This is a genomic window from Enterobacter cloacae complex sp. P24RS, from assembly GCF_014982165.1.
GTDB classification, from domain to species: Bacteria; Pseudomonadota; Gammaproteobacteria; order Enterobacterales; family Enterobacteriaceae; genus Enterobacter; species Enterobacter quasihormaechei.
In genome coordinates this window covers 1-57,671 of sequence record NZ_JADCKU010000011.1, presented here as the reverse complement: position 1 = coordinate 57,671, position 57,671 = coordinate 1, and the positions used below count along the sequence as shown (strand labels likewise).

At 55.5% G+C, this 57,671-nt stretch carries 46 protein-coding genes; 16 read left to right on the top strand and 30 right to left on the bottom strand.

All coding sequences use genetic code 11. From position 1 onward, the window contains the following. The first annotated feature begins 20 nt into the window (after positions 1-20). Together sulA and ompA are read left to right on the top strand one after the other, a co-directional pair. Entirely contained in the window at positions 21-530 is a 510-nt protein-coding gene (gene sulA, locus INF58_RS13125) for an SOS-induced cell division inhibitor SulA (protein WP_131637223.1), read from the top strand. Positions 531-886: 356 nt separating this feature from the next. Then, on the top strand, positions 887-1,939 hold the full coding sequence (ompA, locus tag INF58_RS13120) for a porin OmpA (protein ID WP_017694761.1): 1,053 nt from the start codon (positions 887-889) through the stop codon (positions 1,937-1,939). Positions 1,940-2,004: 65 nt separating this feature from the next. Here ompA and matP read toward each other — a convergent pair whose 3' ends face one another. Beyond that, a complete protein-coding gene (matP, locus tag INF58_RS13115; RefSeq protein WP_006809347.1) occupies positions 2,005-2,457 on the bottom strand; it encodes a macrodomain Ter protein MatP in 453 nt (150 codons plus the stop codon). A 185-nt stretch (positions 2,458-2,642) separates the two neighbouring features. Between matP and INF58_RS13110 the strand changes: the two genes are divergently transcribed. Then, on the top strand, positions 2,643-4,403 hold the full coding sequence (locus tag INF58_RS13110; protein ID WP_193527838.1) for a Lon protease family protein: 1,761 nt from the start codon (positions 2,643-2,645) through the stop codon (positions 4,401-4,403). 68 nt (positions 4,404-4,471) lie between these two features. Further along, the gene (fabA, locus tag INF58_RS13105; protein ID WP_000227926.1) at positions 4,472-4,990 is read left to right on the top strand and encodes a bifunctional 3-hydroxydecanoyl-ACP dehydratase/trans-2-decenoyl-ACP isomerase; all 519 of its coding nucleotides are present in this window, start codon (positions 4,472-4,474) and stop codon (positions 4,988-4,990) included. A 70-nt stretch (positions 4,991-5,060) separates the two neighbouring features. On the opposite strand, the gene rmf is transcribed toward fabA, so the two are convergent. The 6 genes from rmf to rlmKL all read right to left on the bottom strand — a co-directional run bounded on the left by rmf (position 5,061) and on the right by rlmKL (position 12,986). Next, entirely contained in the window at positions 5,061-5,228 is a 168-nt protein-coding gene (rmf, locus tag INF58_RS13100) for a ribosome modulation factor (protein ID WP_003858162.1), read from the bottom strand. Positions 5,229-5,483: 255 nt separating this feature from the next. Continuing rightward, positions 5,484-6,050: a membrane integrity-associated transporter subunit PqiC gene (gene pqiC, locus INF58_RS13095; protein ID WP_193527837.1), complete on the bottom strand. Its 567-nt coding sequence runs from the start codon at positions 6,048-6,050 to the stop codon at positions 5,484-5,486. Then, positions 6,047-7,687, bottom strand: a complete 1,641-nt coding sequence (pqiB, locus tag INF58_RS13090; protein WP_063866301.1) for an intermembrane transport protein PqiB — start codon at positions 7,685-7,687, stop codon at positions 6,047-6,049. The genes pqiC and pqiB overlap by 4 nt, the downstream gene beginning before the upstream one ends. A 4-nt stretch (positions 7,688-7,691) precedes the next feature. Further along, entirely contained in the window at positions 7,692-8,945 is a 1,254-nt protein-coding gene (pqiA, locus tag INF58_RS13085; protein WP_063866300.1) for a membrane integrity-associated transporter subunit PqiA, read from the bottom strand. A 12-nt stretch (positions 8,946-8,957) separates the two neighbouring features. Beyond that, positions 8,958-10,865 (bottom strand): ABC transporter ATP-binding protein, encoded by a 1,908-nt coding sequence (locus INF58_RS13080; protein WP_193527836.1) that lies wholly within the window; start codon positions 10,863-10,865, stop codon positions 8,958-8,960. 12 nt (positions 10,866-10,877) lie between these two features. Next, positions 10,878-12,986 (bottom strand): bifunctional 23S rRNA (guanine(2069)-N(7))-methyltransferase RlmK/23S rRNA (guanine(2445)-N(2))-methyltransferase RlmL, encoded by a 2,109-nt coding sequence (gene rlmKL, locus INF58_RS13075; protein WP_131637226.1) that lies wholly within the window; start codon positions 12,984-12,986, stop codon positions 10,878-10,880. A gap of 97 nt (positions 12,987-13,083) precedes the next feature. Here rlmKL and INF58_RS13070 point away from each other — a divergent pair, with 97 nt between their 5' ends. Next, a complete protein-coding gene (locus tag INF58_RS13070; protein ID WP_193527835.1) occupies positions 13,084-14,193 on the top strand; it encodes a YcbX family protein in 1,110 nt (369 codons plus the stop codon). Here INF58_RS13070 and zapC read toward each other — a convergent pair. Both zapC and pyrD read right to left on the bottom strand, forming a co-directional pair. Then, positions 14,190-14,732 carry a cell division protein ZapC gene (gene zapC, locus INF58_RS13065; RefSeq protein WP_063866297.1) on the bottom strand — a complete coding sequence of 181 codons (543 nt, stop codon included), beginning with the start codon at positions 14,730-14,732 and terminating at the stop codon, positions 14,190-14,192. The genes INF58_RS13070 and zapC overlap by 4 nt on opposite strands. A gap of 166 nt (positions 14,733-14,898) precedes the next feature. Further along, positions 14,899-15,909 (bottom strand): quinone-dependent dihydroorotate dehydrogenase, encoded by a 1,011-nt coding sequence (gene pyrD / locus INF58_RS13060; RefSeq protein WP_063866295.1) that lies wholly within the window; start codon positions 15,907-15,909, stop codon positions 14,899-14,901. Positions 15,910-16,158: 249 nt separating this feature from the next. Here pyrD and ssuE point away from each other — a divergent pair, with 249 nt between their 5' ends. Genes ssuE through ssuB form a run of 5 tightly spaced genes read left to right on the top strand, consistent with a single transcriptional unit; the run spans position 16,159 to position 20,399 of the window. Continuing rightward, positions 16,159-16,734: an NADPH-dependent FMN reductase gene (gene ssuE, locus INF58_RS13055; protein WP_063449145.1), complete on the top strand. Its 576-nt coding sequence runs from the start codon at positions 16,159-16,161 to the stop codon at positions 16,732-16,734. Then, positions 16,727-17,689, top strand: coding sequence for a sulfonate ABC transporter substrate-binding protein (locus INF58_RS13050; protein ID WP_193527834.1), 963 nt, complete (start codon positions 16,727-16,729; stop codon positions 17,687-17,689). The genes ssuE and INF58_RS13050 overlap by 8 nt, the downstream gene beginning before the upstream one ends. Then, positions 17,686-18,831 carry an FMNH2-dependent alkanesulfonate monooxygenase gene (ssuD, locus tag INF58_RS13045; protein ID WP_063866293.1) on the top strand — a complete coding sequence of 382 codons (1,146 nt, stop codon included), beginning with the start codon at positions 17,686-17,688 and terminating at the stop codon, positions 18,829-18,831. The genes INF58_RS13050 and ssuD overlap by 4 nt, the downstream gene beginning before the upstream one ends. A gap of 9 nt (positions 18,832-18,840) precedes the next feature. Beyond that, positions 18,841-19,632 carry an aliphatic sulfonate ABC transporter permease SsuC gene (gene ssuC / locus INF58_RS13040; RefSeq protein WP_107535066.1) on the top strand — a complete coding sequence of 264 codons (792 nt, stop codon included), beginning with the start codon at positions 18,841-18,843 and terminating at the stop codon, positions 19,630-19,632. Then, a complete protein-coding gene (ssuB, locus tag INF58_RS13035) occupies positions 19,629-20,399 on the top strand; it encodes an aliphatic sulfonates ABC transporter ATP-binding protein (protein WP_063866291.1) in 771 nt (256 codons plus the stop codon). The genes ssuC and ssuB overlap by 4 nt, the downstream gene beginning before the upstream one ends. Before the next feature lie 89 nt (positions 20,400-20,488). Here the strand turns inward: ssuB and pepN are convergent, their stop codons facing one another. Next, entirely contained in the window at positions 20,489-23,101 is a 2,613-nt protein-coding gene (gene pepN / locus INF58_RS13030) for an aminopeptidase N (RefSeq protein WP_193527833.1), read from the bottom strand. A 254-nt stretch (positions 23,102-23,355) separates the two neighbouring features. Here pepN and pncB point away from each other — a divergent pair, with 254 nt between their 5' ends. The 4 genes from pncB to INF58_RS13010 all read left to right on the top strand — a co-directional run bounded on the left by pncB (position 23,356) and on the right by INF58_RS13010 (position 29,167). Further along, complete coding sequence (gene pncB, locus INF58_RS13025) at positions 23,356-24,558, top strand: nicotinate phosphoribosyltransferase (RefSeq protein WP_063449151.1); 1,203 nt, start codon at positions 23,356-23,358, stop codon at positions 24,556-24,558. 167 nt (positions 24,559-24,725) lie between these two features. Further along, entirely contained in the window at positions 24,726-26,126 is a 1,401-nt protein-coding gene (asnS, locus tag INF58_RS13020; protein WP_003858191.1) for an asparagine--tRNA ligase, read from the top strand. A 607-nt stretch (positions 26,127-26,733) separates the two neighbouring features. Continuing rightward, positions 26,734-27,792: a porin OmpF gene (gene ompF, locus INF58_RS13015; protein WP_063866289.1), complete on the top strand. Its 1,059-nt coding sequence runs from the start codon at positions 26,734-26,736 to the stop codon at positions 27,790-27,792. A gap of 184 nt (positions 27,793-27,976) precedes the next feature. Then, a complete protein-coding gene (locus tag INF58_RS13010; protein WP_102749628.1) occupies positions 27,977-29,167 on the top strand; it encodes an amino acid aminotransferase in 1,191 nt (396 codons plus the stop codon). Between the two features lie 54 nt (positions 29,168-29,221). Here INF58_RS13010 and INF58_RS13005 read toward each other — a convergent pair whose 3' ends face one another. The 7 genes from INF58_RS13005 to cmoM all read right to left on the bottom strand — a co-directional run bounded on the left by INF58_RS13005 (position 29,222) and on the right by cmoM (position 39,857). After that, complete coding sequence (locus INF58_RS13005) at positions 29,222-29,869, bottom strand: MBL fold metallo-hydrolase (protein WP_063866286.1); 648 nt, start codon at positions 29,867-29,869, stop codon at positions 29,222-29,224. Positions 29,870-29,889: 20 nt separating this feature from the next. Beyond that, entirely contained in the window at positions 29,890-30,441 is a 552-nt protein-coding gene (locus INF58_RS13000; protein ID WP_193527832.1) for a YcbK family protein, read from the bottom strand. A 175-nt stretch (positions 30,442-30,616) separates the two neighbouring features. Next, the gene (gene ldtD / locus INF58_RS12995) at positions 30,617-32,440 is read right to left on the bottom strand and encodes a L,D-transpeptidase (RefSeq protein ID WP_063449155.1); all 1,824 of its coding nucleotides are present in this window, start codon (positions 32,438-32,440) and stop codon (positions 30,617-30,619) included. Between the two features lie 178 nt (positions 32,441-32,618). Further along, positions 32,619-37,067, bottom strand: coding sequence for a chromosome partition protein MukB (gene mukB / locus INF58_RS12990; protein WP_063866284.1), 4,449 nt, complete (start codon positions 37,065-37,067; stop codon positions 32,619-32,621). Next, entirely contained in the window at positions 37,067-37,771 is a 705-nt protein-coding gene (gene mukE / locus INF58_RS12985) for a chromosome partition protein MukE (protein ID WP_049132609.1), read from the bottom strand. Before mukE ends, mukB begins: the two co-directional genes overlap by 1 nt. After that, positions 37,752-39,074 carry a chromosome partition protein MukF gene (mukF, locus tag INF58_RS12980; RefSeq protein ID WP_193527831.1) on the bottom strand — a complete coding sequence of 441 codons (1,323 nt, stop codon included), beginning with the start codon at positions 39,072-39,074 and terminating at the stop codon, positions 37,752-37,754. Before mukF ends, mukE begins: the two co-directional genes overlap by 20 nt. Before the next feature lie 3 nt (positions 39,075-39,077). Further along, the gene (gene cmoM / locus INF58_RS12975; RefSeq protein WP_063449157.1) at positions 39,078-39,857 is read right to left on the bottom strand and encodes a tRNA uridine 5-oxyacetic acid(34) methyltransferase CmoM; all 780 of its coding nucleotides are present in this window, start codon (positions 39,855-39,857) and stop codon (positions 39,078-39,080) included. A gap of 120 nt (positions 39,858-39,977) precedes the next feature. Here cmoM and elyC point away from each other — a divergent pair, with 120 nt between their 5' ends. Continuing rightward, a complete protein-coding gene (gene elyC / locus INF58_RS12970) occupies positions 39,978-40,757 on the top strand; it encodes an envelope biogenesis factor ElyC (protein WP_107535057.1) in 780 nt (259 codons plus the stop codon). Here the strand turns inward: elyC and INF58_RS12965 are convergent. The 13 genes from INF58_RS12965 to INF58_RS12905 all read right to left on the bottom strand — a co-directional run bounded on the left by INF58_RS12965 (position 40,734) and on the right by INF58_RS12905 (position 55,646). Continuing rightward, positions 40,734-41,627 (bottom strand): YcbJ family phosphotransferase, encoded by an 894-nt coding sequence (locus INF58_RS12965; protein WP_193527830.1) that lies wholly within the window; start codon positions 41,625-41,627, stop codon positions 40,734-40,736. The two genes, elyC and INF58_RS12965, sit on opposite strands and share 24 nt — an antisense overlap. A gap of 131 nt (positions 41,628-41,758) precedes the next feature. Continuing rightward, positions 41,759-42,505, bottom strand: coding sequence for a 3-deoxy-manno-octulosonate cytidylyltransferase (gene kdsB, locus INF58_RS12960; protein ID WP_063449160.1), 747 nt, complete (start codon positions 42,503-42,505; stop codon positions 41,759-41,761). After that, entirely contained in the window at positions 42,502-42,684 is a 183-nt protein-coding gene (ycaR, locus tag INF58_RS12955) for a protein YcaR (RefSeq protein ID WP_193527829.1), read from the bottom strand. Before ycaR ends, kdsB begins: the two co-directional genes overlap by 4 nt. Before the next feature lie 45 nt (positions 42,685-42,729). Beyond that, positions 42,730-43,959 carry a winged helix-turn-helix domain-containing protein gene (locus tag INF58_RS12950; protein ID WP_193527828.1) on the bottom strand — a complete coding sequence of 410 codons (1,230 nt, stop codon included), beginning with the start codon at positions 43,957-43,959 and terminating at the stop codon, positions 42,730-42,732. 43 nt (positions 43,960-44,002) lie between these two features. Further along, a complete protein-coding gene (gene lpxK / locus INF58_RS12945; RefSeq protein WP_193527827.1) occupies positions 44,003-44,980 on the bottom strand; it encodes a tetraacyldisaccharide 4'-kinase in 978 nt (325 codons plus the stop codon). After that, complete coding sequence (msbA, locus tag INF58_RS12940; RefSeq protein WP_063449163.1) at positions 44,977-46,725, bottom strand: lipid A ABC transporter ATP-binding protein/permease MsbA; 1,749 nt, start codon at positions 46,723-46,725, stop codon at positions 44,977-44,979. The genes lpxK and msbA overlap by 4 nt, the downstream gene beginning before the upstream one ends. A gap of 36 nt (positions 46,726-46,761) precedes the next feature. Then, the gene (locus INF58_RS12935) at positions 46,762-49,026 is read right to left on the bottom strand and encodes a ComEC family protein (protein ID WP_193527826.1); all 2,265 of its coding nucleotides are present in this window, start codon (positions 49,024-49,026) and stop codon (positions 46,762-46,764) included. A 212-nt stretch (positions 49,027-49,238) separates the two neighbouring features. Continuing rightward, the gene (gene ihfB / locus INF58_RS12930) at positions 49,239-49,526 is read right to left on the bottom strand and encodes an integration host factor subunit beta (protein ID WP_003858233.1); all 288 of its coding nucleotides are present in this window, start codon (positions 49,524-49,526) and stop codon (positions 49,239-49,241) included. Between the two features lie 170 nt (positions 49,527-49,696). Next, complete coding sequence (gene rpsA, locus INF58_RS12925; protein WP_003858235.1) at positions 49,697-51,370, bottom strand: 30S ribosomal protein S1; 1,674 nt, start codon at positions 51,368-51,370, stop codon at positions 49,697-49,699. A gap of 111 nt (positions 51,371-51,481) precedes the next feature. Beyond that, on the bottom strand, positions 51,482-52,165 hold the full coding sequence (gene cmk, locus INF58_RS12920; protein ID WP_131638111.1) for a (d)CMP kinase: 684 nt from the start codon (positions 52,163-52,165) through the stop codon (positions 51,482-51,484). Between the two features lie 185 nt (positions 52,166-52,350). Next, positions 52,351-53,634 carry a 3-phosphoshikimate 1-carboxyvinyltransferase gene (aroA, locus tag INF58_RS12915; RefSeq protein ID WP_107535052.1) on the bottom strand — a complete coding sequence of 428 codons (1,284 nt, stop codon included), beginning with the start codon at positions 53,632-53,634 and terminating at the stop codon, positions 52,351-52,353. Positions 53,635-53,702: 68 nt separating this feature from the next. After that, positions 53,703-54,791 (bottom strand): 3-phosphoserine/phosphohydroxythreonine transaminase, encoded by a 1,089-nt coding sequence (serC, locus tag INF58_RS12910; protein ID WP_063866274.1) that lies wholly within the window; start codon positions 54,789-54,791, stop codon positions 53,703-53,705. A 162-nt stretch (positions 54,792-54,953) separates the two neighbouring features. After that, the gene (locus INF58_RS12905; protein WP_193527825.1) at positions 54,954-55,646 is read right to left on the bottom strand and encodes a DUF421 domain-containing protein; all 693 of its coding nucleotides are present in this window, start codon (positions 55,644-55,646) and stop codon (positions 54,954-54,956) included. A gap of 127 nt (positions 55,647-55,773) precedes the next feature. On the opposite strand from INF58_RS12905, the gene ycaO reads away from it, so the two are divergent. Beyond that, the gene (ycaO, locus tag INF58_RS12900) at positions 55,774-57,534 is read left to right on the top strand and encodes a 30S ribosomal protein S12 methylthiotransferase accessory factor YcaO (protein WP_193032545.1); all 1,761 of its coding nucleotides are present in this window, start codon (positions 55,774-55,776) and stop codon (positions 57,532-57,534) included. The last annotated feature ends 137 nt before the right edge of the window (positions 57,535-57,671 follow it).

The window sequence follows — 57,671 nt, the reverse complement described above, 5'->3', positions numbered from 1 at the left end:
ACTACAGGGCTGGAATGAACATGTACACTTCAGGCTATGCAAATCACTTAACACCTTCTACTTCTGCCGCAGGCAATGTTGCGCAGAATTCTATCGGGCGTGTATCGACAGGGCTTATCAGTGAAGTGGTTTACCGTGAAGACCAGCCGCTGTTAACACAACTCTTACTCCTGCCGCTTTTGCAGCAGCTCGGCCAACAGTCTCGCTGGCAGCTCTGGCTGACGCCACAGCAGAAACTAAGTCGTGAATGGGTTCAGTCGGCGGGTCTGCCGTTGGCGAAGGTAATGCAGATCAATCAACTCTCCCCTTGCGATACGGTTGAGTCGATGGTTCGGGCATTACGTACCGGGAACTATAGCGTCGTGATTGGATGGTTACCTGAAGATCTGTCGCAAGAGGAACATTTGCGTCTGTCTGAAGCTGCTGAAGAAGGTAACGCGATGGGGTTCATCATGCGGCCGGTTCGTGAAGATTCCTATCGCAGAGGACAACATCCCGGGCTAAAAATTCACTCAAATGTGTACCATTGAGTCATTTTAAGAGTTTTCCTGGAATTTTTTTCGACCGCAGTATGCAAAAAAAGTTCAATGCGCCAAAACTGCGGCAAGGCTTGTCTGACGCGGTTCTCGTTAATTTTACTGCACAAAAATCGTTCAAAAAATGTTAAATATTAGGTATACGGAACTTTTTTTTTCATATGCCTGACGGACTTCACACTTGTAAGTTTTCAGCTACGTTGTAGACTTTACATCGCCAGGGGTGCTCGGCCTAAGCCGAAGATATCGGTAGGTTTATATTTGACCACGCCCCCCGGTGAAGGATTTAACCGTGATTTCTCCGATGGAGATATTCATGGCAAATTTTGGATGATAACGAGGCGCAAAAAATGAAAAAGACAGCTATCGCGATTGCAGTGGCACTGGCTGGCTTCGCTACCGTAGCGCAGGCCGCTCCGAAAGATAATACCTGGTATGCAGGTGGTAAACTGGGCTGGTCTCAGTTCCATGACACCGGTTGGTACAACAGCAGCCTGAACAACGATGGCCCTACTCACGAGAGCCAGCTGGGTGCAGGTGCGTTCGGTGGCTATCAGGTTAACCCGTATGTTGGCTTTGAAATGGGTTACGACTGGTTAGGTCGTATGCCGTACAAAGGCGACAACGTAAATGGCGCTTTCAAAGCTCAAGGCGTTCAGCTGACCGCTAAACTGGGTTACCCAGTAACTGACGATCTGGACGTGTACACCCGTCTGGGCGGCATGGTATGGCGTGCAGACTCCAGCAACAGCATCGCTGGTGACGACCACGACACTGGCGTTTCCCCAGTATTCGCTGGCGGCGTTGAGTGGGCAATGACCCGCGACATCGCTACCCGTCTGGAATACCAGTGGGTTAACAACATCGGTGACGGTGCTACCGTTGGCGTTCGTCCAGACAACGGCATGCTGAGCGTTGGTGTTTCTTACCGTTTCGGTCAGCAGGAAGATGCGCCAGTCGTAGCTCCAGCGCCGGCTCCAGCTCCAGAAGTACAGACCAAGCACTTCACTCTGAAGTCTGACGTTCTGTTCAACTTCAACAAAGCTACCCTGAAACCAGAAGGTCAGCAGGCACTGGATCAGCTGTACACCCAGCTGAGCAACCTGGATCCTAAAGACGGTTCTGTAGTGGTTCTGGGCTTCACCGACCGTATCGGTTCTGATGCTTACAACCAGGGTCTGTCTGAGAAACGTGCTCAGTCTGTAGTTGATTACCTGGTATCTAAAGGTATCCCAGCTAACAAGATCTCCCCACGTGGTATGGGCGAATCTAACCCAGTTACCGGTTCTACCTGTGACAACGTGAAACCACGCGCTGCACTGATCGACTGCCTGGCACCAGATCGTCGCGTAGAGATCGAAGTTAAAGGTATCAAAGACGTTGTAACTCAGCCTGCGGCATAAGTTATCGTCTTATAAAAAAACCCCGCCATGCGGGGTTTTTTATTATCTGAACAAAAGCAAAAACGTTATTTTTTACCCAGCAGTGCCTGCAAATCGTTCTTCAGCGTCGACATCTGGCTGGCATACTTCTCTTTATGCTCGGCATCTTCAATCAGCTGCACCACCGTTTCCGACAGCGTTTTCCCGCGCCGTTGCGCAAGCCCGGCCAGACGCTGCCAGACCATAAACTCCAGGTCGATAGATTTCTTACGGGTGTGCTGATGCTCGGCATTGAAATGCCGTTTACGACGAGCACGGATAGTTTGCTTCATCCGGTTCAACAAGGCCGGATTAATATGTTTCTCGATCCAGCCGTTGACCTGTACCGGTTCGTTTTCGAGGGTCAGCAACATATCCACAGCTTCTTGTGCCGCGCTGGCTTCGATGTAGCAGGTGATCAGCTCCCCTTCACGGTGCTTTTTGACCAGGTACTTCCATTTCCAGCCGCTTTCGAGGTTTTCCAGTTGTTGATATTTCATTGCGATCTCAGTGTTACCGTGTAACTCAGTTCAGAATATCAGTTTTTTGGCAATCTGCTGAAAAGAAATCATATCCTGTGAAACGCTGCGGCAAACCGCATGATGAAAACCCGAATCCTGATTGGGCAGAGTGCGCCGCTTACGGTATACTCCACGGTTTTACTTCTGACTAAAAAACATCAACTTTGACCATAACGAAACTTGCATGGCGTGACCTTGTTCCGGATACCGAAAGCTATCAGGAACTGTTTACACAGCCAGACCTCACAAAAGAACACGAATACATACTTAGCGAGACACAACCGCGTTTGCATTATGCGCTGGAGCAGATGTCATCCCCATGGGCCACATCTCCCTTCATGCTGCTCAAAGCCCCGGAAGAAGCCGAGTATTTGACGCTTCTCGGTGATGCCATGCGCCAGTTGCAGCCAAAAACGAACGCCGTTTTTGGTGGTCAGTATCATATTGCCGGACGTGACGTGACGTTCGAACCCGCCGCGCAGGCCGACGGTCTGTTCGCTGCCAAAGGCGAAGTGATTACTGCCAGCTGGGCGGAAGCCGAACAGCTGTTCGGCTGCCTTCGTCAGTTCAATGGCGAGGTGTCACTGCAACCCGGGCTGGTACACCGCGCGAACGGCGGCGTGCTGCTCATCTCCCTTCGCACGCTGCTTGCGCAGCCGCTGCTGTGGATGCGCCTGAAAACGGTAGTGACGCAGCAACGTTTTGACTGGGTAGGCTACGACGATTCACGTCCTCTGCCGGTCTCCATCCCGTCTATGCCGCTGTCGCTGACCGTCGTGCTGACGGGCGATCGCGAATCGCTGGCAGACTTCCAGGAAATGGAGCCAGAACTCGCGGAGCAGGCTGTCTACAGCGAATTTGAAGACAATATTCAGATTGCTGATGCCGATGATATGGCGCAGTGGTGCCAGTGGGTGATGGCCGTGGCGGAACGTTTCGCGCTGCCCTCGCCTGCCAGCGATGCGTGGCCTGGTTTAATCCGCGAGGCCGTACGCTACACCGGCGATCAGGAAACCCTGCCGCTCTGCCCGCTCTGGATCGGTAAACAGCTGCGTGAAGTCGGCGTAATCAGCGGCAACGGTACGTTTAGCGGCGAGCAGCTTAGCCAGATGCTGGCCCAGCGCGAATGGCGCGAAGGCTATCTTGCTGACCGTATGCAGGATGAAATTCTGTTGGAACAGATTCTGGTGGAGACCGAGGGCGAACGTATCGGGCAAATCAACGCCTTATCCGTCATCGAGTTCCCTGGACACCCGCGCGCCTTCGGCGAGCCTTCCCGCATCAGCTGTGTGGTGCACATTGGTGACGGCGAATTTACCGATATTGAACGCAAGGCGGAACTGGGCGGAAATATTCATGCTAAAGGCATGATGATCATGCAGGCATTCCTGATGTCTGAACTCCAGCTCGAGCAGCAGCTCCCCTTCTCTGCCTCGTTGACCTTTGAGCAGTCCTACAGCGAAGTCGACGGTGACAGCGCCTCCATGGCGGAGCTATGCGCCGTGATCAGCGCGCTTGCAGACGTGCCGATTAACCAGAACATTGCGATTACCGGATCCGTGGATCAGTTTGGTCGTGCCCAACCGGTGGGCGGACTGAATGAGAAAATCGAAGGGTTCTTTGCTATCTGCCAGCAGCGCGGTTTAAACGGCAAACAGGGCGTGATTATTCCGGCACCTAACGCTCGCCATTTGAGCCTGAGCCAGGCGATTCTGGATGCGGTAGAGCAGGAACAATTCACCGTCTGGGCCATCGAAGGCGTTGAGGATGCACTACCCTTACTGACGAACCTGGTCTGGGACGGCGAAGGCCAGACAACCCTGATGCAGACCATTCAGGAACGTATAGCTCAGGCGACACAGCAGGATGCTCGTCATCGTTATCCGTGGCCGTTGCGCTGGTTAAGTTGGTTTAGTTCAAACTGATCGGACTTGTTCAGCGTACACGTGTTAGCTATCCTGCGTGCTTCACTAAAATAAGGCTTACTGAGAACATGGTAGATAAACGCGAATCCTATACGAAAGAAGACCTTCTTGCCTCTGGTCGCGGTGAACTGTTTGGCGCGAAAGGCCCGCAGTTACCGGCCCCAAATATGCTGATGATGGACCGTGTCGTGAAAATGACCGAAACCGGCGGCAACTTTGATAAGGGTTACGTAGAAGCAGAACTCGATATCAACCCGGACCTGTGGTTCTTCGGTTGCCACTTTATTGGCGATCCGGTAATGCCTGGCTGCCTGGGCCTCGATGCTATGTGGCAGCTGGTAGGCTTCTATTTGGGCTGGCTTGGCGGTGAAGGCAAAGGCCGCGCGCTGGGCGTAGGCGAAGTGAAATTCACCGGTCAGGTTCTGCCTACCGCGAAGAAAGTCACCTACCGCATCCACTTCAAACGTATCGTTAACCGCCGTCTGATCATGGGCCTGGCGGATGGCGAAGTGCTGGTAGATGGTCGTCTGATCTATACCGCAAACGATCTGAAAGTGGGTCTGTTCCAGGATACCTCTGCTTTCTGATAACGGCTTTTGCGCCTCCCAGAAAGGCGAAACCTCCGCATTGCGGAGGTTTCTTTTTAAAGAGACGGTATCAGGCAAGTACTGCCCTGTCTCCGATGGCTTCTCGCCAGCCCCCTAGCCATTGGGACCTTTGATTCAGGGCCTGATAGGGACACATTTCTTTAGAACGTCCGGCGATGCCAGCCTGATAACCACGTTGATGAGCCCTTTCCAGGCGATCTCGTTTCTGTCTCTTCATGCCTCGTTTCCCTCATTCTTTTGTCTGGTGGAAAGAAAACAGTGGTTGCAATATGTGCAAGCACAGTTAACGAATACCCCGAATCAGCTTCAGCGTCAACGTTCAAAATTCATACGGGTGTCATATTTGTGAGCTACATGGAAGATCGTTTGTACAAAAAATGTGATGCGGCACAAGTAACAGCCTGAACGCAAAACGAAAAAAAAAGCCGCCATCAGCGCGTCGCTGAGTGCGGCTTTTGTCGATGAATTTTACTTATGGCAGGCGTGAAATCTCTTTAGCAATGGCCGCCGACTCCTGTGCCCAGCCCTGTGCCAGCACTTTCACCATTTCGTCATAGCCATCTTTCTGCTGCTTAAGCTCCAGATGGAAAGGACGCTTCATCAGCTGGCCCTGGTGATTCAACAGCCACTCCCCGCTGATAACCACGGCGCCGTCATAGCGGCCGTGGAACCCCGTCACGTTAACATTCAGTGTGTCCTGATCGCTTCCCAGAGGCTGTGAGGCGACTACCCAACCAGGAAGCTGGCTGCTCAGGTTCGCCACCAGCGTATTGCGAAGCTGCTGATCCAGCGGGCTGGCCCACAGGTTATTGTTGGCGATAACGTACTGCACATCGCTGGTCTGGTAGACCACCCCGTTACCCGCCAGATAATCCGGCACGGCAACCTGTTCAACCCACAGCAGACGACTGCCCTGCGAGGTGCTGCTCTGCGCACCCGGCTGCGCGCTTAGCGGCAGCTGGTAGTAGCTTTTGTTGTCGCTTCCGGAGCTACAGGCCGTTAATACCAGTGCGCCCACGATGATTAGCCATTTTTTCATTGTTTCGCCCTCTTAGGCTCAGGATCCTTTTTATCTTTCGCTTCAAACACCAGCGCATTGCTCTTTTCATTGAGCGTTTTCAGAACGGGCTGTAGCTCGCGTAAAACCTGATCAAGACGTTGCATATCCGCCACCATCTTGTTGTAGGCCGCCGAGCCCGGCTGGAAGCCCTGCATGCTGCGGTTCAGCTCGCGCAAGGTTTTCTGCATATCCTGCGGCAGCTGCTGCATGGACTGGTTAGCAGTGATCTTGTTGATATTATCCAGCGTGGTTTGCAGACGTTGCATCGTCGCCTGGCTCTGATGCAGTGAACCCGTCGCGGCTTCAAGCATAGGATTCAACGGCAGATTATTAATCTTATCCAGCGTTTCCATCAGACGCTGTTGGATCTGCGCCAGACCACTGCTGACCGTAGGAATGATTTTGTAGCCGCCAAATTCACGGATACCCGTCATAGCAGGCGCTTTAGGATAGAAGTCCATATCCACATACAGCGCCCCTGTCACCAGGTTGCCGGTTTTCAGCGAGCCGCGCAGGCCGCGATTCAGCAGGTCGCTGATATGCTCCCCAATATCCTGATCCTCACCTATCTGGTTAATCAAACGCTCAGGTTCAATACGGATCAGCACCGGAATACGATAATCATCATCAAGCATCTGCTTAAGACCCGGAACAAAGTAAGGCACTTGTCCCACAGTCCCCAGACGGATACCGCGGAACTCGACTGGCGCCCCTGGCTGCAAGCCGCGTACGGAGTCCTTAAAGAACATCAGGTAGTCAATGTGATCGGTATAGAGCGCATCCTGAATACTTTTTTGATCGTCAAACAGCCTGAAGGCGGTTTTCTCCGCCACCGGTTGTCCGAGATCCATGCCTTCCGGCACGTCGAAACTGACGCCCCCGCCAAACAGCGTGGTGAGCGAGCCCATTTCAACGCGCATCCCCGCAGAGGTCAGATCCACCGCGATCCCGCTGTCTTTCCAGAAGCGAACGTTGCTGGTCACCAGGCGGTCATTAGGCGCATTGATAAAAAGCTGATAGCTGATGGTCCGTTTTTGCGGATCGAAGGTGCTTGTTTCAACCGAACCGACGCGATACCCACGGAACAGCACCGGATCGCCCGGCGAGAGCTGACCCGCTTTTTTGCTGTCCAGAATAACGCGGATCCCTTTTGCATCCGGCGGCGCAAGCGGCGGTGAATCCAGCAGCTGATAGTCTGCTGGCTGGGTACCTTTGCTGCCGGGCTGGAGTTCAATGTAAGCCCCTGAAAGCAGCGTCCCTAAACCGCTGATGCCTTCTCTTCCGACCTGAGGTTTCACCACCCAAAAAACGGAATCTTCATGAAGCAGTTTTTCCATGCCGGCATTCAGGCGGGCCTTGATTTCAACATGGGTTAAATCATCCGTCAGGGTCGCGCTTTCGACGACGCCCACATCCACGCTGCGGCTCTTGATGGTGGTTTTCCCGCCCTCAATCCCCTCTGCATTGGTGGTGATGAGCGTCACTTCCGGTCCCTGATGGCTGTAATGATAAAACAGGATCCATGCACCTATCAGCGCGGTCACGATGGGGAAAATCCACACCGGCGACCAGTTTCTGACCTTCTGCACTTTAGCCTCTCCACTCTTATTTTCCATGCTCTTACTCTTCCTCATGGCTTGAATCGGGCTCACGATCCCACGATAAACGAGGGTCGAAGGTCATGGCCGCAAACATGGTCATAATGACGACCAACGCAAACATCAGCGCTCCCATAGCGGGATAAATACTCATCAGCCCTCCCATACGCACCAGCGCAGAGAGAACCGCAATCACGAACACGTCAATCATCGACCAGCGACCAACAAATTCCACGACCTCATAAATCAGATGCATACGCTCACTGTCACGCTTACCGTGCCCTTTCGCATCCCAGCAAAGCCAGGCAATGGCAATCATCTTCAAGGTCGGAACCATAATACTGGCGAGAAATATGACCCCTGCAACAGGGTATGATCCCTCGCTCCACAGCAAAATTACCCCGGCAAGGATGGTCGAGGGCATTCTGTCGCCAAGCAGATCGGTGATCATGATTGGCAATATATTGGCGGGCAGATAGAGCATGATGGAGGTCACCAGCAGCGCCATGGTCCATTGCAGGCTATTTTTGCGCCGGACGTGACCTTTTGTTTCACAGCGCGGGCACACCTCGACCTCCGCTGGCAGCACGGCGGTGCAGCAGGAGCAGGAGCGAAGCCCCTGACGAATACCCGGTACGCCCACCTTTACCGTCCGCGAGAGCGTCGGGGCCGGGGCGATATCGTCCCAGGCCCAGCGTCGGTCCACGCACTGGAACGCGCGCAGTTGCAGCACGCAATACAGACACCACGGAATAAAGCTGCTGCCAATCCCCACGTCGCCGTAGGCCATCAGTTTCACGAAGCTGACGAGGATACCTGCCAGAAAAATTTCCGCCATCCCCCAGCTTTTCAGCTGGAACAGGATCCGCGCGAGTTTAATTTTAAGGGCGGTAGGCATCCTGACGCGGTTGACCAGCAAAAGAATGACGACCAGGCAAAAAGCCGGGACTATCTGAACGAACAGAAGGAAGAAGGTGCCGAGGCTGGCGTAATCTTCCGAGAACATCACGCCTGGAATTTCCAGTAAATCCACCTGGCTTGTCATCCCGCCCACTTTCATAGAGATGAAAGGGAAGAGATTGGAGAGCAGTAACATGAACAGGGCTGCCAGCGCGTAAGCCGTAGGACGCTGCCTTGGCGCGTCCCATTCGGTCGTCAGCGTAGCTCCGCAGCGCGGGCAGGCAGCCTTATGTCCGTGACCAAGCTCTGGCAACGCCACGAGCATATCGCATTGCGAGCATAATATATGCCGATCGGCACGGTGCTGGTCACACATAGATTATCCCTGTTATGCGCCGTTTTTCAGAGACTCAAGGTACTCCCAGCGCTCAAAAGCTTCTTCCAGCGCCTGCTCGGCCTGGGAGAGTTCAGCCAATACTTTCTGAGTATAGTCGTGAGGCTGCGTAAAGAATGACGCATCCGCGACCTGAATTTGCAGTGCTTCCAGCGCCGCTTCCAGTTCTTCCAGACGCTGCGGCAGCCCTTCCAGCTCGCGCTGCAAGTTATAGCTCATTTTAGCTGGAGATTTTTTGGCACTTTCTGCTTTTGCAACAGCAGGTTCGGCGACATTTTTGGCCTTCACCTGTTTTTGCACCAGCGACTGCGCTTGCTGACCACGCGCGTCATGATAGCCGCCCACATATTGTCCGATGCGCCCTTCACCTTCGAAGATCCAGCACTCGGTCACGGTGTTATCGACAAACTGACGATCGTGGCTGACCAGCATCACGGTTCCCTGATAACCATCAATCAACTCTTCCAGCAGTTCCAGCGTTTCGACATCCAGATCGTTCGTCGGTTCATCGAGAATCAGTAAGTTACTGGGTTTCAGGAACAGGCGCGCCAGCAAAAGGCGGTTACGCTCACCGCCGGACAGCGCGCGCACAGGCGTCAGGGCGCGTTTCGGATGGAACAGGAAGTCCTGAAGGTAGCCCAGCACGTGACGCGGCTTGCCGTTAACCATCACCTCCTGTTTCCCTTCTGCGAGGTTATCCATCACCGTACGGTCCGGATCCAGCTCTGCGCGGTGCTGGTCGAAGTACGCCACTTCCAGTTTGGTACCGCAGTGAATGCGACCGCTGTCGGCCTGCAACTGGCCCAGCATCAGTTTCAACAGCGTGGTTTTGCCGCAGCCGTTTGGACCGATAAGCGCAATTTTGTCGCCGCGCTGAACCTGAGCGGAGAATTCGTTCACCAGCACTTTGCCGTCAACCGAATAGTTAACGTTCTCCATTTCGAAGACAATTTTGCCCGAGCGGGACGCCTCTTCCACCTGCATTTTGGCGCTGCCCATGACTTCGCGGCGCTCGCTACGTTCGCGACGCATCGCCTTCAGGGCACGAACGCGGCCTTCGTTACGGGTACGACGCGCCTTGATGCCCTGACGGATCCACACCTCTTCCTGCGCCAGCTTGCGGTCGAATTCGGCGTTTTGCAGCTCTTCGACGCGCAGGTTCTCTTCTTTTTCCAGCAGATAGGTATCGTAGTCACCCGGATAGGTCACCAGCTTGCCGCGGTCGAGGTCGACAATGCGCGTGGCCATGTTGCGGATGAACGAACGGTCGTGGGAGATGAAGATAATGGTGCCGTTAAAGGTTTTCAGGAACCCTTCCAGCCAGTCAATCGCTTCGATATCCAGGTGGTTCGTCGGTTCGTCCAGCAGCAGCACCTTAGGCCCGCTCACCAGGGCACGTCCCAGCGCGGCTTTACGCAGCCAGCCGCCGGAGAGCGCCGACAGCTCCATATCCGCTTCCAGGCCAAGCTGAGCCAGCACTTCGTTAATGCGGTTTTCCAGCTGCCACAGGCCGTGGTGATCGAGCATCTCCTGCACTTTTGCCAGCTCGTTGAGATTCTTGTCGCTTGGATCGGTCATCACCAGATGCGAAATCTCGTGGTAGCGCTTGAGGTATTCCGCCTGCTCTGAAATCCCTTCGGCCACGAAATCGTACACGCTGCCGGTAACGTTACGCGGCGGATCCTGTTGCAGGCGAGAGACGATCAGATCCTGCTCGTAAACAATACGCCCATCATCCAGCCCCTGCTCACGGTTGAGGATTTTCATCAGCGTCGATTTACCCGCGCCGTTACGGCCCACCAGACAGACGCGCTCGTTATCTTCGATATGCAGCTCTGCATTATCGAGAAGCGGTGCGTCGCTGAACGAGAGCCACGCGCCATGCATACTAATTAAAGACATTTATTTTTCCTTTCAGACCGCGGAGATCAGCCAGCAGTTATGAATTTGACGGTTACGGGCAAAGTCCTGAGACAGCGTTTTTTGGCTGATTTCTTGTGCTTTCAGTCCCAGTTCGGCCAGGCCGTCGTGATCCATGCGGAATCCGCGCTTGTTGTTCGAGAACATAATGGTGCCGCCTTTACGCAGCAGGCGCTTCAGGTCGGTCATCAGGCGCAGGTGATCGCGTTGAACATCAAAGCTATCCTCCATACGCTTGGAGTTAGAGAAGGTCGGCGGATCGATGAAGATCAGATCGAACTGCTCGTCGGTGTCACGCAGCCAGCCCAGCACGTCGGCCTGTAGCAGACGATGCTGCCGACCGGTTAAGCCGTTGAGACGCAGGTTGCGCTCTGCCCACTCCAGATAGGTACGGGACATATCTACCGTGGTGGTGCTACGCGCCCCGCCAAGCCCCGCATGAACGCTGGCGCTGCCGGTATAGGAGAACAGGTTCAGGAAGTCTTTGCCCTTGCTCATCTGGCCCAGCATACGGCGGGCGATACGGTGGTCGAGGAACAGGCCGGTATCGAGGTAGTCGGTCAGGTTTACCCACAGGCGAGCGTTATATTCGCCCACTTCGATGAAGTCGCCCTTCTCGCCCATCTTCTGATACTGGTTTTTGCCTTTCTGACGCTCGCGGGTTTTCAGCACCAGCTTGTTTGGCGAAATGCCGAGTACGGCGATGGTGGCCGCAATCACGTCCAGCATACGCTGGCGCGCTTTTTGCGCATCGATGGTTTTCGGCGGAGCGTATTCCTGAACCACCACCCAGTCCGCATAGCGGTCAACCGCCACGTTGTATTCCGGCAGATCAGCGTCGTACAGGCGATAACATTCAATGCCTTCCTGCTTCGCCCACTTCTCAAATTTCTTCAGATTCTTGCGCAGGCGGTTGGCGTAGTCTTCCGCCACGCCGGACGGTTTGCTGTCCGCCGCAATCTCTGCCAGATGGTAGTTTTTCTGTACGCAGTCCAGCGGGCCGTTTTTCGCCTTGAACTGGCGATCTGCACGCAGTTGCAGGCAGCTCAGCAGCTCCGGCGAGGCGCTAAACAGAGAAAGATTCCAGCCGCCGAAATGCGCCTTCATGTTGCGGCCCAGCAGGCTGTGCAGGGCAATCAGCGCAGGCTCGCTGCCCAGACGCTCACCGTACGGCGGGTTGCTGATAACGGTACCATACGGGCCTTTTGGCAGCGGATTGGTCAGGTTCGCCACATCCTTAACGTCAAAGGTCACCAGCTCACCGATCCCGGCACGACGGGCATTGCTGCGCGCGCGCTCAATTACCCGCGCGTCGCTGTCCGAACCGTAAAAGTGAGACGTGTACTCCGCCAGCCCCTTACGCGCGCGGGTCTGCGCGTCGTCTTTAACTTCTTTCCAGATGGCTTCATCGTGCTGCGCCCAGCCTTTAAAGCCCCACTGTCCACGATGCAGCCCTGGTGCACGGTCGGTGGCCAGCATCGCGGCCTCAATCAGCAGCGTACCGGAACCGCACATCGGATCGAGCAACGGCGTACCTGGCTGCCAGCCGGAGCGCATCACGATCGCGGCGGCCAGGGTCTCTTTGATTGGCGCCATGCCGGTGCGATCGCGGTAGCCTCGCAGATGCAGGCCCGCCCCGCTCAGATCCAGGGAGATGCTCGCCGTGTCGCCGTTAAGCCAGACGTTGATGCGCAGATCCGGGTTTTCACGGTCAACGTTCGGACGTTCTTTATTACGACGCGTGAAGCAGTCCACAATGGCGTCTTTGACGCGCAGGGCACCGTACTGGCTGTTGCGGATCTCGTCGTTGACGCCGTTGAAATGCACCGCAAAGGTGGCATCCGGCGTGAAGATCTCTGTCCAGTCGATCATCTGTACGCCGGTGTAGAGATCAAGATCGCTGTAGACCTTGCACTCTTTCATCGGCAGCATGATGCGCGACGCCAGACGGCTCCACATCAGGCTCTGGTAAATAAGCCGCGTGTCGCCCTCAAAATGGACACCACCCTGAACCACCTGGCACTCTTTCGCGCCCAGGCCTTCCAGTTCAGTTTTTAACAGCTCTTCCAGCCCACGGGCCGTACTGGCAAACAGAGAATTCATATCGTCACTTTTACTCATAGAAAATTGTCGCGCATTATAGCTAATATGGCGTGTATGTCATAAAGTTGAAGGCTTATTTCTTTAGCGGGAGTGTGCAGTGGCGACGTTATCCAGGCTTTTTATTCATCCGGTGAAATCCATGCGCGGCATCGGCGTGACCCACGCGCTGGCAGATATGAGCGGCTTCGCCTTCGATCGCATTTTTATGGTCACCGAGCCTGACGGTACGTTCATCACCGCTCGCCAGTTCCCGCAAATGGTTCGCTTTACCCCTTCCCCGCTTCATGACGGTTTGCATTTGACCGCGCCGGACGGCTCAAGCGTGGTTGTCCGCTTTGCTGATTTTGCGCCCGTCGATGCGCCAACGGAAGTATGGGGGAATCATTTTACCGCGCGTATCGCGCCGGACGCTATAAACCAGTGGCTGAGCGGCTTTTTCTCCCGCGACGTTCAGCTGCGCTGGGTTGGACCCGCGCTGACCCGTCGCGTAAAACGCCACGACGCGGTTCCCCTCTCCTTCGCGGATGGATTTCCCTTCCTGCTGACCAGCGAGGCCTCGCTGCGTGATCTACAGCGCCGCTGCAAAGCCAGCGTGCAGATGGAGCAGTTTCGCCCAAATCTGGTGGTGACCGGCGCGGACGCCTGGGATGAAGATACCTGGAAAGTCATCCGCATCGGCAGCGTTATTTTTGATGTCGTGAAGCCGTGCAGCCGCTGTATTTTCACCACCGTCAGCCCGGAGAAAGGCCAGAAACACCCTTCCGGCGAACCGCTGAAAACGTTGCAGTCATTTCGTACCGCGCAGGATAAGGGTGATGTCGACTTCGGCCAGAATCTGATCCCCCGCTCCAGCGGCGTGATCCGCGTGGGCGACGAGGTCGAAATTCTGACTCGCGGGCCTGCACGAGTGTACGGCGCAGGCCAGCAAGATGAAATGGCCGCCCCTGAGACAAACGTCGCCGCTGCGGTGGATATTCACTGGGAAGGCAAGGTCATTCGTGGCAATAATCAGCAGGTGCTACTGGAGCAGCTGGAACAGGCAGGGATCCGCGTACCGTATTCCTGTCGCGCGGGGATCTGCGGATGCTGTCGCATTAAACTGGTCGATGGTGAAGTGAGTGCCCTGAAGAAATCTGCGATTGGCAATGACGGCACGATCCTGTGCTGTAGCTGTGTGCCAAAAACGAGCGTACAGCTCGAAGCTTAAACCGCCTGTTCGAGGCTGAAGGCATCCACGCGCAGCTGTGGCTTCAGCCTGTCATTCATCACTTTAATGGCGTCGCCTAACTGCATCACTCGCCCGGCAATGGTCACGCCGGGTTGGGCCAGCAGACAGAGCGCGGCGTTTTCACCGGGTTCAACCACCAGCAAATTCACCTCTTCTTCGGTATCGCTCAGATTGACGCTTGCCGCATCGCCGGTAGCCGGGGTCCAGCTCATGCCGTGCGCGAGGAAATGCCAGCTTTTCGGCATTTGTGGTTTCAGGAAACGGATCGCCACCAGCGCATTTAATACCAGTTCAGCGCGCTGTTCTTTGGAGAGATCGAAGTCGCGGCATTTTTCTTCGAAAGAGAAATAGAGCGCGGCGTCGTCAACGCAAAAGCCTGAAGGAGCAAACGCGTCTGGGGTTAACATTCGGCGCGCAAAACGAGAACGAAACAACATGCCATTGGCTAAGTCGAGCATCATGCGGTCATGCTCTTCACAAAAATACCAGCGCCAGTTATCGTCAGGTTTAATTCGCATGTTTCTCTCCCGTCCCCAAAACGTCCTGTACTAAAAATGTCCTGTTTGCCGCTTCGCTTATAACACTAGTAATAAAAGACTATAATGTCTAAATAAGCAACAATGACGGAATATAAAACAACCAGGGCTGGAAATAAAGCCCTGGTTGTCTGATTAAGAGAAAAGATTAGATATGCGTGACGATTTCTTTAATCAACGGCGGCCCTTTGAAAATAAAGCCGGAATAAATTTGCACCAGTGATGCACCAGCCGCCATCTTCTCACGTGCAGCAATGACGGAATCAATGCCGCCCACGCCAATAATCGGCAGCTGGCCTTTTAATTCCGCAGACAGTGCGCGAATAATTTCAGTGCTCTTTAATTGAACCGGACGTCCGCTTAATCCACCCGCTTCGTCACAGTTTTTCATTCCCTGAACGAGGGAACGGTCGAGGGTTGTATTGGTCGCAATCACACCGTCAATATTATGGCGAACTAAACTATCGGCAACCTGGATCAATTCTTCAACCGAAAGATCCGGGGCGATCTTAACTGCGACCGGGACATATTTATGGTGGATCGCCTGTAGCGCCGTTTGTTTATTTTTAATGGCGCTAAGAAGATCGTCGAGCGCTTCGCCATATTGCAATGAACGCAGCCCTGGGGTGTTAGGCGATGATATATTCACCGCGATATAACCCGCATAGGCATAGACTTTTTCCATACAAATCAGATAGTCATCTTTACCCTGCTCGACTGGGGTGTCTTTATTTTTGCCGATATTAATACCCAGCACGCCATCAAAATGGGCTTTTTTTACGTTCTCAACCAGACGATCGACGCCAAGGTTATTAAAGCCCATGCGGTTGATCAGCCCCTCGGCTTCAACCAGGCGGAACAGACGCGGCTTGTCATTTCCCGGCTGCGGGCGCGGCGTCACCGTCCCGATTTCGATTGAGCCAAAGCCCATCGCACCGAGTGCATCAATGCATTCGCCATTTTTATCCAGACCAGCCGCCAGGCCCAGTGGATTTTTGAACGTCAGACCCATGCACTGAACGGGTTTTTCCGGCACGTTTTGACGCACCAGCGCGGCCAGAGGCGTTCCTGTAATACGGCGTAACTGCTGAAATGTAAATTCATGAGCGCGCTCAGGATCGAGCTGGAAAAGGGCTTTACGAACGAAGGGGTAGTACATGAACTCTCCTGGATTCCCGGTGTGCAAACCGGGAGGGGATTATGTGCGATCCCGCCCGGAAAGGGAATTGACCTGTGGCAAAAAAAGCCGTTTAAAACGCAATCGTTTACTTATCGGCAAGCTTCTTATGCATTTTTCAGCATTCATCCTGAGGATAAATCATTTAGTGGAATAACCACGCAATGTCACACTCCTGAAAATTGTTATGAATGTTAGATAAAAGCAAACAATTAGTTATAAGGAGCAACCATGCGCGTCATTACTTTGGCCGGAAGCCCACGCTTCCCCTCTCGCTCCAGCGCTCTGCTGGAATACGCTCGCGAAAAGCTTAATGCTCTGGATGTGGAAGTGTGTCACTGGAATTTACACAATTTCGCGCCTGAAGATCTGCTCTACGCCCGTTTTGACAGCCCGGCGCTGAAAACCCTGATCGAACAGTTTAAGAGTGCTGACGGGCTGATCGTCGCGACACCGATTTATAAAGCCTCTTTTTCCGGCGCGCTGAAAACGCTGCTCGATCTGCTGCCCGAACGCGCGCTGGACGGCAAGGTCGTCCTGCCGCTGGCCACGGGCGGCACGGTCGCCCATTTGCTGGCGGTAGATTATGCCCTCAAGCCGGTTCTGAACGCCCTGAAAGCCCAGGAGATCCTGCATGGCGTGTTCGCTGATGATTCACAGGTGATTGATTATCAGCATAAACCGCATTTTACGCCGAACCTGCAAACCCGCCTCGACGGCGCGCTTGAAACCTTCTGGCATGCCCTCAACCGCCGGGATCGTCACGCAGCGGCAAGTCATCAATCACAAGGAGTGGCCCATGTTTAAAACCGTTACCCGTATCGGGCTGGCAGGTCTGCTGGCAGTGGCGTCACTGGCTCAGGCGGCGGAGACCGCGCCGGAGAGCCTGCGTATCGGTTATCAGAAAGGCAGCGTCAGCATGGTGCTGGCGAAAAGCCATGCGCTGCTGGAGACGCGCTTTCCGGAGACCACATTCTCCTGGGTCGAGTTCCCCGCCGGACCACAGATGCTGGAGGCGCTGAACGTCGGGAGTATTGATTTAGGCAGCACCGGCGATATCCCGCCTATCTTTGCTCAGGCTGCCGGGGCGGATCTGGTTTACGTTGGCGTTGAGCCCGCCAAGCCGAAGGCAGAGGTGATCCTGGTACCGGAAAACAGCGATATTAAAAGCGTCGCCGATCTTAAAGGCCATAAGGTTGCTTTCCAGAAAGGTTCCAGCTCGCACAACCTGCTGCTGCGCGCGTTGCAGGAAGCCGGCCTTAAATTCACCGATATCCAGCCCGTTTACCTGACGCCTGCCGATGCGCGCGCGGCGTTTCAGCAAAAGAACGTCGATGCCTGGGCAATCTGGGATCCCTACTACTCCGCCGCGCTGTTGCAGGGCGGGGTAAGGGTGCTGAAAGACGGCACCACCCTGAAGCAGACCGGTTCGTTCTACCTGGCGGCACGTCCGTACGCAGAGAAAAATGGCGCCTTTATTCAGCAGGTGCTGGATACCTTTACCCAGGCCGATGCGCTGACCCAGAGCCAGCGTCAGCAGAGCATCACGTTGCTGGCAAAAACCATGGGCTTACCTGAACCGGTGATCGCCACGTATCTTGACCATCGTCCACCCACCACCATTGCGCCGGTTAACGCCCACGTTGCCGCGCTTCAGCAGCAAACGGCCGATCTCTTTTATCAAAACCGCCTGGTTCCAAAGCAGGTGAATATTCGCGAACGCATCTGGCAACCCGCTGGCAATGAAGGAAAAAAATCATGAGTCTGAATCTTTTCTGGTTTTTACCCACTCACGGTGATGGACATTATCTTGGTACAGAAGAAGGCGCCCGCCCGGTCGATCACGGCTATCTACAGCAGATCGCCCAGGCGGCAGACCGCATCGGTTTTACCGGGGTGCTGATCCCGACGGGCCGCTCATGTGAGGATGCGTGGCTGGTTGCCGCATCCATGATCCCCGTCACCCAGCGCCTGAAGTTCCTGGTAGCCTTGCGCCCGAGCGTAGTATCTCCCACCGTCGCGGCGCGCCAGGCGGCAACGCTGGACAGGCTGTCCAACGGACGCGCGCTGTTCAACCTGGTGACGGGCAGCGATCCGCAGGAGCTGGCGGGCGACGGCGTCTTCCTCGATCATACCGAGCGTTATGAAGCTTCCGCAGAGTTCACCCGCGTCTGGCGGCGTCTGCTGGAAGGGGAAACCGTTACCTTCGAAGGAAAACATATCCACGTTCGCGATGCGAAGCTCTACTTCCCGCCGGTACAGCAGCCGCGCCCTCCCCTCTATTTCGGCGGATCGTCTGACGTGGCGCAGGCGCTGGCGGCCGAGCAGGTCGATCTCTATCTGACCTGGGGCGAGCCGCCGGAGCTGGTTAAAGAGAAAATTGCCCAGGTACGCGCTAAAGCCGCAGAACATGGTCGTACGGTACGCTTCGGTATTCGCCTGCATGTGATTGTACGTGAAACCAACGACGAGGCCTGGCAAGCCGCAGACCGTCTGATCGCTCATCTGGACGACGACACCATCGCCAAAGCACAGGCCGCCTTTGCCAAAACCGACTCCGTAGGCCAGCACCGAATGGCCTCCCTGCACAACGGCAAGCGCGAGAATCTGGAGATCAGCCCAAACCTGTGGGCCGGTGTGGGACTGGTGCGCGGCGGCGCCGGTACGGCGCTGGTGGGCGACGGTCCAACCGTGGCGGCACGCATTAATGAATATGCAGAGCTGGGAATCGACAGCTTTATCCTCTCCGGCTATCCGCATCTGGAAGAGGCGTACAAGGTGGGTGAACTGCTGTTCCCGCATCTGGATGTCGCTATCCCGGAAATTCCGCAGCCGCGTCAGCTTCAGTTGCAGGGTGAAGCCGTGGCGAACGCGTTTATTCCGAGAAAAGTCGCGCAAAGCTAAGGAGCCGCCATGTCTGCAATCGCACAAAAATGGCTGCTGCGCGCCGCGCCGTGGTTTCTGCCCGTCGGCATTGTCCTCGTCTGGCAGCTGGCGTCGTCAACCGGCTGGCTGTCGAGCCGCATTTTGCCCTCGCCGGAAGGCGTTGTGGAAGCGTTCTGGTCGCTCAGCGCCAGCGGTGAGCTGTGGCAGCATCTGGCTATCAGCTCCTGGCGCGCCGTAATCGGCTTTTCGATTGGCGGCAGCATCGGCCTGACCCTGGGGCTCATCAGCGGCCTGTCCCGCTGGGGCGAGCGGCTGCTGGATACCTCCGTTCAGATGCTGCGTAACGTGCCGCATCTGGCGCTGATCCCGCTGGTTATCCTGTGGTTTGGCATTGATGAGAGCGCCAAAATCTTCCTCGTGGCGCTGGGGACGTTGTTCCCGATTTATATCAATACCTGGCATGGGATCCGCAATATCGATCGCGGGCTGGTTGAGATGGCCCGCAGCTATGGCCTGTCGGGTTTTGCTCTGTTTACCCATGTGATCCTGCCGGGCGCCCTGCCCTCCATTATGGTCGGCGTACGTTTTGCGCTCGGCCTGATGTGGCTCACCCTGATCGTGGCGGAAACCATTTCGGCAAACTCCGGCATTGGTTATCTGGCGATGAACGCCCGCGAGTTCCTGCAAACGGACGTGGTGGTGGTTGCCATTATCCTTTATGCCCTGCTCGGCAAACTGGCGGACGTCAGCGCCCAGTGGCTGGAACGTAGCTGGCTGCGCTGGAACCCGGCCTATACCGCTCAGGAGGCGAAAGCATGAATACTGCACGACTGAACCAGGGGACACCGTTACTGCTGAACGGCGTGACCAAACGCTACGGCGAAAACACCATTCTGAATGCACTGGATCTGCATATCCCTGCCGGACAGTTTGTGGCCGTTGTCGGACGCAGCGGTGGCGGCAAAAGTACCCTGCTGCGTCTTTTAGCCGGGCTGGAAGCCCCCAACGGCGGTGACATTCTGGCGGGCACGACGCCGCTGGCCACTATTCAGGATGATACGCGCATGATGTTTCAGGACGCGCGTCTGCTGCCGTGGAAAACGGTGATGGATAACGTCGGGCTGGGCCTGAAGGGCAGCTGGCAGGAGGAAGCCCGGCAGGCACTCGCCGCGGTCGGGCTGGAGAATCGCGCGGGAGAGTGGCCGGCCGCGCTGTCGGGAGGACAGAAGCAGCGCGTGGCGCTGGCGCGCGCGCTGATTCATCGTCCCGGCCTGCTGCTGCTTGATGAACCGCTCGGCGCCCTCGACGCCCTGACGCGGATCGAGATGCAGGATTTGATTGAATCGCTCTGGAAGGCGCACGGCTTTACGGTGCTGCTGGTGACGCATGACGTCAGCGAAGCCGTGGCGATGGCCGACCGGGTGCTGTTAATAGAAGAGGGAAAAATCGGTCTGGATCTGATGGTGGATATTCCACGCCCTCGCCGGGTGGGGTCAGCGAGACTGGCGGAGCTGGAGGCGGAAGTGCTGGATAGAGTGATGAAACGTGGAGTGAGTGAACGGGCATTGATTAAGGCTAATGCCTGATGCCCTCTCCCACAGGGAGAGGGAGAAAACCGATGCCCCGCTACTCCACGTAGGCCCGGTAAGCGTAGCGCCACCGGGCTTTTTTTACATCAGGCCAGCGCCTTCGCAATCTTCTCGTACAGATCGCCAGACAGGTTGTCCAGCCCTTTCAGCTGCTCAAGCGCGGCGCGCATTTTCGCCTGGCGCTGTGCATCGTAGCGTTTCAGGCGGATCAGCGGCTCAATCAGACGAGACGCCACCTGCGGGTTACGGCTGTTCAGCTCGGTCAGCATTTCAACCATGAACTGATATCCGCTGCCGTCTTCGGCGTGGAACGCTGCCGGGTTGCTGCTGGCAAACGCGCCAATCAGCGAGCGGACGCGGTTCGGGTTGCTCATGGTGAACGAACGGTGCTTCAGCAGGCTGCGTACGTTGCTGAGCACATCGGCTGCCGGGCTGGTGGCCTGAAGGATGAACCACTTGTCCATTACCAGACCATCCTGATGCCACCTGTCGTCGTACTCCTGCATCAGCGCATCGCGGCACGGCAGCTCGGCGACAACGCTTGCAGCCAGTGCGGCCAGCGCATCCGTCATGTTATCGGCCTCGTGGTACTGCTTGCTCACCAGCGTGTTCGCCAGCTCTGCCTCACCAAACGCCAGATAGCGCAGGCAGGTATTGCGCAGGGTACGCTTGCCAATATCCGCATGCTCCACGCGGTACGCGTCCAGCTTGTTGGCGTTGTAAATCGCCAGGAACTCGTCCGCCAGCTCGGTCGCCAGCGTGCGGGTCAGCGCTTCGCGCACCGCCACGATCGCAATCGGATCGATGATGTCAAACAGCTCGGCGATTTCAGTCGCGGACGGCAGCGTCAAAATTTCAGCCGCCAGCGCCGGGTCAATTTTCTCATCCAGCAGGATGGCACGGAAGGCGTCTGCCACATGAACCGGCAGCGTCAACGGCTGGCCCTGCTGGTAACGGTTCACGTTCAGCTTGATGTAGGTCGCCAGCAGGCTTTGTGCCGCATCCCAGCGCGAGAAATCGTTGCGCGCGTGACGCATCAGGAACGTCAGCTGCTGATCGCTCCACTTGTACTCGAGTTTAACCGGCGCGGAAAACTCGCACAGCAGTGCAGGCACGGGCTGGAAATAGACGTTATCGAAGATAAAGGTCTGCTCTGCCTGGGTCACGTTCAGTACGTTGTGTACCGGATGACCGCCCTTCTGTAACGGGATCACGTTGCCTTCGTTGTCGTACAGCTCCACGCTGAACGGAATATGCAGCGGGTATTTCTCTTCCTGCTCGGCCGTAGGCGGCGTGCGCTGGCTGATGGTCAGCGTGTACTGCTCGGTTTCCGGGTTGTAGTCGTCTTTGACGGTCACAATCGGCGTGCCGGCCTGGCTGTACCAGCGGCGGAAGTGCGAGAGATCCACGTTAGACGCGTCTTCCATCGCCTGGACGAAATCGTCGCAGGTGGCCGCGCTGCCGTCGTGGCGTTCAAAGTAGAGCTGCATCCCTTTCTGGAAGTTCTCTTCACCCAGCAGGGTGTGGATCATGCGGATAATTTCAGCGCCTTTTTCATACACCGTCAGGGTGTAGAAGTTATTCATCTCGATGACTTTATCCGGGCGGATCGGGTGCGCCATTGGGCTGGCGTCTTCTGCGAACTGGAGGCCACGCATGGTACGCACGTTATTGATGCGGTTCACCGCCCGCGATCCCAGATCGGAGCTGAACTCCTGATCGCGGAAAACGGTTAAGCCCTCTTTCAGACTCAGCTGGAACCAGTCGCGGCAGGTGACGCGGTTCCCGGTCCAGTTGTGGAAGTACTCGTGGCCGATAACGCGTTCAATATCGAGGAAATCTTTATCCGTTGCGGTATCGGTGCGCGCCAGCACGTATTTGGAGTTAAAGATGTTAAGACCTTTATTCTCCATCGCGCCCATGTTGAAGAAATCGACGGCCACAATCATATAAATGTCGAGGTCATATTCGAGGCCAAAGCGCGTTTCATCCCACTTCATGGAGTTAATGAGGGAGGTCATTGCCCATGGCGCGCGGTCGAGGTTGCCACGATCGACGAACAGCTCCAGCGCGACTTCACGGCCAGAACGCGTTTTGAAGGTGTCGCGCAGAACATCGAAATCTCCCGCCACCAGCGCAAACAGATAGCATGGTTTCGGGAACGGATCCTGCCACTGCACCCAGTGACGACCGTTCTCAAGTTCCCCTTCCCCAATACGGTTGCCGTTGGAGAGCAGGTACGGGTACAGCGTTTTGTCGGCAATAATTTTAGTGGTAAAGCGCGCCAGCACGTCCGGACGATCCAGATACCAGGTAATGTGGCGGAAACCCTCGGCTTCACACTGGGTACACAGGGCCACGCCTGACTGGTAAAGCCCTTCCAGCGCGGTATTGGCGGCGGGGCTGATTTCATTCACGATGCGCAGCGTAAAGCGTTCCGGCAGGTTGTCGATGACCAGCTGGTTGCCTTCTTCTTTATAGTCTGACCAGGCTTCATCATTAATATGCAGGGAAACCAGCGTCAGGTCTTCACCATCCAGACGCAGCGGCACGGCTGTCGCGCTCTGGCGCGTCACCTGGCTTACCGCCGTCACGACGGTTTTTGTGGCATCCAGGTCGAAGGTCAGATCGATATCGCTTATCAGGTATTCCGGCGCACGGTAGTCGTGGCGGTATTTAGCTTGTGGCTGTTGTGTCATAGAAAACCTTATGCATCGTTTGTCGAGTAACGATTCAATATATTCCTGTTGTGTAAAACGCGCTATGCAGAATGTTCATCTTTTCAGGCACAACGCCCTTTTTAGCTACATTTTTGTAACACAGGGCACGAAATGCTCTCGACCATAAAGTGTGCTTATGTTGTGATCGGGGTTCAATAAATCACTAAACAGGGTATACTCCGGAGTTGTTTATTGTACTAAACGCTCCCGTGAGAGGATGCTACAGCGCACCTATGACTCAATTCGCTTCTCCGGTTCTGCATACGTTGCTGGATACCGATGCGTACAAGCTGCATATGCAGCAAGCCGTGTTTCACCACTATCATGATGTTCATGTTGCGGCGGAATTTCGCTGCCGGGGTGACGACTTGCTGGGTATCTACGCAGATTCCATTCGTGAACAGGTCGATGCCATGCAGCATCTGGCGCTCACCGATGACGAATATCAATGGCTTTCTGGCCTGCCTTTCTTTAAAGCGGACTATCTGAACTGGCTGCGCGACTTCCGCTATAAGCCGGAACAGGTCACCGTCACCAATGATAACGGCAAGCTGGACATTCGCCTGACCGGTCCGTGGCGCGAAGTGATCATGTGGGAAGTGCCGCTTCTGGCAGTGATCAGCGAGCTGGCCCACCGCTATCGTTCCCCTGAAACCGGTGTGACGCAGGCCGTTGCCGCTCTGGAAAATAAACTCGTTGAGTTTAACCAGCTGACCGAAGGGCTGGATATGTCCCGATTCCGTCTGATGGACTTTGGCACGCGCCGCCGCTTCTCTCGCGAGGTTCAGGAAGCCATCGTCAGACGCCTGCAACAGGAGCCGTGGTTCGTTGGCACCAGTAACTACGATCTGGCGCGCCGTCTTGATTTAACGCCGATGGGCACCCAGGCGCACGAATGGTTCCAGGCGCACCAGCAGATCAGCCCAGACCTCGCTAACAGCCAGCGAGCCGCCCTCGCCGCGTGGCTTGATGAATACCCGGATCGGCTGGGTATTGCCCTTACCGACTGCATTACCATGGACGCGTTCCTGCGCGACTTTGGCCCTGAGTTTGCCGAACGCTACCAGGGGTTACGCCATGATTCCGGGGATCCGGTTGAATGGGGTGAGAAAGCCATTGCCCATTACGAAAAGCTGGGTATCGACCCAATGAGTAAGGTGCTGGTCTTCTCCGATAACCTTGACCTGGCAAAAGCCATCGACCTTTATCGTCACTTCTCTTCCCGAGTGAACCTGAGTTTTGGGATTGGTACGCGGTTAACCTGCGATATTCCTCAGGTGAAACCGCTGAACATCGTTATAAAACTGGTGGAATGTAACGGTAAGCCGGTCGCGAAGCTCTCCGACAGCCCGGGCAAAACCATCTGCCATGACAAAGCGTTTGTTCGCGCATTACGCAAAGCCTTCGATCTTCCTCAGGTCAAAAAAGCCAGTTAACCGCTTCGGGGAGCCTTCATGGCTCCCCTTCTCTTATTTATTTCTTATTTCTTCTCTCAAGACGGTGAAATTTACTTGTCTGATAGCGGATGGCAGGTAACATAGATATCCCCCCAATAAGGGCGGACAAGTGTTTATTTTTTCCGACTATTAACAGAGAGAATATTATGAGCGTTGTGCCTGTAGCCGACGTACTCCAGGGCCGTGTCGCCGTTGACCAGGAGGTCACCGTGCGCGGATGGGTGCGTACTCGCCGAGATTCTAAAGCTGGCATCTCCTTCCTCGCCGTCTATGACGGTTCCTGCTTTGATCCTGTACAGGCCGTCATTAATAATTCTCTGCCCAATTACAATGATGACGTTCTGCACCTGACAACAGGCTGTTCCGTGATCGTCACCGGTGTTGTGGTGGCCTCTCCGGGCCAGGGTCAGAGCTACGAAATTCAGGCGACCTCGGTGGAAGTGACCGGCTGGGTTGAAGATCCGGACACCTATCCGATGGCTGCAAAGCGTCACAGCATTGAATATCTGCGTGAAGTCGCGCACCTGCGTCCGCGCACCAACCTGATTGGTGCGGTTGCGCGCGTGCGTCATACGCTGGCGCAGGCGCTGCATCGCTTCTTTGACGAGCAGGGTTACTTCTGGGTTTCTACCCCGCTGATCACGGCTTCTGATACCGAAGGTGCAGGTGAAATGTTCCGCGTTTCAACGCTGGATATGGAAAACCTGCCGCGTACGCCGGAAGGTAAAGTCGATTACGACAAAGACTTCTTTGGTAAAGAAGCCTTCCTGACGGTTTCCGGCCAGCTGAACGGCGAAACCTACGCCTGTGCGCTGTCTAAGATCTACACCTTCGGCCCAACCTTCCGTGCGGAAAACTCCAACACCAGCCGTCACCTGGCGGAATTCTGGATGCTGGAGCCGGAAGTGGCCTTTGCCGATCTGAATGACGTGGCAGGCCTGGCAGAAGCGATGCTGAAATACGTGTTCAAAGCGGTTCTCGAAGAGCGCGCAGACGACATGAAATTCTTCGCTGAGCGTGTCGATAACGACGCCATCGCCCGTCTTGAGCGCTTTGTTTCCGCAGACTTCGCGCAGGTGGACTACACCGATGCGGTCGCTATCCTGGAAAAATGCGGTGAGAAATTCGAGAACCCGGTTTACTGGGGCGTGGATCTCTCCTCCGAGCACGAACGTTATCTGGCAGAGAAGCACTTCAAAGCACCGGTGGTGGTGAAAAACTATCCGAAAGACATTAAGGCGTTCTATATGCGCCTTAACGAAGACGGTAAAACCGTTGCTGCGATGGACGTACTGGCACCGGGCATCGGCGAAATCATCGGTGGTTCCCAGCGTGAAGAACGTCTGGACGTGCTGGACGCGCGTATGCAGGAGATGGGTCTGAACCCGGCGGACTACAGCTGGTATCGCGACCTGCGCCGCTACGGCACCGTGCCGCACTCCGGCTTTGGCCTGGGCTTCGAGCGTCTGATTGCCTACGTGACAGGCGTTCAGAACGTACGTGATGTGATTCCATTCCCACGCACGCCGCGTAACGCAAGCTTCTAACCGTCCACATCAATAATGGCCAGCACTTGCTGGCCATTATTTTATCCTGCAACGTCAGTTTTCGTCAGTCAAAAGTAAGCATCTTTAAACCACAACCCCGCAATAACCTCTACCTGTTACGTTTTGTTTCCACGAAACATCTGGCGACAAAAAAAATAACCCCATTCTTATTGCGCTTAAAGCAATTCTTACGTAATAGCACAAAAAACAATCAACTTCTTAGCCATCTGGATGGCTTTTGCCGATCATAAGAAAAAATGACCCGTTTAACTTCTGTTTATAGGAAAGGCCTTTAGCTAAATTAAATATAAGGAAATCATATATATAAGAATAAAGCGGATGTTTTATTCACCAGACTGCGCTGAAATTTGAGGTGCTTCACAAAGTTCCCGAAAATACATATTTAGTTACACATATTTTCTTTTTGTAACTGAATCTTGAAGATTGTAGCACTTTCAGTGTAGCGAAACGCTTCTATGAATGGAAAGATGCCTGTCAGACACATAAAGACACCTAACTCTCATCAATAGTTCCGGAAATATTTATTGACAGAATTTATTGACGGCAGTGGCGAGTGTCATAAAAAAACCAATGAGGGTAATAAATAATGATGAAGCGCAATATCCTGGCAGTGGTAGTCCCTGCCCTGCTGGTAGCCGGTGCAGCAAACGCTGCTGAAATCTATAACAAAGACGGCAACAAATTAGATCTTTACGGGAAAGCAGTTGGCCTGCATTACTTCTCTGATAATGACGGCAGCAATGGCGACAACACTTACGCGCGTCTGGGTTTCAAAGGCGAAACGCAGATCAACGATCAGCTGACCGGTTATGGTCAGTGGGAATACAACTTCCAGGGTAACAACTCTGAAGGCGCAGATGCACAGAACGGCAACAAAACCCGTCTGGCATTCGCAGGTCTGAAATTCGGCGATGCAGGCTCCTTCGACTACGGTCGTAACTACGGCCTGGTCTATGACGCAATCGGCATCACCGATATGCTGCCTGAGTTCGGTGGTGACACCGGCGCAACCGATAACTTCTTCTCTGGCCGTACCGGTGGTCTGGCGACTTACCGTAACAGCAACTTCTTCGGCCTGGTTGATGGTCTGAACTTTGGCGTTCAGTACCTGGGCAAGAACGAGCGTGATATCGCAGTACGTTCTAACGGCGACGGCTGGGCGACCTCTCTGAGCTATGACTACGAAGGCTTCGGCATCGTGGGTGCTTACGGCGCAGCTGACCGTACCAACAACCAGCAGACCCTGGACTGGGGTAAAGGCGATAAAGCTGAGCAGTGGGCTACCGGTCTGAAATACGACGCGAACAACATCTACCTGGCAGCGGTATACGGCGAAATGCGTAACGCAGCGCGCCTGAGCAACAGAGGTTTCGCTAACAAATCTCAGGACTTCTCCGTTGTGGCTCAGTACCAGTTCGACTTCGGCCTGCGCCCGTCCATCGCTTACTACAAATCTAAAGCGAAAGACGTAGAAAATATCGGTGACGAAGACTACATCAACTACATCGATATCGGTGCGACCTACTACTTCAACAAAAACATGTCCACCTATGTTGACTACCAGATCAACCAGCTGAAAGACGACAACAAGCTGGGCATCAACAATGATGACATCGTGGCTCTGGGTCTGGTTTACCAGTTCTAATCAACACACCTCATTGTTATATGCTTAATGAACAGGGCTTCGGCCCTGTTTTTTTATTCCTGAAAGAAAAAAATAGCGACTTTTGAAAAGCCGCACGCTTTTCGTCGCAAACGGTTGGCATTTTGTAAATCTACCGTTAACCTGATAGCGGATTTCACTTCTGTAATCACAATGGAACTTCGTCATGTTTGAGAACATTACTGCCGCTCCTGCCGACCCAATTCTGGGCCTGGCCGATCTGTTTCGTGCCGACGACCGCCCTGGCAAAATCAACCTGGGTATTGGTGTATATAAAGATGAAACCGGCAAGACTCCGGTACTGACCAGCGTTAAAAAAGCTGAGCAGTATCTGCTGGAAAACGAAACCACCAAAAACTACCTCGGTATTGATGGTATTCCTGAATTTGGTCGCTGCACCCAGGAGCTGCTGTTCGGCAAAGGCAGCACCATTGTGAGCGAAAAACGCGCCCGCACGGCGCAGACCCCTGGCGGTACCGGCGCACTGCGCGTGGCGGCAGATTTTCTGGCGAAAAACACCTCCGTCAAGCGCGTGTGGGTAAGCAACCCAAGCTGGCCGAACCACAAGAGCGTGTTCAACTCCGCGGGTCTGGAAGTGCGTGAATATGCCTATTACGACGCGGCAAACCACGCGCTGGACTTCGACGGCCTGCTGGCCAGCCTGAGCGAAGCCCAGGCGGGCGATGTGGTGCTGTTCCACGGCTGTTGCCATAACCCAACCGGTATCGATCCTACGCTTGAGCAGTGGGAACAGCTGGCTAAGCTGTCTGTAGAAAAAGGCTGGCTGCCGCTGTTCGACTTCGCTTACCAGGGCTTTGCCCGTGGTCTGGAAGAAGATGCTGAAGGCCTGCGCGCCTTCGCCGCAGTGCATCAGGAACTGATTGTCGCAAGCTCCTACTCCAAGAACTTTGGCCTGTATAACGAGCGCGTCGGTGCCTGTACGCTGGTGGCTGCTGACGAAGCAACCGTCGATCGCGCATTCAGCCAGATGAAGTCCGTGATCCGCGCTAACTACTCCAACCCACCAGCACACGGTGCGTCTGTCGTTGCGACGATCCTGAGCAACGATGCGCTGCGCGCAATCTGGGAACAAGAGCTGAACGATATGCGTCAACGCATTCAGCGCATGCGTCTGCTGTTTGTGAACACGCTGGCAGAGAAAGGCGCTAACCGTGATTTCAGCTTCATCATCAAGCAGAACGGCATGTTCTCCTTCAGCGGCCTGACCAAAGAGCAGGTGCTGCGCCTGCGTGAAGAGTTTGGCGTGTATGCCGTTGCCTCTGGTCGCGTGAACGTTGCAGGCATGACGCCTGACAACATGGCACCACTGTGCGAAGCCATTGTCGCAGTGCTGTAATCAGCACCCACAAAAAAAGCCTGCATCATGCAGGCTTTTTTTATTTAACCGGGTTTACCAGACGGGCATTTCATCCTGAAGGAACGGGTTATGCAACCGCTCATCGCCCAGCGTCGACTTCGGACCGTGGCCAGGAATAAACGTCACGTCATCACCTAACGGCAATAACTTCTGCTTAATCGACTGAATCAGCTGACCGTGATCGCCGCGCGGGAAATCGCTGCGTCCTACGCCCCCTTTGAAAATCACGTCACCCGAAATCAGCAGACGCGACGAGTCATCAAAGAAGACGATATGACCGGGCGTATGCCCCGGGCAATGCAACACCTGTAAAGTCACATTCCCTACGTTAACGCGATCGCCTTCGTTCAGCCAGCGGTCAGGTGTCAGTGGCTGACAGTCTTCCAGGCCAAACATACGGCTTTGAGCAGGTAATCCCTGTAGCCAGAACTCATCTTCTTTTTCCGGGCCGATAATCGGCACACCGTAGTGTTCAGCCAGTTCAGCCGCTGCACCCACATGGTCGAGATGACCATGGGTCAGTAAAATCTGCATCAGCGTTACACCGCTGGCAGCGACTTCCTGCTTGATTGTCTCAGCGTCTCCGCCGGGATCGACAAGCGCGGCCAGTTTAGTTTGTTCACACCAAATCAATGAACAGTTCTGTGAGAATGCGGTAACCGGAATAATACGATAGTTCATACTGCTCCTGTGTTTCGTTATTACCAGTGCCGAACCGGCCCGGTATCAATATGCACAAAGTTGCTACGTGGGTAGTATCCTACACCACCTGCGCGCATAGATAACGCCGCTTTGCGAATATTGGCTAACGAAACGCCTTCAATATGGAAATCCATCGCCTGCCCTTTCGTGTGATAGCTTTTTTTCGCTACCCCACGGCTGTGGGCGCGCAGTTCATTGTTGGTATCCAGAGAGCGATAGCCAGAAATGAGCTGCACCGGCCTTTTGGTCCCCAGCAGTCCCTGCAAGCGGTAAAGCTGATCGAATAATCCAGGATCGATGGCTTTGATTTTGTTCGCGCGGAAATCACGGAAAAAATGGTTGAGTCTTGCTAATTCATCCTGAATATAGCCTCTGCCATCGAAAAACTCCGCTTTAAGCGTCTCACCAGTATGCAGATTGTTGAGCGTTAAAATACGCGGACGAGGTGTCGAGAGGGTGGCAAATGCTGGCGTCGGAAGGATGGCAGCTGCGCCCAGCGCAACGCCACTTAACGCCAGCAATTTGCGGCGATTAGCGTCAAATTTGTCCATGATAATCAGGTCTACAGGTAAAAGAAATTGTCAATATGCTTAGCGCACGAAGGGCACCATAACTGGCAAAACCTGCTACGTCAAGGCGCCCAACCCCAGTGAATACGCGGCTTGAAGACAGATCGCCTTATATTCACCATAACTTACGACAATCATTTTCACCGAACTACTTCATTTACCTGATTAATTGTTCCGCTTTTGGCAAGATTTGTGCGCCGGATCGCGCTGTCAGATCATAATTGTAAATATCTGTACGATACTGGGTACGTCCGTCTGCCCCCACAAACGCCGTCAGATAGTAAAGATTGACCGGGATATTGTGGCGGATATTGACGTAACGCGTATCCCCCTGCTTCAGGGCATCTGATATCCGCGTATCGTTCCAGCCTGCATCCTGCAACAGCATATTCGCCAGCTCCGAGGCCTTATTCACGCGAACGCAGCCAGAACTGAGCGCGCGTGCGTCTTTCTGGAACAGATTATGGTTCGGGGTATCATGCAGATAGATAGCGTCCGAGCTTGGCATATTGAATTTGTAACGTCCCAGCGAGTTATGCGCGCCCGGTGCCTGCTGGAAACGGAACGGCAGGTTCGACGGGGTAATCGTTGACCAGTCGACCATCCAGGGATCAATCGTCTCTTTGCTGTTCCAGCCGCGCATCACCGTATAGTTGTGTCGCTCCAGATAACCCGGGTCATTCCAGACCTTAGGCAGGATATCTTTGCGCGCCAGCGTCGGCGGCACGTTCCACGGTGGGTTAACCACCACGTTATTCAGCGCGCTGCTCATCATCGGCGTTTTACGGTCAGGTCGACCTACAATCACACGGGACGCCAGCACTTCGCTTCCGTCCTGATAGTAGACCAGCGAGTAGGCCGGAATGTTAACCATAATGCCGGTGGATAACGTGCCCGGCAGCAAGCGCAAGCGCTGGATATTCAGCGCCAGCACCCCTGCCCGCTGGGCCGGAGAGACGTTCAGCCAGTCGCGGGTGGATGGACCAATCACGCCGTCGGCGCCCAGCCCCTGCGCAGCCTGGAACTGCTTAACCGCCGCAACCAGCTCGCGATCGTAAGCGGCGGGCTTATTGCTCTGCGCAACGGCGGTTTTCTCTTTTACCGGCGCCGACGGGCTGACGACCGCGTTTTGCGTCTCGTCGCCTGGCAGGGCAATTTTAGGGCCGCCGTCAAGCATGCCGGATCGTTTCATAATTTCGCGGATCGCAGGCACATCGCTGCTCCACTGCCCCGGACGAAGCGTTGCTGTTCCACGCAGCTGAGGCCACGGGCGGGAATCCGCAACCAGCTCAAGGAGCGACTGATGCATCGTGGCATATTGCGGATGGGCAGGCGCAAGGCTTGCGATAAAGCGCGGTAGTTCACCGTTATCGAGCGACAGTTGCCACTGATTGATGACGGACAGCGCAGGCGTCGCCAGCTTGTACGGTTTACTGCTGTATAGCCAGCGGTTGCCGTTCACCGAAATGCCCGCCACAAACTGTAAGTAGCCCATCATGGCGTCAGACAGCACCACGTCACGCGCCTGTCCGGTCACGGCAGGGTCGGTCAGAAGCTCAACCCAGGTGGTGAACTGCGGCTGAAAACCTGCAATCGCCACTTCAGCCAGCTGCTGCTGGAAGGCACGGACCGCATCGCGATTTTCCCACATCGGCTTCATGTCGCGCGCGGCGTAAAGCAGCGTAAGCTGATTAATATAAGCGGGGGTATAGCCCGAGGGCAGCCCGGTCATCAGCTGCTGGCGTAATGATTCCGTGTCGATGCCTTCCGGCAGCGGTTTGATGCCGGCCATAATGGCCGTCGCCGGAGACTGATCCAGCGGTTGTGACAGCGACGTCGGCTGCGCGCCCATCGTCGCGGAGCTGTCAGTCGGTACAATTTCAGGCTCATCGGCCTGAGCGCTAAACAGTGGAGCAAACATCACCGTCAGGCATAAACTCAGCGCAGACAGCTGATGACCACGATTCTTCTTAAGCAACATCCCTTGCCCCCTGTTTTTCACGACATGCCCATTATTCTGGAGCTTTCCTTCAGTATAGAAAGGCATACACGCTGTTGCCTTACCTTATGTAAAGAAGTTTAAAGATAACGCAGCCCTGAACACAAGTTAAGTGAATAAAAAAAGCGGCGCATACGCGCCGCCTTTTGTCTGAGCCGCCTTACGAGGCGTCAGCCGTGCCGGGTAAGGATTCCGGCGGCTGCGGTGCGAAGCCGCGCAGGCCAACAACGTGCACGTGCTCGGTGTTCTGAAACACCTTACGCACCAGCTTATAGGTCGTCCCTTTTTCCGGACTGATGTTTTCCGGCGCCGCGATAATGAGCTGCATATCAAGACGATCGCAAAGCTCAAACAGCGTGGCGATGGAGCGGGCATCGAGACGCGCCGCTTCATCAAGGAACAGCAGGCGGCATGGGGAGATGTCTTTGCCGCGCAGACGACGCGCTTCATCTTCCCAGCTCTGCACCACCATCACCAGAATCGACATACCGGTACCGATGGCTTCACCGGTGGAGAGCGCGCCGGATTCCGCGCGCAGCCAGCCGTCAGAGCCACGGTTAACCTCAACCTCCATTTCCAGGTAGTTGCGGTAGTCCAGCAGCTCCTCGCCGATGGTTTGCGGTGTGCGCTGGCCCATGTCAATCTGCGGATTCAGACGCTGATACAGCTTCGCCAGCGCTTCAGAGAAGGTCAGGCGGTTGCTGTTGAACAGATCCTGATGCTGCTCGTGCTGTTCAGACAGCACGTCCAGCAGCGTGGAGTGCGCCTCGCGCACGTTCACGTTCAGACGCACGCTGTTGACCTGGCCAAACGACACGCTTTGCAGGCCCTGGTTCAGCTGACGGATACGGTTCTGCTCGCGCTGAATGGTTTTACGAATAATATTCGCCACGCTGCGGGAACTGATTGCCAGCTTCTGCTCGCGGGAGGTCAGCTCTTCCGTCAGACGGCCCAGCTCGATCTCCATCTGTTCGATCGCTTCAACCGGATCGTCGGTACGGATGATGTCCTGACGAATACGCTCGCGTAAGTGCTGATACACCGCCACGAAGAACTGAATTTTGCGCTCTGGACGCTTCGGATCTTCGGACATGCGCAGCACGTCGCGCAGGTGTTCGTTATCCGCCACCGCCAGACGCAGCGCGCCCAGCGCCTTATCCGACATAGAACGCAGTTCATCGGCCGACAGATACGCCAGCTCGCGGCGGTGCAGACGACGCTCCACGTTATTGTCTTTCACCATGCGCATGACCGCGCACCAGCCCGCCTTCGCGGTCACAACCTGCTCGCGCATCTCGTGATAGTCACGTTCCAGCTTGCGCAGGCGACGCGTCAGGTTGTCCATCTCCGCTTCACAGAAGGTCAGCGCTTTTTCCAGCTGGTTACGACGCGCACGGTTGTTGCTGAGCTGCGCATGCAGCTCATCGCGGCGAATACGTGCCCGCTCTTCTGCACCGCTGTCGGCGCGCACGCCAATGTCCTGCAACTCTTTATGCAGGTCGTTTAACAGCTCTTTTTTGGTGTCGAAGGAGCTTTTCAACGACGCCATCACCTGGCTGTACTGGCTCAGCTGTGCGGCGTGAGTACGCATCGCTTCGCGCGCGCGCGTACGTTCTGCTTCCGCCTGCTCAAGGCGCTGGCGCAGCTTTTCATTAAGATCGCTGTTCCCGCTCAGCATTTCTGCTGAATCGGAGTAGCCGAAGTGCGCGCGACGTTGCACCACTTCCGTCAGGGCAAAGGCCTGCTGACGCGCTTCGCGCTGCACCTGCTGTGACCAGGCGTAATCCTCTTTTAACTGCTCAAACTGTTCCGGGTCGCTCTGGAGAACGGAAACCATCGGCTCCAGCTTCGCCAGCTGATTGCCGTGCTGCTGCACAAAGCGCGCGGCTTCCTGCGCCTCGTCCAGTCGTTCCTGAATTTCATCCACGCGGTCGGCGAGCGTATCGTCCGCCAGCAGGTTCAGGCGCGGCAGGATGCGGTTAAGCGCCGCAACGCCCTCTTTCGCCTGCTCGAACTGGACGCGGCTCTGCTGGTTGTCATTTTCATGGCTGGCCAGCGCGCGCTCCAGCTCACCGCGGCGGGTGTTGAGCTTGCGAATTTCGGCTTCCGGATCGGGCTCAAAGGCCACGCCCAGATGGCTGCCGATAAAGCGGCTGAAGGCCTGATGCAGACGCTGGGTTTTCTGCACGTCAAACGAGAGGGTCGCGAATCGTTCGGAAAGCGTTTCGCGCTCGGCGTGCAGGCTTTCAATGCGGCTTTCACGCGCGGCGCGGCCAAACAGCGGCAGTTCCGGGAAGCGCGAGTAGCGCCACTGGCGATCGGCGATTTTCACCACCACCGCTTTTTCCAGCTCGTCGACGCTGAATACGCTGTCATCAAACGACTGCGGATCCCCTTCGATGAGGTAGAGATCTTCCGGACAGTCTTCCAGCCCTGCAAGCTGGTCAGAAATCAGCGACAGGTCCGGCACCACAATCGCGTTACGGGACGGACCGTACAGCGCGGAGAAGTACGGCGCATCGTCCAGGCCAACGTCGTCATAAATCTCAGACAGCAGAACGCCGCCGAAGCGCTCGGCTAAGGCATTCAGGCGCGGATCTTCAGAGCCACCGGGCTGGCTTAAACGCTCGATCTCTTCATCGACGTCACGCTTGCGCGCGCCCACTTCGTCACGCTCAACAATCGCTTCGCGCTCGCGCTCCAGCAGCTGTTGCATGTATTCGGTGACGTCCTGGCTGGACGCAAACTCCTGGCCACACTGTTCGCTAAGCTGGTTCAGGCTGCTTTGTGCGGCCAGCCAGATCGGCGCACGCTGCAAGAGCGTCTTCGAACGGGACTGAAGCTGTTCCAGCTCCTGACGCAGCGTCATACGCTGTTCGCTGGCATTTGATACGGTATCGGACAGGGCCGCAATACGCGCTTCCAGCTCCTGATGCAGGGCCTCAAGCTCGTCAAAATCGTAACGTTTACCCTGCCGTTTGCAGAACTCCGCCAGCAGACGCTCGGCTTCCTGCTGTTCGCGCAGACGCTGTTCCAGCTCGTTGAGGCGCATGCGCAGCGGCTGCACCTGCTCGGCCAGATGGCGCTGATTGACGCCATCGCGCAGCAGTTCGCGGGCAACGTCCCACGCTTCGTTACGCGCGAGCGGACCGTTGATCGCCACCACCAGCTGGTACGCCTGCTCAAACTGGCTGTGCGCGGTTTGCGCCACGCTCATTTTCTGATCGAGAGAAAGCAGTTTTTCGGTGGCTTCCTGCTCTTTGGCCTGGAAGGTATCCAGCCATTCATCAGCGCTTTCCGGGGTCAGGTCCGGCAGGTGGCACAGCTCTTTGGCGCGCTGCAACGCCTGTAGCGCCTGGTTGTACTGGATCGCACGCGTCTGCTGCACGTCCAGCGCCTGCTGGTAATCCGCGAGCTGGCTTTTCAGCTCATCCACTTCCAGCTCGGCGGCTTCAGCGCGGGCTTCGTTCTCTTCCTGCAAATCGGCGGCTTCGGCCACCACTTCATTTTGTTCTTCAAGACGAATTTGCAGCTCGTCAAGATCGGCTTCATAGCGCTCGATTTTTTCCTGCTGACGGAGCGCGGTCTGCACCAGGTTCAGATGATCGCTGGCGGCCTGGTAATCGGCTTCCAGATCCCCTTCTGCACCGTTGTGCTCGCCCAGCTCGCGCGCCATTTCGACATGCTTATACTGCTCGGCCACCAGCTGTTTACGGGAGGTAAACAGCTCGCGGCGGTACTCCAGCGCCTGATCGAGATGAATGCGGCGCTCGTTGGCGTGACGCATGTAATCCGCCGCCACGTAGTTGGTGGCTTCGCTGATCAGGTGCTTAAACAGGTCGCGGTCAGACTGCGTAACGCGAATTGCTTCCAGCGTCATGCGGTTTTCACGCAGCGCAGCTTCCATATCCTGGAAGGCCTTACGCACGCCGCTGTTTTCCGGCAGCAGGTAGTCGCGCAGGGAGCGGGTAATGGCGCTGGAGATACCGCCGTACAGGGAGGCTTCAATCAGACGGTAGTATTTACTACGATCTGACGCGCTGCGCAGTCGACGGGCAACCACGCCGAGATCGAACATCAGGGAGTGGTAGTCGGTGATGGAGTTAAACTGCTTAAACTGCACGCCTTCGATGGCTTCCAGCTTGTCCTTCAGCTCCTGGAGCGTCAGGACGCGCGCCTGGCGTTCATTCAGGGTTTCCGTCAGCAGCGCGGTCGGCTGCACGGAGGTTGGCAGCCCCTGGATCGCAAACGGCTTGATATCCACCTTACGGTCGCGGCCGGCAACCTGTTGCAGACGTACGCCCACAACCACGCGCTGATGACGGGAGTTGATCACGTCCAGCACGGAATAACAGACGCCCGCTTTTAGCTTACCGTGCAGACCTTTATCACGAGAGCCGCTCGTTGCGCCGGCTTCGGTGGTATTACGGAAGTGCAGCAGGGTCAGGTCAGGGATCAGCGCCGTGACGAAGGCCGCCATGGTGGTGGATTTACCCGCCCCGTTACCGCCGGAGAGCGTTGTCACCAGCTCATCCAGATCGAAGGTTCGGGCAAAGAAGCCGTTCCAGTTGATCAGCGTTAGTGAGCGAAATTTACCGCGTTCAATCATTACTCTTCCTCCCCGCTATCCGGCTGATTCTCTTCATGCTCGTCATTGAGCTGCAAATGGTTTTCCACCGGCATCGCTTCACCGTCACGGATCATGCGCAGCTGCGCTTCACGCGCATCGTCACCCGCGCGCACGTCGGCGCCAAAGCGGAAGACCGATTCGGTGATGCGGAATTTGCTGCTGTCGTGGCCCATGAACCACACCATCCCCAGACGGCGCAGGCGGTTGAGGGAGGAACGTACTTTTTCCTGTAATTTCTGACGGTCCAGATCGGACCCCGTCGAACGGTTGTTTACCAGCTTCAGGAGCTTGCTTTCATCCGCCAGCGACAGCAGCTCATCGTAAAGCTCCTGCTGGGTGAAGATCCCTTCATTGGCCAGACGTTCCGGGCTGAGGTAGAGGTAGCAGAGAATTTTGCCAACCATCATGTCCAGTTCGGAAAGCACCGAGCGCGGAATAAGCGTGGTAGAGCGCGGGCGCAGGTAGAAAAACCCTTCCGGCGCGCGGATCAGCTCAACGTTATAGCGAGCGTAGAACTCTTCCAGATACTCCTGGAAGTCCATCAAAAAGGCGTGATTATCCAGCTCGTCAAGGCCAATGTGACGACCGGCACGCAGCTGGCTGTCCAGCGCCGGAAACAACGGATTTGCCAGCGCCTGTGCCAGCTTAACTGGCATCACGTTTTCAATATTTGTCAATGACATGCGCCTGTACCTTGGCTCCGTAATCGTTAATCGGCTGCCACTTCGGCGGCAGTCCGGTGAAATCGGCTTGTGCGATGCCCAGGCGCACCGCATGGTCTACAACAATGCGGGCTACATCGAAGTGGCGGGCTCGCGGATACTGCGCCAGATAGTCGCGCACCACGAGGCCAAGATCCAGCGGCGCTTGTCTGGTTTTGTAGACAGCGAGCTGTTCTTCGATCATCGCCGCAAGCTGCTCGCGAATTTCGTTAAATTCTTCGTATTCCAGATCCGGCGGCAGTTCACCGGTGACCTCTTCATCGCGCAGCGCCATCTCTTCGTCGCGCATATCCAGCAGACGATCGGCATTGGCGTAGGTCAGCGCCCACGGCGCGTCAAAGTAGGTCTGTACCGACTGGCGCAGACGCTGAGCAAAGACGCGGTTCTTATCCATATCGATAGCGGTACGGATAAATTTATGCACGTGGCGATCGTACCCGATCCACAGGTCGATCGACTGCTGGCCCCAGCTGATAATGCGGTCAAGCTTGCTTTGCAGATCGAACACCAGACGGTCGATAAAATGCAGATCGTCGTGCGCCAGCGTCGCGTCCTGGATGCGCAGCAGGTTGGCCTGTAGCTTGTCCCCCGCCGCCTCCAGCGTATCCTGCAACTCACGCAGCGTACCGGACGTTTCTGACAGTAAGAGTTCACAGCTGGAAATGGCCGCGCGCCAGTCTTTATTCAGCAGCTGGGCAATATCATCTTTCACCTGCTGCTGCTGTTCGTCCATCAGACGTTGAGTCAGATCGATACTGTCGAAAATCTCAGCGACCGAGTATTTCAGCGGCGCGTAAACGTTGCGGTGCCAGTGGAACTCGTCACCGTTTTCATCGGCCGCGTCGGCGGCACGCTTCAGCTCGCCTGCAACAATGGAGAGCTGCATGGAGAGACGCAGCGTGGAAAATTCGCGCTGGCGGATGTAGTAATCGGTAATGCCAATGCCCAGTGGCGTCAGACGATAGATGGCGTTTCCTTCCGCCTGCTCGCTGGTAAAGCGGTTCAGCAGACGTTGACGCACCATATCATTGATTGCGTTATTGGCACGCACGCTAATGGTTTCGCTGGTTTGCTCAAACGCATCACTGACGTGGCGGAACGCGTCCACCAGTTCGCCTTCACTCATTTCGCCATCCAGGCGTTCGCCGTTCAGCGTCGCAACCGCCAGCAGGAAAGAGAGTCTGTCTACCGGCAGCGAGATGGAGAAATCGTTTTTCCTGGCCCAGGCAACCAGTTCGGGGACTGTCTGGGAAAATTCACTCATAGATTATCCTTGCATCTGCGGCTTGCGCGCGGTGACGTGGATATAGCGACCAAGGCTCAGGTAAGGCTCCTGGCGGCAGTACCGCGTCTCTATTTCTGTTAAGGCGTCTAAACAGTCGTCCTGTTTTTGTTTATCACGCAGATAATCATGAAACACCCTCACGCCGGTTTTGCCGGTAATTTCCCAGCCGATCTCCTCCAGCCAGCCATAGACCTGCTGCGGTTCACGGGGGAAATCCGGTGACAGCGTGCGTCGTTTCTTTTTATACATGCCCTGCTGTACGTAGCCAAAATTGCCCACCAGCACGTTTCGCATCAGCAGGCCGTTGGCGTTGTAGAACATCAGCGATAACGCACCGCCCGGGCGCAACATCGACCACAGCGTTTTTAACATCGCCTGCGGTTCGGCGACCCATTCGAGCACAGCATGAAACAATATCAGATCAACCTGCGTTTCCAAATGCTGCGGAATGTCCTGAGCGGCGCAATGTATAAAATGCATGTTGTCGCTCACACCTTTCTCTTCTGCCGCTCGCTCGGCGCGCGCAACCATCTCGGCAGAAAGATCGCACAGCGTGACGTGATGCCCCCGCTGCGCCATCAGAATTGCAGTCTGACCTTCCCCACCGCCGGCATCCAGCACGCGCAACTGTCGGTCACCGAATTCCGCCAGCAGCTTGTCCAGATCCTGCCAGAGGATCGTCTGACGAAGCTGACCTTTGGTGGTGCCATAAATGTTGCGCGAAAACTTTTCCGCGATGTCATCAAAATTGCGATCCCGCATTGGGAGGGTTCCACTCACTGCAAAACCGCTATTTTGTCACACCCGCGCGGAGAATGAACCACTCTGGTGTAATATCACGAGCAATCACCTGCTGTATGGTTAAAAAAGGAACCAAAAAGGATGCTTTTTACCCTAAAAAAATATATCGGAGGCATGATGCTTCCCCTTCCCCTGCTGCTGCTCGTCATCGCCCTGGGGCTGGGATTGATATGGTTTAGCCGCTTTCAGAAAAGCGGTAAATCTCTCGTCACCGCGGGCTGGCTGGCGCTGCTGTTGCTCAGCCTGCAACCGGTCGCCGACGGTTTATTACGCCCGATAGAGAACACCTACCCGACGTGGCAGGGAAACCAGAAGGTGGACTACATCGTGGTGCTGGGCGGCGGGTATACCTGGGACCCTGACTGGGCCCCCAGCTCAAACCTGATCAACAACAGCCTGCCGCGCCTGAACGAGGGGATCCGCCTGTGGCTTGCCAACCCGGGATCGAAGATGATCTTCACGGGCGCTGCGGCAAAAACCAACCCGGTCAGCACCGCTGAAGCAGGGGCAAGAGTGGCTGAATCGCTTGGCGTACCGCGTTCCGACATCATCACGCTGGATAGCCCAAAAGATACTGAAGAAGAGGCGGCGGCGGTGAAACAGGCTATCGGTGACGTGCCGTTCCTGCTGGTGACCTCTGCTTCACACCTGCCACGCGCAATGATTTTCTTTGAGAAGCAGGGTCTGCATCCGCTTCCTGCTCCGGCAAACCAGCTGGCCATTGACGCCCCGCTCAACCCGTGGGAACGGATAATCCCGTCCCCGGTATGGCTGATGCACAGCGACCGCGTCGGCTACGAGACGCTTGGCCGCCTGTGGCAGTGGCTCAAGGGTTCGTCAGGCAAGCCAGGGCAAGAGTGACGTTGCGGCAAGATCGAAACTGGCGCGATTGAAGCGCCCGGTGTTGACCAGCTGCGCCACCTCATCCCAGAGCAGATAGAGCCAGCGCCGCCAGAGAAAAGCTTCCGCAACGGGGGCGCGCTGAAGATAATGCCAGAGCAACTCTTCCGCGGCCCCGCCCTCGCTCAGCCTGAACAGCTCGTACTCGCGCGGCGCCCAGAGCATTATCCCCGGTCCGACCATCGCCAGAAGCTGATCGCTGCGCGAGTCTTTTAGCATGCTGCGCAGCGTGAAGTTGCCATGAATCAGCACACAGTTGTCGTTAAAACCCTCAAACAGCGCGGGCAGACATTCCCGGGTGCGGAACAGGATGCGTTTGTCCTGCATCGTCAAACCGGTGTTGTTGAATTGGTTGAGCGTGCCCCACAGCACTTCAACGCGCTGGCGATACCACAGCGGCCAGAGGTTTTCCTGGGTGCTGTCTACCGCGCCAACCAGACCGCGGCTGTCGTGCCGGTGCCAGCCAAGCAGGGCTTCGACAATCTGATCCTTCAACTGCTCCCAGCGCGCCGGCGTCCGCGTCGGGGCTTCTACAGAAACCCCGTGTAAACGCTCAATCAGCAGAACATCCGGGCCGGGATGCTCCTCATGGGTCATGACGCCGTAAACCGTTGGCATACGGACCGTTCCTTCCCGCGCCAGCATCGACGTTTTCCAGGCCAGCTGTCTGGCGACGCCCGGCGAGCTAAAACTTCTGGCCATCAGCGGCATGGGGTTTCCCTGACTGTCATACAACGCCCAGAGCGCGGTATCAGGCTTTTCATTTACGCACTCCACCCGGCTTAGCTTTTCGCCAAGGAGATGGCTCAGTTCAGCACGCAGTTGTTCCATATGAGATTACCCCCATTAAGACTACTGCTTTTATAATGAGCGTGCGAAACCCGGATGTCACCCGGTCGAGATCAATAATGAAAAAGAAAAGGGAGAAGAACATCCCCTCAGAATGAGGGGATGGCTGCGAATTAACGCATTTCGACGCGTACGCGCTCAAGATCTTCAGGCGTATCCACGCCGGTACCAGGGACTTCCTGGGCTACCGCAACGTGAATTTTCTCGCCGTACCACAGCACGCGAAGCTGTTCGAGCATTTCGATATGCTCCAGCGGGCTTGGCGCCCAGGCGACATAGCGGCGAATAAAGCCGGCGCGGTAGCCGTAAATACCGATATGGCGCAGGAAGGTTTCGCCGATCGTCTCTTTCGACTGCGCGAAACGATCGCGATCCCACGGAATGGTGGCGCGGGAGAAATAGAGCGCGTAGCCCTCGGCATCCATGACAACCTTCACCGCATTCGGATTGAACGCCTCTTCTGCGTGGTGAATCGGCACCGCAAGTGTCGCCATGCCGACCTGACGCTGGGCCAGATTGTCGGCCACCTGACGGATAATTGCCGCCGGGATCATCGGCTCATCGCCCTGCACGTTTACAATCACCGTCTCGTCGCTGAAACCGCATTTTTCGACGACTTCCGCCAGGCGCTCGGTGCCTGACTGATGGTCGGCACGGGTCATGCATACTTCCCCACCCGCGGCCTCAACCGCACGCGCAACGTCCGGGTGATCGGTAGCGACAATAACGCGACCAGCCCCCGATTCGCGCGCCCGTTCAAGGACATGCACAATCATCGGCTTACCGTTGATATCCACCAGCGGTTTACCCGGCAGGCGCGTTGAAGCATAACGCGCAGGGATGATGACAACAAAACTCATGGTTTGCTCTCTTCTGCCACCATCGAACGGGCTTCGTTTTCCAGCAGGACCGGAATACCGTCACGCAGCGGGAACGCCAGGCTGTCCAGTTTGCAAATCAGCTCTTGTTTATCCTGGCTGTAGTACAGTTTGCCGTTGCACACCGGGCAGGCAATAATTTCAAGTAAACGGTGATCCATAGTTCCTCCGTATGGGTAATCCATAAAGCTTATCATATTCCCTTTTCAGGGAGTGTCTGTTTCCCAGCCACCTCGACAGGCCGTAAACAGCCCCGCAGGCACGCGGCCCAGTACAATGTTGTGCGCCCCCTGCCAGCGCGCAAAGTCACTGAGCGCGGTCGTTAATCCTTTTTCCAGTCCAGCCGTCACCTTTATGCCCTCTTCAAGCCAGAGGGCGATAATTTCAAGCATGCCGGTTTTACGGTGCATTTTAGCGTCCATGCGCCCGACCAGCTGGCCTTTATGCAGCAGCGGCAAAACAAAATAACCGTACTGACGCTTTGGTGCCGGGGTGTAGCATTCCAGACGGTAATTAAAATTAAACAGCTGCCCGGCCCGCTTTCTGTCCCAGACAACCGGATCGAACGGCGACAGCACGGTGCTGTGCGTTGCCTGTGGCTTTCCCTCAAGCGCCTGAGGCAGCAGCGGGAACAAATCCGCATGCAGCCACATATCACCTAGCGACGCTACCGAGACCGGCAAGACGCGCTGTTGGCGCTGCCACGTTTCCAGCAGCGGTTTGAGCTGCGGCTGACGCAGGCGATAATAGTCCGCCAGCCACTGTGGTCGAAATATGCCCAGGCTGCGGGCGCTGTTCTCGAGCATAACGGCTTCGGCTGCGTCCTGAGACAGCAGATCGCGCGTATCGTCCCAGTGCGGCATAACGCGTTGCGTAAGGTCATAGACGCGCTGAAAGTTGCGGCGCTCAACCACCATCACTTTGCCCGACGTAAACAGCCCTTCCAGATGGCGCTTGTGCGGTTTCCACTCCCACCATCCGCTTGCGCCTTTTCGCGGGTGCTGAAAATCCGCGGAGCGTACCGGGCCGTTTTCATGAATATGGGCAATCAACTGCTCTATTTCAGCCGCGTGTTCCACCATCCACGCCTGACGGTATTTCCAGCCCATTTTGTCCGGGGCGAGCATTCGGTGACGCACCAGCGCAAAATCGCTGCGCGGGAGAAAACAGGCTTCATGCGCCCAGTATTCCATCAGTTCGCCCTGACGCAGCGCATCATCCAGCCATTGTGGTGGATAGTTTCCCAGGCGGCTAAACAGGACGAGATACGGGCTACGCGCCACGATGTTAATGGTGTCGATTTGCAGCAACGACATGTGTTGCACGGTAGAGAGGATATCGGCTGGCTGCGCGCGACGGCGGGGCTTTTTCAACAGCCCCTGAGCGGCAAGATGCAGGTTACGTGCGGCTGCAAGTGAGAGTTGCGGTAGAGACATGCGTTTTCCTGTCAGTCAAAGCGCCACCGGAACCGCGTTGAAGTTACTGCACTAACGCGAGCAGTTCCCTGAGCAAATGTTCCGGCTGTTCACCGCTGAGTTCAGCGTCAACCGGCAGATACCACCAGTTTTCTTTCGCAAAGGCCCGGCATTTTACCGCGTCTTTTTCCGTCATGATTAGCGTCTGCCCCGGTGCTGCCAGCCTGTCGACCTCGTCGGCCACCAGCGCCTGGTGATCGGCCAGCGGCACCCGTTTTTCAAGCCTTGCGCCACACTGCTCCAGCGTCGCGAAAAAACGCGGAGGATGACCAATCCCGGCCATCGCAACCAGACGATCCAGCTGCGCGACGTCTTTACGCTCACCGGTCAGCATATTCACTGCCTGTCCGGGACGAAGATGCATCGGGATCTCGCCCGCTTTGGCTTCACCGCCGTTTACAATCACAGCATCAACGCTCTTCAGGCGCGACGCACGCTCACGCATTGGACCGGCTGGCAGCCACCAGCCGTTGCCAAAACGCCGCACGCCGTCAATAACCACGATCTCTTTGTCACGCGCCAGTGCATAATGCTGCAAGCCATCATCGGTAATAATGATTTGTACGCTATGCTGCGCAAGCAGTGCCTTCACGGCACCACTGCGCACCGGCGATACCGCAACCGGCGCACCCGTGCGCTGGTAAATCAGTACTGGCTCATCACCGGCTTCAGCGGTTGTCGTGTCCGGCCTCAGCACCAGAGGATACTGAGCCGCTTTACCGCCGTAACCGCGTGAGACCACGCCCGCGCGGATACCGCGCTTCTGGAGCTGTTCTACCAGCCAGATCACCACCGGGGTTTTGCCGTTTCCACCTGCTGTCAGGTTACCGACCACCACCACCGGTACCGGTGCGCGCCAGGCGCGCTTGATCCCGAGGCGGTAAAGCAGACGAATAGCACCGCTCACCAGGCCATACAGCCAGGAGAGCGGGAGAAGCAGCACCCACAGAGGGGATTCACCCGACCAGATGCGTGCAATCATTGACCGAACTGCATTTTATGGAGCTGCGCGTAAACACCACGCTGTTCCAGCAGGTCCGCATGGCTGCCGCGTTCAACGATAACGCCGTCTTCCACCACCACGATTTCGTCAGCCTGTTCGATTGTCGACAGACGGTGCGCGATAACCAGCGAAGTACGGTTTTTCTGCAATTCATCCAGAGCCGACTGGATAGCGCGTTCAGATTCCGTATCCAGTGCGGATGTCGCTTCATCCAGGATCAGAATCGGGCTGTTGCGCAGCAGCGCACGGGCAATCGCGATACGTTGACGCTGACCACCGGAGAGCAGCACGCCGTTTTCGCCAATGATCGTATCCAGACCATTATCCATTTTGTTAATAAAGTCCATTGCATAGGCCATGCGCGCCGCGTTTTCAATCTCTTCACGGCTGTACTCTTCGGTACGGGCATACGCAATGTTGTTTGCCACCGTATCGTTGAACAGATGCACATTCTGCGATACCAGCGCGACCTGGTTACGCAGCGACTGTAGGGTATATTCCCGCAGGTCGTGGCCATCCAGCAGGATCTCGCCCTGGTCGATGTCGTAGAAACGGGTAATCAGGCTGGCAATGGTCGACTTGCCCGAACCGGAACGCCCCACCAGCGCAACGGTTTTACCCGCCGGAATGGATAGGCTGATATCACGCAGTGCCGGCACTTCGCGGCCTGGATAAGTAAAGGTGACGTTACGGAACTCCAGGTCGCCTTTAGCACGTTCGATCACGCGTGTACCTTCATCTTTTTCCTGTTCGGAATCGAGGATGCTGAACAGCGTCTGGCAGGCTGCCATCCCGCGCTGGAACTGGGCGTTGACGTTGGTCAGCGATTTCAGCGGACGCATCAGCGCAATCATGGATGAGAACACCACGGTAATGGTACCCGCAGTCAGGGTCTCCATGACGCTCGGGAAGCTTGCGGCATACAGAACAAAGGCCAGTGCCAAAGAGGCAATCAGCTGAATGATCGGATCGGAAATCGACGAGGCCGATACCATTTTCATCCCTTGCAGACGCATTCTGTTGCTGACCTTGTCAAAGCGTTTGGTTTCGACTCCCTGACCGCCGAAAATCAACACTTCTTTATGGCCTTTCAGCATCTGCTCGGCGCTGGTAGTAACCTGCCCCATCGTATTCTGCATATTTTTACTGATGTTGCGAAAACGCTTGGACACCACGCGGATAGCGATGGAGACAATCGGCGCCAGCACAATAAGGATGAGCGACAGCTGCCAGCTGTAATAGAACATCATCGCAAACAGACCGATGATGGATGCCCCCTCACGCACAACGGTAATCAGTGCGCTGGACGACGATGATGCCACCTGCTCTGAATCGTAGGTAATACGTGACAGCAGCGTACCGGTTGACTGTTTGTCAAAGAAAGAGACGGGCATTCCCATCATATGGCTGAACAGCCGACGGCGCATGGTCATCACCACTTTGCCGGATACCCAGGAGATGCAGTAGCTGGATACATAGCTGGAGATTCCGCGTAAGATCATCAGCCCAATAACCACCAGCGGCATCCATAGCAGCACTGAACGATCCGTTTTACCAAAACCGTCATCCAGTAACGGTTTGAGGAGCGATAACATAAACGTATCGCTGGCTGCGTTGAGGATTAACGCTACGCCCGCCACGATCAAGCCTGCTTTGAAAGGAGCAATCATCGGCCAGAGCCGGCGGAACGTTTGCCACGTGGAGAGATCTTTGTCGTTATGCATTCAAAAAACCAGCATTTGTTGAAATAGCCGCATATTCTACCCGTTATCTACGGGCGCGCCAAACCACTGATGATACCAACGCGGTAAATAGTGTTCACGTAAGCGGCGAATGTGCCGACTATGGTGCGAAAACGTCACAGATATCTGCCCTGACTGAGGGGTATCAAGCCACTGATATCCCTCAGTTCGATAGCGCCGGACCACTTTTTTGGAAGGGAAACGCCATGCGTTATAGCGGGCCATTGAGGCCAGCGAAACCTGCCCCTCAACGCGCTGTAGCAGCGGCGTTGAGGATGACGTGTTACTTCCATGATGCGGCACCTGAATCAGTGTAGACGCAAGTTGACGCCAGCGGTGGCTCAGCATTCCCAGCTCTGCCTGCGCTTCAATATCTCCGGTCAGTAAAACACTCTGTTCGCCGTCATCAATTTTTACCACGCAGGAGCGGTTGTTACCCTTCACAGCGGTGTTTTCTGGCGGCCAGTGCGCGGTGAACGTTAGCCCCTGCCACTGCCATTGCTGCCCACGAAAGCAGGGAAGATGCCCGGCCCAGGCCAAAGGGCTCCTGATCCACATTGCGGGCCAGGCGGTTTTTAGCGATGCCAGTCCCCCCGCGTGATCGAGGTGTTCATGGCTCAGGATCACCCCTTCCGGGCTCAGATGATGCCAGCGTAGCCAGGGGATAATCAGCTGTTGCGCGCTGTCACCACCGGGCCACGCCAGCCCGGTGTCATACAGAATAGCCTTACCGTGACGCTCAATGACCATCGCCAGCCCCTGCCCTACATCAAGCATATGCAGTGACCAGCTATCGGTTTTATCCCTGTGCCAGAGTGGAAATGCCAGCACCACGCTGCCTGCCAGACAGACGGCGGGAACTGCGCTGAAAGCCCTGAATCGCCAGCCAATAATCAGCAGCCACGGCAGTAACGTCAGGTATTGCCAGCGCTCATCAACGTCCTGCCAGCCATCTGGTAAACGCATCAACAGCCAGAAAAGCCCTGCCAGAGATTTATCCGCAGCCAGCCAGACGATACTTTCCAGCGCAGCGACCGGAAACAGATGCAGAAACATGCCGAGCAGGATAAGAGGAACTGAAATAAAGGTGACCAGAGGAACGGCAAACAGGTTCGCCACCAGCGAGGATACACTGAAACCATGGAAAATCAGGACCTGAAGCGGCAACAGAAGCAGCAGCATTCCGACCTGCAAATACACTAGCGTCGCCAGCGGCCGCAGGCCACGACTCCGTTGCCAGGATGGAAGAGGCAACCACTGATACCAAAAAATAAGCGCGGCGACCGCAAACGCGGATAACGCCAGGCTTTGTGACAGCACCGCCAGAGGATCGAAAATCAGGATCGCCGCCACGCAGGTAAGCCAGACCTGCCAGGGCGACCACTGGCGACCGCTCATTTTTAATGCGGCCAGCACCACAAGCGCGATAACCGTGCGCAGCGCAGGCGGCTGCAATCCCGTAAGCCACGCGTAAAACGCGGCAAAGAGCAGACCTGCCAGCAGGGGCATTTGCCAGATAATCCAGCGGCCCGGCAGGAAAAACTGGATGCCCCGAGCCAGTAGCCAGACAGCAGAAGCTGCCAGCGCAATATGCAGTCCCGAAATGGCCATGAGATGCATCGTTCCGGTCTCACGCATCAGGTTTTTTATCTCCCGCGAGACCGACAGGCGCTCTCCCATCCCCAGCCCCAGGATCACGGACCCCCACTGATATGCGGAAAGCGTATTCTGTAGCGACGTCAGGTATTGCGAACGCAGGCTACAGCGTTCGTCAACGATTGCCGCATGGGTAAACCGTCCGCTCAGCGTCTGGTGTCGGGCGAAGGCATTTTTCTGCGAATCATAGCCGCCATCGTTGAGCTCTCCGTGTACTGCCCTGAGCCGCAGGGTCATCGCCCAGCGTTGGCCGACGCAGACATTTTGCGGCAAGTAGTTGCCATACAGCGCCACGCCCATGTTAGCCCATACGCGTTCGCCATTGAGGCTGACAATCTTTCCCTGATGCATCGTTGCGCCGTCCGTTGCGGTAATGACTACCTCGGCCTGCTGCGGGCCTTTCGTTAAATGGTTCATCGGCCACACGCTCTCCTGAGCGGCCAGAAATCCCCAGCACAAAAAGAGCACTGTGAGGCCTGAAAACGTAAGCCACTTTTTTTGCCGCAACGATAACGCAATTCCTGCTGCAATCAGCATCCAGACAGTCTGCAAATCGGGCAAAACGGGTAACCAATAGAGCGGGATTATGGCCAGAATGGCGCAGATACTGATGACGTGGATCCCCATCTTCACCTCCATGTTTCAGGTGATTATGCGGCGGGGCTGGCGCGTCGTCAGACAGAAAAGGCGTGATTTACAGCGAGCGCTGCAACGTTTTTAAGTACTTGCAGAAAAGAGAAGCTGAGAATGCGGCGCGTATTCAGAAACGCAGAGGCGAGAGACAAAAAAAGCACCCTAAGGTGCTTTCTTTAAACTCAGTTTAACCCTGATGATTAAACTCAGTTGCCGTAAATATTGGCGCGATCGCGCAGCTCTTTACCCGGCTTAAAGTGCGGAACATACTTTCCTTCCAGCTCCACTTTATCGCCAGTCTTCGGGTTACGCCCGGTACGTGGTGCACGATAGTGCAGAGAAAAACTACCGAAACCGCGGATTTCAATGCGCTCGCCCTGGGCAAGAGTGGTAGCCATATGCTCCAGCATCTCTTTAACGGCATCTTCCACAGCCTTAGCAGGGATATGCGGTTGCTGACTGGCAAGTCTTTCAATCAATTCTGACTTGGTCATGATTCCTCCGGTTCCTTTCAAACCAATTAGCTGAACAGCTCATTAAACAAGGGCGGCCGTAGCCGCCCTTTGTTATTGATTACAGGACGAATCCTGCAATCTGTCAAGTCTGCTCTCCATCCTTCGCGCTGTAAATGCGTTACAGCTCAAATGATGGTGCGAACCTGAACTTACTCGCCTTTAGCTGCTTTGAAAGCTTCAGCCATTGCGTTGTTAGAGAAGTTTGCATCTTCCTGTTTGTTAACAGTTGCGATTGCATCTTTCTCATCAGCTTCGTCTTTAGCACGAACAGACAGGCTGATTGCACGGTTCTTACGGTCAACACCGGTGAACTTAGCTTCAACGTCGTCGCCAACGCTCAGAACCAGAGTTGCATCTTCAACGCGGTCACGTGAAGCTTCGGAAGCGCGCAGGTAACCTTCAACGCCGTCAGCCAGTTCTACGGTTGCGCCTTTCGCGTCAACAGCAGTCACTTTACCGTTTACGATTGCGCCTTTCTTGTTCAGTGCAACCCAGTTGTTGAACGGATCTTCTGCGAGCTGTTTAACGCCCAGGGAGATACGCTCACGCTCTGCGTCAACTTGCAGAACAACTGCTGCGATTTCGTCGCCTTTTTTGTATTCACGAACTGCTTCTTCGCCTGCAACGTTCCAGGAGATGTCAGACAGGTGAACCAGGCCATCGATGCCGCCGTCCAGGCCGATGAAGATACCGAAGTCAGTGATAGACTTGATTTTACCTTCAACACGGTCGCCCTTGTTGTGGGTTTCCGCGAACTGCTGCCATGGGTTGTTTTTGCACTGCTTCAGGCCCAGGGAGATACGACGACGTTCTTCGTCGATATCCAGAACCATCACTTCCACTACATCACCAACGTTAACAACTTTGGATGGGTGGATGTTTTTGTTGGTCCAGTCCATTTCGGAAACGTGCACCAGACCTTCAACGCCTTCTTCGATTTCAACGAAGCAGCCGTAGTCAGTCAGGTTGGTCACGCGACCAGTCAGTTTAGTCCCTTCTGGGTAACGCTTAGCGATAGCTACCCATGGATCTTCGCCCAGCTGTTTCAGGCCGAGGGATACACGAGTACGCTCGCGGTCGAACTTCAGCACTTTAACAGTGATTTCGTCGCCCACGTTCACGATTTCGCTTGGGTGCTTAACGCGTTTCCACGCCATGTCGGTGATGTGCAGCAGGCCATCAACGCCGCCCAGGTCAACGAATGCGCCGTAGTCAGTGAGGTTCTTAACGATACCTTTGACTTCCATGCCTTCCTGCAGGTTTTCCAGCAGTTGATCGCGTTCTGCGCTGTTTTCGGATTCGATAACGGCACGACGGGAAACAACAACGTTGTTACGCTTCTGGTCCAGCTTGATTACTTTGAACTCAAGCTCTTTGCCTTCGAGGTGCAGGGTGTCACGGACTGGACGAACGTCTACCAGTGAACCTGGCAGGAACGCACGAATACCATTCAGCTCAACAGTGAAGCCACCTTTAACTTTGCCGTTGATAACACCGACCACAGTTTCAGCTTCTTCGTAAGCTTTCTCCAGCGTGATCCATGCTTCGTGACGTTTAGCTTTCTCACGAGACAGCAGGGTTTCGCCGAAGCCGTCTTCTACTGCGTCCAGAGCAACGTCAACTTCGTCCCCTACCTGGATTTCCAGCTCGCCCTGGGCGTTTTTGAACTGCTCAGCCGGGATGGCAGACTCAGATTTCAGACCGGCGTCAACCAGTACTACGTCTTTGTCGATAGCAACAACAACACCACGAACGATGGAACCCGGACGGGTTTCGATTTCTTTTAAGGATTCTTCAAACAGTTGAGCAAAAGATTCAGTCATGTTTAATCTTCAGGTTAATATTAACGTCCACCTGGCTCCGTGCCGGATGGGGTTGTTTCACATACCCGCCGTCAATCCATTGCAGCGGGGGTACTGCTAAATCGGTCGCGATTACGCGAGTGCCAGTTTTTGGCGCGCATATTGTAGCGCTTTTTCAATCACTTGCTCAATAGTTAAACTGGTAGAATCCAGCACTAATGCATCTTCTGCGGGAACAAGCGGTGCGACGGCGCGGTTACGATCGCGGTCATCGCGCTCTTTTATCTCGGATAAAAGGCGATCAAAGTTAACACTAAACCCCTTTTCCTGCAACTGAAGCATACGGCGTTGAGCACGTTCTTCCGAAGAGGCGTCAAGGAAAATTTTCACTGGCGCATCAGGGAATACCACGGTTCCCATGTCGCGGCCGTCGGCGATCAGCCCCGGCGCTTCACGGAAACCACGCTGGCGACGTAACAGCGCCTCGCGAACGCGAGGGAAAGCCGCCACCTGAGAAGCCGCATTGGCCACTTCCTGCGTGCGAATTTCAGCACTGACATCTTCCCCTTCCAGGATCACTTCAAGGTTGCCATCAGTAGAGACAAAGCGCACATCCAGATGCGCAGCCAGCGGTACCAGCGCTTCCTCGGACGCAACATCCACATGATGATGCAGCGCAGCCAGCGCCAGCACGCGATAGATTGCTCCCGAATCTAAAAGATGCCATTGCAATGCTTCCGCCATCGCTTTGCACAGAGTACCTTTCCCTGCGCCACTCGGCCCATCAATGGTGATTACCGGGGCAATTGCCGTCATCTTTTTCTCCTTAATTAAGGCATACCGTTAACATGAACGCCGCGCATTATACGCGCCAACGTGCGCAACTGTTAACTTTGCGTGCAAATTCCGAAATGATTGAAGCAGAGTGTAGAAGAAATGAAAGAGGATGACTGTCAGAAAGCGTAAGGAAATGCCGCATCGGGTGATGCGGCATAAGATCATCAGGCCAGGGTGCTAATGCGCGCCAGCTGCTCGAAGTAGTCCGGGAAGGTCTTTGCCGTACATTTCGGATCGAGGATAGTGACCGGCGTATCCGACAGCGCCACCAGCGAGAAACACATCGCCATGCGGTGATCGTTGTAGGTGCCAATTTCTGCAAATTGCAGTTTTGCCGGCGGCGTGACGCGAATGTAGTCTTCGCCCTCTTCGACCTCCGCCCCCACTTTACGCAGCTCGGTTGCCATTGCGAACAGGCGGTCCGTCTCTTTTACGCGCCAGTTGTAAATGTTCCGCAGCGTGGTGGTGCCTTTCGCAAACAGCGCAGCGGTGGCAATAGTCATCGCCGCATCAGGAATGTGGTTCATGTCCATATCGATAGCGTTCAGCTCACCGTGGGTACAGGCGATGAAGTCATCGCCCCAGGTCACCACCGCGCCCATTTTTTCCAGTACGTCGGCAAAACGGATATCGCCCTGCACGCTGTTGCGGCCAATCCCGGTCACCTTGACGGTACCGCCCTTGATCGCGCCCGCGGCCAGGAAGTAAGAGGCCGATGACGCGTCGCCTTCGACAAGGTACTGACCCGGAGACTGATACTGCTGTCCACCGCGAACCACGAAGCGCTGGTAAGACTGGTTTTCCACCTCAACGCCGAAGGTATTCATCAGGTGCAGGGTGATATCAATGTACGGCTTAGAGACCAGGTCGCCTTTAATGCTGATAACGGTATCCTGTGGGGCCAGCGGTGCGGTCATCAGCAGCGCGGTCAGGAACTGACTGGAGACGCTACCGTCCACCTCAACGTTACCCCCGGTAAATCCACCGCGCAGACGCAGTGGCGGGTAATTTTCCTGCTCAAGATAATCAATCTGCGCGCCGCCCTGACGCAGGGCATCCACCAGATGGCCGATCGGGCGCTCTTTCATTCGCGGCTCACCGGTCAGCACAATATTGTTGTTCCCCAGACACAGCGCTGCGGCCAGAGGACGCATTGCCGTACCGGCGTTACCCAGGAAAAGCTCCAGCGCTTCAGCAGAACGTAACGCGCCGCCGTTACCGGTGACTTCACAACGGGTACGATCGTCGGACAGCGTATAATGAACTCCCAACGCTTTCAGCGCATTGAGCATATGGCGCACGTCATCGCTGTCCAGCAGGTTGGTGAGGACGGTGGTGCCGTGTGCCAGAGCTGCCAGCAGCAGAGCGCGGTTCGAGACACTTTTTGAACCAGGCAGATTAATGGTGCCATCTACCCGCGCGATAGGTTGTAACGTCAGGGATTCCATGAAACTCAACTCTCAACTCAACATAATAAAAACCCCGCAGCAACGCTGCGGGGGTGAAAAACAGCCCGTTAACCGTGACGACGTTCGAAGTCGATCATGAAATCGGTCAGGGCTTTAACGCCTTCCAGCGGCATGGCGTTATAGATAGAGGCACGCATCCCGCCAACCACGCGATGGCCTTTCAGCGCGTGCAGACCCGCCGCGAACGACTCTTCCAGGAATACGCTGTCCAGGCTGCTGTCTGCCAACTGGAACGGTACGTTCATGCGCGAACGGTTAGCTTTCGCCACATCGTTACGGTAGAAATCGCTCTTGTCGATCGTGCCATACAGCAGTTCGGCTTTCTGCTGATTGATCTTGTCCATCTGCGCCACGCCGCCGTTTTGCTTCAGCCATTTGAAGACCAGGCCGGAGAGATACCAGGCAAACGTAGGTGGGGTGTTGAACATGGAGTCGTTGTCATTCAGGACGGTGTAATCCAGGATTGACGGGCAGGACTTATGGGCTTTCCCCAGCAGGTCTTCACGGACGATGACAATTGTCAGCCCCGCAGGACCGATGTTTTTCTGAGCACCTGCGTAAATGACGCCGTAGCGGCTGACGTCCAGCGGGGTGGACAGAATGGTTGAAGAGAGGTCCGCCGTCACAATGACATTGTCGCCAAAGTCTGGCTCTTCGTGAATGGCGATGCCGTCGATGGTTTCGTTCGGGCAATAGTGGAGATACGCGGCGTTGTCAGACAGCTGCCACTCGCTCATCGGCTTCACGGCGCGCAGGCCGTCGACGGTGATTTTGGCATCGATGACATTCGGCGTGCAGTATTTGTGCGCTTCTTTTACCGCACTGGCTGCCCAGTAGCCGGCATCGACGTAATCAGCAGTGGTTTTGTCGCCCAGCAGATTAAGCGGGATACCCGCAAACTGGCCGCGTCCACCGCCGTGACAGAACAATACTTTGTAGTTCGAGGGAATGTTCAGCAGATCGCGAAAATCCTTTTCTGCCTCTTCCGCCACCTGAATAAACGCTTTACCCCGGTGGCTGATTTCCATCACCGACGTACCCAGACCGTTCCAGTCACAAAGTTCCTGTTGAGCCTGTTTAAGCACGTCTGCCGGTAACATTGCCGGACCTGAACTGAAATTAAAGACTTGAGCCATTTCCCCTCACCACGCTAAAAGCCATAAGTTATAACTGTGGATATCGGTTTTATCATTCAGTGACACGCGCCGCAATGTCTAAAACTTATGGCCGGAGAAATGTGTCCCTCGTCACACAAAACAATCTGCCGTACCGTTGTCACAAAACCGACAAAATCGCTGTCAGGTAATGCGCTTAGCCCGGCTAACCTTCGTCCATTCTGGATTCGCACAGCGAGGACATAATTGATGATCGCCCGCCTGCATGCCCACCACGTGGCTACATTTTATGCAGGCATACTCGCCCGCCTCAGGTACGGTTTTGTATCGCTCGATGAGCATATCCGGCAGGATGCACAGCCCGGGCCTGACCTCATCGTCGGGATAGTAATAAATGCTGATTTGACCGTTCGTTTCCATAATCGCCAGACGCACCTGCCCCAGCTGTTCAACGCTGCTGATGCGAAGCTCCATGAAGAACTCAAACTCCGTCATATTGGCGCGTTGCACGTTCTCCCAGGCCAGTTGACCCTCTTCGACAATCACCACCGGTTTCCCTTCGAACAGATCTTCCAGCTTTTCGCTTTTCGACATCAGCCACATGACCAGCCGGTAGAGCAGCGCGAGCGTCACGAAGACGACAAAGACCGGCACCATAGGCACATCGTCATAAAAGGCAACGTCCCCCGCCGCCGACCCCAGCGTCAGGATGATCAGCACCTCAAACAACGACATCTGCCGGACGCCGCGGCGTCCGGTGATTTTCAGAAACAGGAAGACGAGAACAAAGGTGTAGAAGCTGCGCAGCGCCACTTCACCTAAAAACTCGGGGGGAACTTTATCAAACGCCATCCGCTGGAGATCAAATGCTTTCATTTTTCTATGCCTTAACAGTAGGTTACTGCTTATAAGCATAGCCCAGCCATTTATTTTCGCCGGAGATAGCACCCGTCACGCAAAACCCGTATCATTGCGCGCTTTACGTACGATAAAAGTGAACGCCATGACTCAAACGTTTATCCCCGGCAAAGACGCCGCTCTGGAAGATTCCATCGCTCGCTTCCAGCAGAAACTGACCGACCTGGGCTTTAATATCGAAGAAGCCTCCTGGCTGAATCCGGTGCCTCACGTCTGGTCCGTGCATATTCGCGACAAAGACTGTGCGCTGTGCTTTACCAACGGTAAAGGCGCAACCAAAAAAGCGGCGCTGGCCTCTGCGCTGGGTGAGTATTTTGAACGTCTGTCGACCAACTACTTCTTCGCCGACTTCTGGCTGGGCGACACCATCGCCAACGGTCCGTTCGTTCACTACCCGAATGAAAAATGGTTCCCGCTGACCGAGGACGATGAACTGCCGGAAGGTATTCTGGATGCGCGTCTGCGTGCGTTCTACGATCCGGAAAACGAACTGACCGCCAGCATGCTGATCGACCTGCAATCCGGCAATGAGGAACGTGGGATCTGCGCCCTGCCGTTCACCCGCCAGTCTGATGAGCAGACCGTGTATATTCCGATGAATATCGTTGGCAACCTGTACGTGTCTAACGGCATGTCCGCCGGTAACACCCGCAACGAAGCACGCGTGCAGGGGCTGTCTGAAGTTTTCGAACGTCACATCAAAAACCGCATTATTGCAGAATCCATCAGCCTGCCGGAGATCCCGGCTGACGTGCTGGCCCGCTACCCGGGCGTGGTGGAATCCATCGCCAAACTGGAAGCGGAAGGTTTCCCAATCTTTGCCTACGACGGTTCTCTGGGCGGCAAATATCCGGTTATCTGCGTAGTGCTGTTCAACCCGGCCAACGGCACCTGCTTCGCCTCCTTCGGCGCGCACCCTGACTTCGGCGTGGCGCTGGAGCGTACCGTGACCGAACTGCTGCAAGGTCGTAGCCTGAAAGATCTCGACGTGTTTACGCCGCCGACCTTTGATGATGAAGAGGTCGCCGAGCACACCAACCTCGAAACGCACTTTATCGACTCCAGCGGTTTGATCTCCTGGGATATGTTCAAGCAGGACGCGGACTATCCGTTCGTGGACTGGAGCTTTGCCGGTACGACGGAAGAAGAGTTCGCCACGCTGATGGCGATCTTCAACGCGGAGGATCAGGAAGTCTATATTGCCGACTATGAACACCTTGGCGTTTACGCGTGCCGTATCATTGTACCGGGCATGTCCGACATTTACCCGGCAGAAGATCTGTGGCTGGCGAACAACAGCATGGGCGCACATCTGCGTGAAACCCTGCTGGCCCTGCCGGGCAGCGAGTGGGAAAAGGAAGATTATCTGAACCTGATCGCCCAGCTGGACGACGAAGGTCACGATGATTTCACCCGCGTACGTGAGCTGCTGGGTCTGGCAACCGGAAAAGATAACGGCTGGTACACGCTGCGCATTGGCGAACTGAAAGCGATGCTGGCGCTGGCGGGCGGCGATCTGGATCAGGCTCTGGCCTGGACCGAGTGGACGATGGAGTTTAACCAGTCCGTCTTCTCCGCCGAGCGCACTAACTATTACCGTTGCCTGCAAACGCTGCTTCTGCTTTCTCAGGAAGACGAGCGCGAGCCATTGCAGTATCTGAACGCCTTTGTCCGCATGTACGGTGCAGATGCTGTTGAAGCTGCCAGCGCGGCACTGAGCGGTGAAGAGCCGTTCTATGGCCTGCAAGCGGTTGACAGCGATCTGAAAGCCTTCCCGGCGCATCAGTCGCTGCTGAATGCGTATGAAAAATTGCAGAAGGCAAAAGCCGCTTACTGGTCAAAATAAGCGCATATAACATTAATGGCAGTAGGCGTATTCAACCGCCTGAGCTATATTACGGGGCAATTTCATTGCCCCTTTTTTTTATTTTTAGGCAATGACATTTAAATGTAATAGTTATTTATCTTATACAAAAATGACGA

Bases quoted from the DNA above. Each gene is read 5' to 3' on its own strand.
- sulA (WP_131637223.1), top strand. From the start codon at position 21: ATGTACACTTCAGGCTATGCAAATCACTTAACACCTTCTACTTCTGCC.
- ompA (WP_017694761.1), top strand. From the start codon at position 887: ATGAAAAAGACAGCTATCGCGATTGCAGTGGCACTGGCTGGCTTCGCT.
- matP (WP_006809347.1), bottom strand. From the start codon at position 2,457: ATGAAATATCAACAACTGGAAAACCTCGAAAGCGGCTGGAAATGGAAG.
- fabA (WP_000227926.1), top strand. From the start codon at position 4,472: ATGGTAGATAAACGCGAATCCTATACGAAAGAAGACCTTCTTGCCTCT.
- rmf (WP_003858162.1), bottom strand. From the start codon at position 5,228: ATGAAGAGACAGAAACGAGATCGCCTGGAAAGGGCTCATCAACGTGGT.
- pqiC (WP_193527837.1), bottom strand. From the start codon at position 6,050: ATGAAAAAATGGCTAATCATCGTGGGCGCACTGGTATTAACGGCCTGT.
- pqiB (WP_063866301.1), bottom strand. From the start codon at position 7,687: ATGGAAAATAAGAGTGGAGAGGCTAAAGTGCAGAAGGTCAGAAACTGG.
- pqiA (WP_063866300.1), bottom strand. From the start codon at position 8,945: ATGTGTGACCAGCACCGTGCCGATCGGCATATATTATGCTCGCAATGC.
- INF58_RS13080 (WP_193527836.1), bottom strand. From the start codon at position 10,865: ATGTCTTTAATTAGTATGCATGGCGCGTGGCTCTCGTTCAGCGACGCA.
- rlmKL (WP_131637226.1), bottom strand. From the start codon at position 12,986: ATGAATTCTCTGTTTGCCAGTACGGCCCGTGGGCTGGAAGAGCTGTTA.
- zapC (WP_063866297.1), bottom strand. From the start codon at position 14,732: ATGCGAATTAAACCTGACGATAACTGGCGCTGGTATTTTTGTGAAGAG.
- pyrD (WP_063866295.1), bottom strand. From the start codon at position 15,909: ATGTACTACCCCTTCGTTCGTAAAGCCCTTTTCCAGCTCGATCCTGAG.
- ssuE (WP_063449145.1), top strand. From the start codon at position 16,159: ATGCGCGTCATTACTTTGGCCGGAAGCCCACGCTTCCCCTCTCGCTCC.
- INF58_RS13050 (WP_193527834.1), top strand. From the start codon at position 16,727: ATGTTTAAAACCGTTACCCGTATCGGGCTGGCAGGTCTGCTGGCAGTG.
- ssuD (WP_063866293.1), top strand. From the start codon at position 17,686: ATGAGTCTGAATCTTTTCTGGTTTTTACCCACTCACGGTGATGGACAT.
- ssuC (WP_107535066.1), top strand. From the start codon at position 18,841: ATGTCTGCAATCGCACAAAAATGGCTGCTGCGCGCCGCGCCGTGGTTT.
- ssuB (WP_063866291.1), top strand. From the start codon at position 19,629: ATGAATACTGCACGACTGAACCAGGGGACACCGTTACTGCTGAACGGC.
- pepN (WP_193527833.1), bottom strand. From the start codon at position 23,101: ATGACACAACAGCCACAAGCTAAATACCGCCACGACTACCGTGCGCCG.
- pncB (WP_063449151.1), top strand. From the start codon at position 23,356: ATGACTCAATTCGCTTCTCCGGTTCTGCATACGTTGCTGGATACCGAT.
- asnS (WP_003858191.1), top strand. From the start codon at position 24,726: ATGAGCGTTGTGCCTGTAGCCGACGTACTCCAGGGCCGTGTCGCCGTT.
- ompF (WP_063866289.1), top strand. From the start codon at position 26,734: ATGATGAAGCGCAATATCCTGGCAGTGGTAGTCCCTGCCCTGCTGGTA.
- INF58_RS13010 (WP_102749628.1), top strand. From the start codon at position 27,977: ATGTTTGAGAACATTACTGCCGCTCCTGCCGACCCAATTCTGGGCCTG.
- INF58_RS13005 (WP_063866286.1), bottom strand. From the start codon at position 29,869: ATGAACTATCGTATTATTCCGGTTACCGCATTCTCACAGAACTGTTCA.
- INF58_RS13000 (WP_193527832.1), bottom strand. From the start codon at position 30,441: ATGGACAAATTTGACGCTAATCGCCGCAAATTGCTGGCGTTAAGTGGC.
- ldtD (WP_063449155.1), bottom strand. From the start codon at position 32,440: ATGTTGCTTAAGAAGAATCGTGGTCATCAGCTGTCTGCGCTGAGTTTA.
- mukB (WP_063866284.1), bottom strand. From the start codon at position 37,067: ATGATTGAACGCGGTAAATTTCGCTCACTAACGCTGATCAACTGGAAC.
- mukE (WP_049132609.1), bottom strand. From the start codon at position 37,771: ATGTCATTGACAAATATTGAAAACGTGATGCCAGTTAAGCTGGCACAG.
- mukF (WP_193527831.1), bottom strand. From the start codon at position 39,074: ATGAGTGAATTTTCCCAGACAGTCCCCGAACTGGTTGCCTGGGCCAGG.
- cmoM (WP_063449157.1), bottom strand. From the start codon at position 39,857: ATGCGGGATCGCAATTTTGATGACATCGCGGAAAAGTTTTCGCGCAAC.
- elyC (WP_107535057.1), top strand. From the start codon at position 39,978: ATGCTTTTTACCCTAAAAAAATATATCGGAGGCATGATGCTTCCCCTT.
- INF58_RS12965 (WP_193527830.1), bottom strand. From the start codon at position 41,627: ATGGAACAACTGCGTGCTGAACTGAGCCATCTCCTTGGCGAAAAGCTA.
- kdsB (WP_063449160.1), bottom strand. From the start codon at position 42,505: ATGAGTTTTGTTGTCATCATCCCTGCGCGTTATGCTTCAACGCGCCTG.
- ycaR (WP_193527829.1), bottom strand. From the start codon at position 42,684: ATGGATCACCGTTTACTTGAAATTATTGCCTGCCCGGTGTGCAACGGC.
- INF58_RS12950 (WP_193527828.1), bottom strand. From the start codon at position 43,959: ATGTCTCTACCGCAACTCTCACTTGCAGCCGCACGTAACCTGCATCTT.
- lpxK (WP_193527827.1), bottom strand. From the start codon at position 44,980: ATGATTGCACGCATCTGGTCGGGTGAATCCCCTCTGTGGGTGCTGCTT.
- msbA (WP_063449163.1), bottom strand. From the start codon at position 46,725: ATGCATAACGACAAAGATCTCTCCACGTGGCAAACGTTCCGCCGGCTC.
- INF58_RS12935 (WP_193527826.1), bottom strand. From the start codon at position 49,026: ATGGGGATCCACGTCATCAGTATCTGCGCCATTCTGGCCATAATCCCG.
- ihfB (WP_003858233.1), bottom strand. From the start codon at position 49,526: ATGACCAAGTCAGAATTGATTGAAAGACTTGCCAGTCAGCAACCGCAT.
- rpsA (WP_003858235.1), bottom strand. From the start codon at position 51,370: ATGACTGAATCTTTTGCTCAACTGTTTGAAGAATCCTTAAAAGAAATC.
- cmk (WP_131638111.1), bottom strand. From the start codon at position 52,165: ATGACGGCAATTGCCCCGGTAATCACCATTGATGGGCCGAGTGGCGCA.
- aroA (WP_107535052.1), bottom strand. From the start codon at position 53,634: ATGGAATCCCTGACGTTACAACCTATCGCGCGGGTAGATGGCACCATT.
- serC (WP_063866274.1), bottom strand. From the start codon at position 54,791: ATGGCTCAAGTCTTTAATTTCAGTTCAGGTCCGGCAATGTTACCGGCA.
- INF58_RS12905 (WP_193527825.1), bottom strand. From the start codon at position 55,646: ATGAAAGCATTTGATCTCCAGCGGATGGCGTTTGATAAAGTTCCCCCC.
- ycaO (WP_193032545.1), top strand. From the start codon at position 55,774: ATGACTCAAACGTTTATCCCCGGCAAAGACGCCGCTCTGGAAGATTCC.